Source organism: Nonomuraea sp. NPDC049750 (assembly GCF_040659625.1).
In the GTDB taxonomy this organism is placed as follows: Bacteria; Actinomycetota; Actinomycetes; order Streptosporangiales; family Streptosporangiaceae; genus Nonomuraea.
Genome location: NZ_JBFANB010000018.1, coordinates 112,144 through 168,640, shown reverse-complemented (window position 1 = coordinate 168,640; position 56,497 = coordinate 112,144). Strand labels below are relative to the sequence as shown.

General features: G+C 69.4%; 51 protein-coding genes (2 of these 51 running past the window's edge). 33 read left to right on the top strand and 18 right to left on the bottom strand.

The window, feature by feature from the left end; all coding sequences use genetic code 11:
* Together sucD and AB0J16_RS37560 are read left to right on the top strand one after the other, a co-directional pair.
* Positions 1-357: the 3' end of a succinate--CoA ligase subunit alpha gene (gene sucD / locus AB0J16_RS37565; protein WP_219531323.1), read on the top strand. 519 nt of this gene lie to the left of the window's left edge; 357 of the gene's 876 nt are visible here — the last part of the coding sequence; its start codon lies off the left edge, out of view; it ends in the stop codon at positions 355-357.
* Positions 358-542: 185 nt separating this feature from the next.
* On the top strand, positions 543-2,147 hold the full coding sequence (locus AB0J16_RS37560; protein ID WP_358548755.1) for a DUF6350 family protein: 1,605 nt from the start codon (positions 543-545) through the stop codon (positions 2,145-2,147).
* Here the strand turns inward: AB0J16_RS37560 and AB0J16_RS37555 are convergent.
* Positions 2,126-3,199 carry a hypothetical protein gene (locus AB0J16_RS37555; protein WP_358548753.1) on the bottom strand — a complete coding sequence of 358 codons (1,074 nt, stop codon included), beginning with the start codon at positions 3,197-3,199 and terminating at the stop codon, positions 2,126-2,128. The genes AB0J16_RS37560 and AB0J16_RS37555 overlap by 22 nt on opposite strands.
* A 69-nt stretch (positions 3,200-3,268) precedes the next feature.
* On the opposite strand from AB0J16_RS37555, the gene AB0J16_RS37550 reads away from it, so the two are divergent.
* A complete protein-coding gene (locus AB0J16_RS37550) occupies positions 3,269-3,883 on the top strand; it encodes a TetR family transcriptional regulator (protein WP_358548750.1) in 615 nt (204 codons plus the stop codon).
* Between the two features lie 22 nt (positions 3,884-3,905).
* Here AB0J16_RS37550 and AB0J16_RS37545 read toward each other — a convergent pair whose 3' ends face one another.
* Entirely contained in the window at positions 3,906-4,325 is a 420-nt protein-coding gene (locus AB0J16_RS37545) for a hypothetical protein (RefSeq protein ID WP_358548748.1), read from the bottom strand.
* Between the two features lie 75 nt (positions 4,326-4,400).
* Between AB0J16_RS37545 and purN the strand changes: the two genes are divergently transcribed.
* The 3 genes from purN to AB0J16_RS37530 all read left to right on the top strand — a co-directional run bounded on the left by purN (position 4,401) and on the right by AB0J16_RS37530 (position 6,914).
* Positions 4,401-5,060 carry a phosphoribosylglycinamide formyltransferase gene (purN, locus tag AB0J16_RS37540; RefSeq protein WP_358548745.1) on the top strand — a complete coding sequence of 220 codons (660 nt, stop codon included), beginning with the start codon at positions 4,401-4,403 and terminating at the stop codon, positions 5,058-5,060.
* Positions 5,057-6,598, top strand: coding sequence for a bifunctional phosphoribosylaminoimidazolecarboxamide formyltransferase/IMP cyclohydrolase (gene purH / locus AB0J16_RS37535; protein WP_358548742.1), 1,542 nt, complete (start codon positions 5,057-5,059; stop codon positions 6,596-6,598). The genes purN and purH overlap by 4 nt, the downstream gene beginning before the upstream one ends.
* Before the next feature lie 133 nt (positions 6,599-6,731).
* Positions 6,732-6,914 (top strand): hypothetical protein, encoded by a 183-nt coding sequence (locus AB0J16_RS37530; protein ID WP_358548739.1) that lies wholly within the window; start codon positions 6,732-6,734, stop codon positions 6,912-6,914.
* A gap of 45 nt (positions 6,915-6,959) precedes the next feature.
* Here the strand turns inward: AB0J16_RS37530 and AB0J16_RS37525 are convergent, their stop codons facing one another.
* Genes AB0J16_RS37525 through AB0J16_RS37515 form a run of 3 tightly spaced genes read right to left on the bottom strand, consistent with a single transcriptional unit; the run spans position 6,960 to position 13,095 of the window.
* Entirely contained in the window at positions 6,960-7,949 is a 990-nt protein-coding gene (locus tag AB0J16_RS37525) for an ROK family protein (protein WP_358548736.1), read from the bottom strand.
* The gene (locus AB0J16_RS37520) at positions 7,949-8,911 is read right to left on the bottom strand and encodes a hypothetical protein (protein ID WP_358548733.1); all 963 of its coding nucleotides are present in this window, start codon (positions 8,909-8,911) and stop codon (positions 7,949-7,951) included. The genes AB0J16_RS37525 and AB0J16_RS37520 overlap by 1 nt, the downstream gene beginning before the upstream one ends.
* A complete protein-coding gene (locus AB0J16_RS37515; protein ID WP_358548731.1) occupies positions 8,908-13,095 on the bottom strand; it encodes a glycoside hydrolase family 38 C-terminal domain-containing protein in 4,188 nt (1,395 codons plus the stop codon). Before AB0J16_RS37515 ends, AB0J16_RS37520 begins: the two co-directional genes overlap by 4 nt.
* 119 nt (positions 13,096-13,214) lie before the next feature.
* Here AB0J16_RS37515 and AB0J16_RS37510 point away from each other — a divergent pair, with 119 nt between their 5' ends.
* A complete protein-coding gene (locus tag AB0J16_RS37510; RefSeq protein WP_357948558.1) occupies positions 13,215-14,060 on the top strand; it encodes a bifunctional methylenetetrahydrofolate dehydrogenase/methenyltetrahydrofolate cyclohydrolase in 846 nt (281 codons plus the stop codon).
* Positions 14,061-14,083: 23 nt separating this feature from the next.
* Here AB0J16_RS37510 and AB0J16_RS37505 read toward each other — a convergent pair whose 3' ends face one another.
* The 3 genes from AB0J16_RS37505 to AB0J16_RS37495 form a co-directional block, all read right to left on the bottom strand.
* Entirely contained in the window at positions 14,084-15,673 is a 1,590-nt protein-coding gene (locus AB0J16_RS37505; protein ID WP_358548728.1) for a thiamine pyrophosphate-dependent enzyme, read from the bottom strand.
* Positions 15,674-15,986: 313 nt separating this feature from the next.
* Positions 15,987-16,898, bottom strand: a complete 912-nt coding sequence (locus tag AB0J16_RS37500) for a MurR/RpiR family transcriptional regulator (RefSeq protein WP_358548726.1) — start codon at positions 16,896-16,898, stop codon at positions 15,987-15,989.
* Positions 16,883-18,286 carry a glycoside hydrolase family 3 N-terminal domain-containing protein gene (locus AB0J16_RS37495; RefSeq protein ID WP_358548723.1) on the bottom strand — a complete coding sequence of 468 codons (1,404 nt, stop codon included), beginning with the start codon at positions 18,284-18,286 and terminating at the stop codon, positions 16,883-16,885. The genes AB0J16_RS37500 and AB0J16_RS37495 overlap by 16 nt, the downstream gene beginning before the upstream one ends.
* Positions 18,287-18,403: 117 nt before the next feature.
* Between AB0J16_RS37495 and AB0J16_RS37490 the strand changes: the two genes are divergently transcribed.
* Both AB0J16_RS37490 and AB0J16_RS37485 read left to right on the top strand, forming a co-directional pair.
* The gene (locus AB0J16_RS37490) at positions 18,404-19,933 is read left to right on the top strand and encodes a family 10 glycosylhydrolase (RefSeq protein ID WP_358548721.1); all 1,530 of its coding nucleotides are present in this window, start codon (positions 18,404-18,406) and stop codon (positions 19,931-19,933) included.
* A gap of 251 nt (positions 19,934-20,184) precedes the next feature.
* The gene (locus AB0J16_RS37485; RefSeq protein ID WP_358548719.1) at positions 20,185-21,285 is read left to right on the top strand and encodes an anhydro-N-acetylmuramic acid kinase; all 1,101 of its coding nucleotides are present in this window, start codon (positions 20,185-20,187) and stop codon (positions 21,283-21,285) included.
* Positions 21,286-21,328: 43 nt separating this feature from the next.
* Here AB0J16_RS37485 and AB0J16_RS37480 read toward each other — a convergent pair whose 3' ends face one another.
* A complete protein-coding gene (locus AB0J16_RS37480; protein ID WP_219531308.1) occupies positions 21,329-21,979 on the bottom strand; it encodes an FHA domain-containing protein in 651 nt (216 codons plus the stop codon).
* Between the two features lie 181 nt (positions 21,980-22,160).
* On the opposite strand from AB0J16_RS37480, the gene AB0J16_RS37475 reads away from it, so the two are divergent.
* The 3 genes from AB0J16_RS37475 to AB0J16_RS37465 all read left to right on the top strand — a co-directional run bounded on the left by AB0J16_RS37475 (position 22,161) and on the right by AB0J16_RS37465 (position 24,847).
* Complete coding sequence (locus AB0J16_RS37475) at positions 22,161-23,282, top strand: citrate/2-methylcitrate synthase (protein ID WP_358548716.1); 1,122 nt, start codon at positions 22,161-22,163, stop codon at positions 23,280-23,282.
* Between the two features lie 70 nt (positions 23,283-23,352).
* Positions 23,353-23,643, top strand: a complete 291-nt coding sequence (locus AB0J16_RS37470; protein ID WP_358431610.1) for a DUF3017 domain-containing protein — start codon at positions 23,353-23,355, stop codon at positions 23,641-23,643.
* Between the two features lie 166 nt (positions 23,644-23,809).
* Entirely contained in the window at positions 23,810-24,847 is a 1,038-nt protein-coding gene (locus tag AB0J16_RS37465; RefSeq protein WP_358548713.1) for a polysaccharide deacetylase family protein, read from the top strand.
* Here AB0J16_RS37465 and AB0J16_RS37460 read toward each other — a convergent pair.
* Complete coding sequence (locus tag AB0J16_RS37460; RefSeq protein ID WP_358548710.1) at positions 24,822-25,958, bottom strand: saccharopine dehydrogenase NADP-binding domain-containing protein; 1,137 nt, start codon at positions 25,956-25,958, stop codon at positions 24,822-24,824. The genes AB0J16_RS37465 and AB0J16_RS37460 overlap by 26 nt on opposite strands.
* A gap of 203 nt (positions 25,959-26,161) precedes the next feature.
* Here AB0J16_RS37460 and AB0J16_RS37455 point away from each other — a divergent pair, with 203 nt between their 5' ends.
* Both AB0J16_RS37455 and AB0J16_RS37450 read left to right on the top strand, forming a co-directional pair.
* Entirely contained in the window at positions 26,162-28,105 is a 1,944-nt protein-coding gene (locus tag AB0J16_RS37455) for a transporter substrate-binding domain-containing protein (protein ID WP_358548707.1), read from the top strand.
* Between the two features lie 54 nt (positions 28,106-28,159).
* Positions 28,160-29,134, top strand: a complete 975-nt coding sequence (locus AB0J16_RS37450; protein ID WP_358548705.1) for a malate dehydrogenase — start codon at positions 28,160-28,162, stop codon at positions 29,132-29,134.
* A gap of 262 nt (positions 29,135-29,396) precedes the next feature.
* On the opposite strand, the gene galE is transcribed toward AB0J16_RS37450, so the two are convergent.
* A complete protein-coding gene (gene galE / locus AB0J16_RS37445; RefSeq protein WP_358548702.1) occupies positions 29,397-30,344 on the bottom strand; it encodes a UDP-glucose 4-epimerase GalE in 948 nt (315 codons plus the stop codon).
* A gap of 86 nt (positions 30,345-30,430) precedes the next feature.
* On the opposite strand from galE, the gene AB0J16_RS37440 reads away from it, so the two are divergent.
* The 3 genes from AB0J16_RS37440 to AB0J16_RS37430 all read left to right on the top strand — a co-directional run bounded on the left by AB0J16_RS37440 (position 30,431) and on the right by AB0J16_RS37430 (position 34,176).
* A complete protein-coding gene (locus tag AB0J16_RS37440; protein WP_358548699.1) occupies positions 30,431-31,744 on the top strand; it encodes a hemolysin family protein in 1,314 nt (437 codons plus the stop codon).
* 14 nt (positions 31,745-31,758) lie between these two features.
* On the top strand, positions 31,759-32,763 hold the full coding sequence (gene trpS / locus AB0J16_RS37435) for a tryptophan--tRNA ligase (RefSeq protein WP_358548696.1): 1,005 nt from the start codon (positions 31,759-31,761) through the stop codon (positions 32,761-32,763).
* A gap of 138 nt (positions 32,764-32,901) precedes the next feature.
* Positions 32,902-34,176 (top strand): ATP-binding protein, encoded by a 1,275-nt coding sequence (locus AB0J16_RS37430; RefSeq protein ID WP_358548693.1) that lies wholly within the window; start codon positions 32,902-32,904, stop codon positions 34,174-34,176.
* Positions 34,177-34,185: 9 nt separating this feature from the next.
* On the opposite strand, the gene AB0J16_RS37425 is transcribed toward AB0J16_RS37430, so the two are convergent.
* Both AB0J16_RS37425 and AB0J16_RS37420 read right to left on the bottom strand, forming a co-directional pair.
* Positions 34,186-34,386, bottom strand: a complete 201-nt coding sequence (locus AB0J16_RS37425; RefSeq protein ID WP_358548690.1) for a hypothetical protein — start codon at positions 34,384-34,386, stop codon at positions 34,186-34,188.
* 127 nt (positions 34,387-34,513) lie between these two features.
* On the bottom strand, positions 34,514-35,020 hold the full coding sequence (locus AB0J16_RS37420; protein ID WP_358548688.1) for a MarR family transcriptional regulator: 507 nt from the start codon (positions 35,018-35,020) through the stop codon (positions 34,514-34,516).
* A 60-nt stretch (positions 35,021-35,080) separates the two neighbouring features.
* Between AB0J16_RS37420 and AB0J16_RS37415 the strand changes: the two genes are divergently transcribed.
* Complete coding sequence (locus tag AB0J16_RS37415; protein ID WP_358548685.1) at positions 35,081-36,358, top strand: amidohydrolase family protein; 1,278 nt, start codon at positions 35,081-35,083, stop codon at positions 36,356-36,358.
* A 104-nt stretch (positions 36,359-36,462) separates the two neighbouring features.
* Positions 36,463-37,416, top strand: coding sequence for a YihY/virulence factor BrkB family protein (locus AB0J16_RS37410; RefSeq protein WP_358548682.1), 954 nt, complete (start codon positions 36,463-36,465; stop codon positions 37,414-37,416).
* Positions 37,417-37,471: 55 nt separating this feature from the next.
* Here the strand turns inward: AB0J16_RS37410 and AB0J16_RS37405 are convergent, their stop codons facing one another.
* On the bottom strand, positions 37,472-38,611 hold the full coding sequence (locus AB0J16_RS37405) for a D-alanyl-D-alanine carboxypeptidase (RefSeq protein ID WP_358548679.1): 1,140 nt from the start codon (positions 38,609-38,611) through the stop codon (positions 37,472-37,474).
* 83 nt (positions 38,612-38,694) lie between these two features.
* Here AB0J16_RS37405 and AB0J16_RS37400 point away from each other — a divergent pair, with 83 nt between their 5' ends.
* Entirely contained in the window at positions 38,695-38,898 is a 204-nt protein-coding gene (locus tag AB0J16_RS37400; protein ID WP_357948621.1) for a hypothetical protein, read from the top strand.
* On the opposite strand, the gene AB0J16_RS37395 is transcribed toward AB0J16_RS37400, so the two are convergent.
* A complete protein-coding gene (locus AB0J16_RS37395; RefSeq protein WP_358548676.1) occupies positions 38,858-40,261 on the bottom strand; it encodes a peptide ligase PGM1-related protein in 1,404 nt (467 codons plus the stop codon). The genes AB0J16_RS37400 and AB0J16_RS37395 overlap by 41 nt on opposite strands.
* 499 nt (positions 40,262-40,760) lie before the next feature.
* On the opposite strand from AB0J16_RS37395, the gene AB0J16_RS37390 reads away from it, so the two are divergent.
* Entirely contained in the window at positions 40,761-41,972 is a 1,212-nt protein-coding gene (locus AB0J16_RS37390) for a M20 family metallopeptidase (protein WP_358548674.1), read from the top strand.
* A gap of 195 nt (positions 41,973-42,167) precedes the next feature.
* Here the strand turns inward: AB0J16_RS37390 and AB0J16_RS37385 are convergent, their stop codons facing one another.
* Complete coding sequence (locus tag AB0J16_RS37385; RefSeq protein ID WP_358548671.1) at positions 42,168-44,045, bottom strand: Xaa-Pro dipeptidyl-peptidase; 1,878 nt, start codon at positions 44,043-44,045, stop codon at positions 42,168-42,170.
* A 290-nt stretch (positions 44,046-44,335) separates the two neighbouring features.
* Here AB0J16_RS37385 and AB0J16_RS37380 point away from each other — a divergent pair, with 290 nt between their 5' ends.
* The 6 genes from AB0J16_RS37380 to AB0J16_RS37355 all read left to right on the top strand — a co-directional run bounded on the left by AB0J16_RS37380 (position 44,336) and on the right by AB0J16_RS37355 (position 51,227).
* Positions 44,336-45,415 (top strand): BMP family ABC transporter substrate-binding protein, encoded by a 1,080-nt coding sequence (locus tag AB0J16_RS37380; RefSeq protein ID WP_358548669.1) that lies wholly within the window; start codon positions 44,336-44,338, stop codon positions 45,413-45,415.
* Positions 45,416-45,528: 113 nt separating this feature from the next.
* The gene (locus AB0J16_RS37375; RefSeq protein ID WP_358548666.1) at positions 45,529-47,136 is read left to right on the top strand and encodes an ABC transporter ATP-binding protein; all 1,608 of its coding nucleotides are present in this window, start codon (positions 45,529-45,531) and stop codon (positions 47,134-47,136) included.
* Complete coding sequence (locus AB0J16_RS37370; RefSeq protein WP_358548663.1) at positions 47,136-48,275, top strand: ABC transporter permease; 1,140 nt, start codon at positions 47,136-47,138, stop codon at positions 48,273-48,275. Before AB0J16_RS37375 ends, AB0J16_RS37370 begins: the two co-directional genes overlap by 1 nt.
* Positions 48,272-49,552: an ABC transporter permease gene (locus AB0J16_RS37365; protein ID WP_358548660.1), complete on the top strand. Its 1,281-nt coding sequence runs from the start codon at positions 48,272-48,274 to the stop codon at positions 49,550-49,552. The genes AB0J16_RS37370 and AB0J16_RS37365 overlap by 4 nt, the downstream gene beginning before the upstream one ends.
* Positions 49,549-49,944 carry a cytidine deaminase gene (locus tag AB0J16_RS37360; protein WP_358431638.1) on the top strand — a complete coding sequence of 132 codons (396 nt, stop codon included), beginning with the start codon at positions 49,549-49,551 and terminating at the stop codon, positions 49,942-49,944. The genes AB0J16_RS37365 and AB0J16_RS37360 overlap by 4 nt, the downstream gene beginning before the upstream one ends.
* A gap of 5 nt (positions 49,945-49,949) precedes the next feature.
* Entirely contained in the window at positions 49,950-51,227 is a 1,278-nt protein-coding gene (locus AB0J16_RS37355) for a thymidine phosphorylase (RefSeq protein ID WP_358548861.1), read from the top strand.
* A gap of 15 nt (positions 51,228-51,242) precedes the next feature.
* Here the strand turns inward: AB0J16_RS37355 and AB0J16_RS37350 are convergent, their stop codons facing one another.
* A complete protein-coding gene (locus AB0J16_RS37350; protein WP_357650985.1) occupies positions 51,243-51,629 on the bottom strand; it encodes a MarR family transcriptional regulator in 387 nt (128 codons plus the stop codon).
* Between the two features lie 135 nt (positions 51,630-51,764).
* Between AB0J16_RS37350 and AB0J16_RS37345 the strand changes: the two genes are divergently transcribed.
* The 4 genes from AB0J16_RS37345 to AB0J16_RS37330 all read left to right on the top strand — a co-directional run bounded on the left by AB0J16_RS37345 (position 51,765) and on the right by AB0J16_RS37330 (position 54,660).
* Entirely contained in the window at positions 51,765-53,123 is a 1,359-nt protein-coding gene (locus AB0J16_RS37345; protein ID WP_358548657.1) for an MFS transporter, read from the top strand.
* Positions 53,124-53,271: 148 nt separating this feature from the next.
* Positions 53,272-53,967, top strand: a complete 696-nt coding sequence (locus AB0J16_RS37340; protein ID WP_358548654.1) for a hypothetical protein — start codon at positions 53,272-53,274, stop codon at positions 53,965-53,967.
* 4 nt (positions 53,968-53,971) lie between these two features.
* Positions 53,972-54,328: a cupin gene (locus AB0J16_RS37335; protein WP_358548651.1), complete on the top strand. Its 357-nt coding sequence runs from the start codon at positions 53,972-53,974 to the stop codon at positions 54,326-54,328.
* 140 nt (positions 54,329-54,468) lie between these two features.
* Positions 54,469-54,660 (top strand): hypothetical protein, encoded by a 192-nt coding sequence (locus AB0J16_RS37330; protein WP_358548649.1) that lies wholly within the window; start codon positions 54,469-54,471, stop codon positions 54,658-54,660.
* Between the two features lie 98 nt (positions 54,661-54,758).
* Here AB0J16_RS37330 and AB0J16_RS37325 read toward each other — a convergent pair whose 3' ends face one another.
* Positions 54,759-54,917 carry a hypothetical protein gene (locus AB0J16_RS37325; protein ID WP_358548647.1) on the bottom strand — a complete coding sequence of 53 codons (159 nt, stop codon included), beginning with the start codon at positions 54,915-54,917 and terminating at the stop codon, positions 54,759-54,761.
* 226 nt (positions 54,918-55,143) lie between these two features.
* Here AB0J16_RS37325 and AB0J16_RS37320 point away from each other — a divergent pair, with 226 nt between their 5' ends.
* The gene (locus tag AB0J16_RS37320; protein WP_358548646.1) at positions 55,144-55,689 is read left to right on the top strand and encodes a hypothetical protein; all 546 of its coding nucleotides are present in this window, start codon (positions 55,144-55,146) and stop codon (positions 55,687-55,689) included.
* Positions 55,690-55,761: 72 nt separating this feature from the next.
* Positions 55,762-56,497 carry the 5' portion of an adenosine deaminase gene (locus AB0J16_RS37315; RefSeq protein WP_358548643.1) on the top strand. The gene runs 338 nt beyond the window's last position, so only the first 736 of its 1,074 coding nucleotides appear in the window; the start codon lies at positions 55,762-55,764; the stop codon falls past the right edge of the window.

Here is a 56,497-nt window from a genome sequence, read left to right as displayed (position 1 = left end):
ACCGCGGTGGGCATCGGCGGTGACCCGGTCATCGGCACGACGCACATCGATGCGCTCCAGGCGTTCCAGGACGACCCGGGCACCGACGCGATCGTGATGATCGGTGAGATCGGCGGCGACGCCGAGGAGCGGGCCGCGGCCTACATCGAGCAGCACGTCACCAAGCCCGTGGTGGCCTACGTCGCGGGCTTCACCGCCCCGGAGGGCAAGACGATGGGCCATGCCGGCGCCATCGTCTCCGGCTCCGCCGGCACCGCGCAGGCGAAGAAGGAGGCCCTCGAAAAGGTGGGCGTCCGCGTCGGCAAGACTCCGTCCGAGACCGCGCGCCTCATGCGTGAGATCATGCAGTCGCGCTGATTTCCGGCTGAAGACCGCCCCGCCCGTTTCGTGGCGGGGCGTCTTTTTTGTGCCGAGCCGGTGGGTGGCGTCCCCTGTGAAACCGCGGAGACCCCCCAAAGAGGGCGAAAAATGGGAGAGGGAAAGCCCTGCGCGCGGCGCGTCAACCAAGCGTTGGTTGGTAAAGCTTGAGAAAATAACTACTTGTGACGGCGCTTCTCGAATCGGTACTAGGTCGGCTGCCCGGCGTCTCGAGTGATGACGACGAGACGCGCCGGCCGCTGCCCGTGTCCGGGATGCTCGCCGCCGCCATCACGCTGGGCGTCGGCCTGGCCGTTCTCACCACGCTGACCCTGGTCGGGTGGATCGCCGCGCCGCGCGGTGCGCTGGGCGCGGGGCTGCCGGGCGTGTTCCGTACGGCGGCGCAGGTGTGGCTGGCCGCCCACCACGCCGGGTTCGCGATCCCCGGCGGCAAGGTGGGGCTGCTCCCGCTCGGCCTGACGATCCTGCCCGCCGTGCTGCTCTACCGCGCCGGGCGGTGGATGGCGCGCGACGCCGACCTGCGGCTGCGGCTGCCCGCGCGGCTGCCCAAGAACAGCCCGCGCGAGCAGGCCAGCGCGCGCCGCCGGGCCCAGCTCGTCCTGGTCGCGCAGGCCGGAGTCTCCCTGGCCGCCCCCTACGCCCTGCTCGCCGGGCTCATCGCGCTCGTCGCCCGCAACGACATCACCCAGCCGTTCATCGGCGAGGCGCTGGTCAGCCACTTCGTGCTGGCGTTCTTCGCGGGGGCGCTGGCCACGGCGCGGACGATCGGCCCGTGGCGGGCGATGCTGCGCCTGCTGCCCGAGCGGGTGCGCGCCCTGACCGTCGGCACGGCCGTCGCCACGGCGGTGCTGCTCGTCGCCGGGCTCGCCCTCGTGCTGACGGCCCTGATCGTGAACTTCGGCCAGGTGCGCGAGCTGTCCAACGTGCTCGCGCCCGGGTTCGTGGGCGGCGTGCTGCTCCTGCTGGTCCAGATCCTCTATCTGCTCAACACCGTCATCTGGGCCGCCTCCTACATCGCCGGGCCGGGCTTCGCCGTCGGCGCCGACACGCTGGTCGCGCCCACTGGCGTGCAACTGGGCACGGTGCCGAGCCTGCCGCTGCTCGGCGCGCTGCCCGAGAGCGGTCCCGTGCCCGGCTGGACGATGGCGGTGATCGCGCTGCCGTTCGCCGCCGGGACCGTGGCCGGGATCGTGGTGGCCAGGATGGCGCCGTCGCCTTCGTACGAGGCCGCACCGCTGTGGGGCTTCTTCACCGGGATCACCACTGGGCTGGTCGCCGCGCTGCTCGCCGCGCTGTCCGGCGGCCCCATCGGCGGCGGGCGGCTGGCCACGGTCGGGCCGTCGCCGTGGGAGGTGGCGCTGTCGGTGGGCCTGGAGGTGGGCGTCGCCGCCGGCATCTCCGCGGGCGTGGCCAACGTACTCCTGCTCAACAGGCGGGCCCGAGCTCCACTCGACAAGGCCGCGGTTCCGGTACGCAAGGCGGGCGCCGCGATCGCCAGGGCGGCGAGCAAGGTCGGCCTGGCCGAGGCCGACGCCCGGCCCCTGCCCGGCCACTGGATGGACGCCACCGAGGCCGACACCCAGGCCATTCCGGTGATCCGGGACGACTGGCAGGACGAGCACGCCTCGGCCGCGGCGGAGACGCTGGCCCAGGCCCTGCCGATCCTGCCGGAGCGGGACCGCCCACCGCGTACGGACATCGTCGATGAGTCGGACGATCGTGGCGGCCATGTCATCTACGTCGATCCCTACGCCTGGGATCGCGACTGAGGGCCTGTTCTGGTGTCCGCCGGCCGACGGAGCCGCAGGGCCGCGACTATCAGCAGGGCCACTGCGCCTGCGGTGAGGATGGCGTTGCTGGCCAGGTCTTCCGCCAGGCTGGTCGGTTGGGTGAGCGGGACCGTCGGGGTGATGTTCCGCTGGGGGAAGGAGTGCCAGGCGTAGGTCAGCATGGCGCCGCCGGCGAGCGCCAGCCGGTGGGCCTGCGACCAGCCGGCGCGGTGTGACCAGCGGACCACCACGGTGGCGACGGTGACGAACAGGGTCAGATAGATGATCACGCTGAGCCACGGCGGGAGGGGGATCGCCTCCGCCAGCCAGGGCGTGAAGCCGGTGGGGTCGACCGCGTACAGCAGCACGAAGACCGCTCCGGCGACCATGGCGAAAGCGCCGACGACCCACGGGCTGGGGGCGCGGCCGCGCAGCAGGGTGACGTCGGTGGTGCGCCTAGGGAGGCGGATGCCGGCGACGATGATCGCGGCGATGACGACTCCGGCGCCGATGAGCTGGAGCGCGGAGGCATGGCGGCCGAAGACGGCCTGTGCGACGCCGCTGCCCAGGGCGACGACCGCGTACAGCACGCCTGCGACGGTGAGACCGATCTTGCCCAGCCATGGCGTGGTGCGCCGCGAGCCGGCGAGGGTCTCCGCGACCGCGATCGGGGCGCTGATGCTGAAGACCGTGTGCACGCCGACCATGAACAGCGTCCATGGTCCGGCCAGGCCGAGCTCGGGGATGAAGCCGTACTCGAGGGTGTGCGCGCCGACCATCCAGTTCGAGTCCCACAGCGTCTGGGTGACGAAGGCCTCCTCGATCATGCCGTAGGCCAGCGCGAGGGTCATCATGGCGGGCCAGCCGCGTCCGGTACGGCGGGCGAACTCACGGATGAGGAGGGCGCCGCCGCCGTACAGGGGGGCCAGGCCGAGCAGGTTTTGGATGTGGGTGATCGGTGCGTTGCCCATCAGGTACTCGGCGGTCAGTGGCGCGAGGAAGAACAGCCCGATGGCGGGCGCCAGGCGAGGGAGTAACGCTCTTTGGCTCATGTCTCCTGGATATCACCACTCAGCGCAAAAATACAATCGTGTAAATTTCTTCTAGTGTAAGATTCTGCCATGGAGGAGACGCTGCGCGAACGCAAGAAGCGACAGACCAGGCACCTGCTCATCCGTACGGCGATCCGGCTGTTCACCGAGCAGGGCTACGAACAGACCACCGGCGCACAGATCGCCGCCGCGGCGGACGTGGCCACCAAGACGTTCTTCAACTACTTCCCGAGCAAGGAGCACGTGCTGTTCGCCGACGTCGAGCGGTTCTACGGGCTGGCGCTGGAGGTGATCGCCGACCGCGCCCCGGACGACACGCTGCAGCAAGTGCTGCGCAGGACCTACGACCAAGCCATCGCCCACTACCTCACCCAGGGGCCGTGGACCGGGGACCCGGAGCTGAAGGAGCTCTACCAGAGGCTGCTCGCGACGGTGCCCGCCGTACAGGCGATGGCCCTTCACATGATGTTCGACGCGCAGCGCCGGATCGCAGCCGCGTTGTTGGCCGCATTCCCCGACAGGCTGGACCCCATCAGTGCCGCGGCGGCGACCGGCGCGTTCATGGGTGCGGTGCAGGCGGCCGGGATGGCCAGCCTGGAGATGTACGGCGAGGCGGAGCAGGAGTATTTGGCGTCAACCGGACGGGCCGTGAACATCGCGATGCGCGGCCTGGACTCGCTGTGATGAGGTCGGGGTTTCCCTCAGGTCAGGGCTGCACCGCGCCCAGGAGTTCGAGTACGTCCGGCGGGAGCTTCTTCTGGGCCGCGTCCCTGAACTGGGTGAAGCACTCGCCCTGCGACGAGACGGTGCCCGCGCCCTTCATGCAGTTCTGGTAGGCGGAGTATTCGTCCATCAGATAGAGCTGCATCGCCGTGGCCATGGCCGACAGCGTGAGGGCGACCGAGGAGATGGCGATGCCGCCCACGGCGATGCCCCGCGGCTTTTCCGCGCGCTTCAGCTGGGGCAGCGCGCGAATGCCCGCCATCAGCGCGAACACCGCCATGACCAGCCCCGCCAGCGGCAGCATGAACGTCATGGCCAGCGCCGCGATGGCCAACCAGATGGCTCGGCGGCCCGCGGAATCCGCGGGATGCTGACCCGTCGGTGCCTGCACCGGTGTCGACACCTGACCTCCTCTGCGTCGCCGGACGAAGAGCGGATACGCTTGCAACCCCACCCCGGTTTTCTCATTGGAGTGCGCGTGTCAAAGGCTGGGCGGCTCGTCGTCCTCGTCTCCGGCTCTGGAACAAACCTACAGGCCTTGCTGGACGCTTCGGCCGACCCGTCCTACGGCGCCCGCGTGGTGGCTGTCGGTGCGGACAGAGACGGCATCGAGGGACTGGCTCGGGCGTCGCGGGCTGACGTCCCTACTTTCGTCGAAAAGCTGGGTGATTACGAGAAGCGGTCGGAGTGGAATATCGCGCTCGCCGACCGGATCGCTTCCTACGAGCCCGATCTGGTGGTGTCGGCGGGCTTCATGAAGATCATCGGCGCACCGACGCTCGACGCGTTCCCGGTGCTCAACACCCATCCCGCCCTGCTGCCCTCCTTCCCGGGTGCGCACGGGGTGCGTGACGCGCTCGCTCACGGGGTCAAGGTGACGGGCTGCACGGTCATGCTGGCCGATTCCGGCGTCGACAGCGGGCCGATCGTCGCCCAGGAGGCCGTGGCCGTACTACCGGGTGACGACGAGGCGGTCCTGCACGAGCGCATCAAGACCGTCGAGCGCCGCCTGCTCGTCGAGATCGTCGGCCGGATGGTCCGTGAGGGCTGGACGGTCAGTGGACGGACTGTTCGCATCGGTAACCAACCAGGACAGACCGTCCGCATCGGTAACCAATCAGAAGGGGAATCGAAGTGACTCGCATCGCCATCCGGCGCGCGCTGATCGCGGTGTACGACAAGTCCGGGCTGGAGGAGCTGGCCAGGGCTCTGGACGGCGCGGGGGTGGAGATCGTGTCAACGGGCGGCACCGCCGCCGCCATCGCCTCCTACGGCATCCCCGTCACCAAGGTCGAGCAGCTGACCGGGTTCCCCGAGTGCCTCGACGGCCGGGTCAAGACGCTCCACCCGCGCGTACACGCCGGGCTGCTGGCCGACCTCACCAAGCCGCACCACGTGGCCCAGCTCGACGAGCTGGAGATCGACCCGTTCCAGCTGGTGGTGGTCAACCTCTACCCGTTCGAGCAGACGGTCGCCTCCGGCGCGTCCGACGAGGAGTGCGTCGAGCAGATCGACATCGGCGGGCCCGCGATGATCCGTGGCGCCGCCAAGAACCACAGCACCTGCGCCGTCGTGGTCGACCCGCGCTTCTACGGCGACGTGGTGGGCGCGCTCGGCGAGGGCGGCTTCACGCTGACCGAACGCCGGCGCCTGGCGGGCATCGCCTACGCCCACACGGCCTCCTATGACGTGGCCGTGGCGTCCTGGTTCGCCGGCGCCTACCGGGTCGACGACGACTGGCCCTCGTTCATGGGCGCCACCTGGAAGCGCAAGTCGACCCTGCGCTACGGCGAGAACCCGCACCAGTCCGCCGCCCTCTACAGCGGCGGCCTCGACGGCCTGGCCAACGCCGAGCAGGTGCACGGCAAGGAGATGTCCTACAACAACTACCTCGACGCCGACGCGGCCTGGCGGGCGGCCTGGGACTTCGTCGAGCCCTGCGTCGCGATCATCAAGCACCAGAACCCGTGCGGCATCGCCATCGGCTCCGACGTAGCCGACGCGCACCGCAAGGCGCACGCCTGTGACCCGGTCTCGGCGTACGGGGGCGTCATCGCGGTCAACGGGGCCGTCACGGCCGAGCTGGCCCGGCAGATCGCCGAGGTGTTCACCGAGGTCGTCGTGGCGCCGTCCTACGAGCCCGAGGCGCTGGCCGTACTGACGCAGAAGAAGAACGTCCGCCTGCTGATCTGTCCCTCGGGCCCGGCCAACCCCGCCGAGTTCCGCCGGATCGACGGCGGCCTCCTCGTCCAGCAGACCGACCGGGTCGACGCGTCCGGCGACGCGCCGGAGCACTGGCAGCTCAAGGCGGGCGAGCCGGTCTCCGAGGAGATGCTGGCCGACCTGGCGTTCGCGTGGCGGGCCTGCCGCTCGGTCAAGTCCAACGCCATCCTGCTGGCGTCCGGCGGGGCGACCGTGGGTGTCGGGATGGGGCAGGTCAACCGGGTCGACTCGTGCCGCCTGGCGGTGACCCGCGCCGACACGCGGGCCAAGGGGTCGGTGGCGGCCTCGGACGCGTTCTTCCCGTTCCCCGACGGGCTGGAGGTGCTGATCGAGGCGGGCGTCAAGGCCGTCGTGGAGCCCGGCGGATCCGTCCGCGACCAGCTGGTCATCGAGGCGGCGGAGAAGGCGGGCGTGGCGCTCTACTTCACGGGGACGCGCCACTTCTTCCACTGACGGTCCGACGCACTATTCCAGCGCGGTCCCAGGCAAAAGGGCGGTATGAACCCGCCCTTTTGCGCACAAGCATAAGTAATGTCCGGTTACGCTGTGGGCCTTGCCGCTCGTCCGTTCTCCGGGAGTACTCCTTATGGCGCCGCTCGACTCGGTTCTGTATGCCTTCGTGACCATGAACGGGATCGCCACCAGCCCGGTCATGTTGGTGGTGCTCGCCTTCCTCGGCGCCTACCTCGGGGCGCGCGTCGTGGAGGTCATCCCGTTCACCCGCCGCATCATCGAGCGGCGCGCGGCCCAGATCGCCGAGCGCGAGTAGCCCGCCCGGCCGCCTGAGCGTCTCAGGCGGCCGTACCTGAACATCTCAGGCGGCTGTACGGGACTGGCTCCAGGCGAGTTTCGCGGCTCCGGCGAGTCCGGCCCGTACTCCCAGGGTGGTCGGCTCCACCTTCACCGCCCTGACGAACGCCAGCCCGGCCACGTCGTCCAGCGCCCGCGCCAACGGGTCGAACAGGACCGGTCCCGCCGCTGAGACGCCGCCGCCGATGACCACCTTGGTGAGCTCGACCGCCGCCGCGGTCGAGGCGATCATGCCGGCGAGTGCCCTGGCACCCCGTTCGAACGCCGCCACCGCCACGGGATCCCCACCCGCCGCGTCCCGCGCCAGCGCCCGCGCGTCGGCCGCGCCGTTCTGCCCACCGGCCGTGCTGTTCTGCGCGCCGGCCGGGCCGTCCAGCGCGTGGGCCGGGCCGTCCAGCCCGTCAGGGCGGCCCGGGGTCCAGCCGTTGGCCAGTGCCCAGCGGGCCAGGTTCGGGCCGCTGGAGTAGTGCTCGACGCAGCCGCGCCCGCCGCACTCGCAGCGCTCGCCGTACGGGTCGATGGTCATGTGACCGACATGTCCGGCGTTTCCGTTGGGGCCCAGGAGCGGGACGCCGTCGATCACCAGTCCGCCGCCGATCCCGGTAGACACCACGATCCCGAGCAGCGAAGAACTCCCGCGCCCCGCCCCCAGCCAGTGCTCCCCGAGCGCCATGCACTGCGCGTCACCGGCCAGCATGGTCGGCAGGCCGGTCAGCGCGCCGACCTCGTCACGCAGCGGGAAGCCGCGCCAGCTGGGCATGTTGACGGGGCTGACGGTCCCGGCGGCCAGGTCCAGCGGCCCGGCGCAGCCGATCCCGACCGCCTCCGGCGCCGGACCGTCTCCGGTCACCTCCTCGATCAGCGCCGCCAGAGCGACCATGACGTCCGTACGCGGCGTGGGCCGGGTCGCGGAACGCAGCATGGAACCCGTCTCGTCCACCAGCGCGGCGGCGAGCTTGGTTCCCCCGATGTCGATGGCGAGTACGCGGGCCATCAGTGTTTGTGGTGGTTGTCGGGCTGGCGGGGATCGCCAGGATGTTCCAGTCCGGGCACGAGTTCGACCTTGGCCGCCCGCGACTCGTCGAGCCACCGCGCGAACATCCGCCGCCGCGCGGCCTCCCGCTGCGAGACCGCACCGGGGAAGGGAGCTGGGGTGGGCGCCGGTTGGGCCACCGCCACGTGCCAGCCCAGGGCGTCCTCGACCGGACCGACGAGCATCCCGTACGGCCGGCGCGGGATGGCGTCGGCGATCGCCGCAGGCAGGGAGCCCAGCGTCACCGGTCCCAGCGGTTCCAGATCGTCGGCCGTGGCGGCGGCCGCCTCGGCATGGTCGGCGAACACCCGATGGCGTACGACATGCCAGGCCACGCCCTGTGCCGTCCCCTGTGCCGTCGCGGGCGCCACCCCCTGTGCCGTACCTGGCGCCGCCTCCTGTGCCGTCGTCGGCGACCGCCACTCTGGCGGCACCTCGACTGTGGCGGTCAGGTGCTCGAACAGCGCGCGGACCCACGGGCTCCCGTTGTACGCGGAGGCGTTGATCGACCCCAGCTCCACCGCGGCCAGCGGGTCGAGCCGCCCGACCTCCACCGGCGACAGCCCGCGGGCCGTGGCCTCGTCCTTGCACAGCGCCTCGGTGAGGATCACCTGCGTCAGCCACCTGGCCAGCTGCCGGTCCTCGGAGCTGCCCGGCAGCGGCAGCGCCGCGCTGAGCGGGCTGTCGCGCAGCTCGCGGACCCGCCGGTCCAGCGGCTCACGGGAGATCGGCCGTCCGCCGACCCAGCCGATCACCGCGCCCACGCCAGGCGCGGTGCCCGCTCCGGTCGCGGCGGGCCGCTCCCGTACAGGAACGCCTGCCCCGGTCGCCGAGGGCCGTTCCAGCATGGGACCGCCCGCCCCGGTCACGGGGGGTCGCTCCAGTACGGGACCGCCCGCTGTATCAGTGAGAGCATGGTTCATCGGGAGACCTCCAAGCGGACGGCGGGGGCGTACTGGCAGCGGCCGTACCACATGACCTTGGCCAGTGCCCAGAAGTGCCCGGCCGCCATGTCGTACGGCACCTCCACGGGGAACGAAACGTCGACAGTCTCGCCCGGCGCCACGGTGAAGCCCTGGATGACCGTGGGCAGGAGCTCCCACGAGCCCCAGGGGGCCGCGAGCTGGGACTCGCCGCGGATTTCGTCCGAGGTGGTGTTCGCCAGCCGTACAACCAGAGACGTGCGGTCGCCGGGGCGGAGGGAGAGCGACTCCGTGACGGCGGTGACGGACAGGCCGGTCGCGCGGCCCTCGGTGGCCTGGGTCCCGTTGAACGCGTCGCGCATGTTCGGGACGGCGCCCTCGACGGGCAGCTCCGGCACCTCGCCCAGCGCGACCGTGGCGACGTCCTCCACCAGCTGGTCGCCCACCGAGGTGCGGGCCGAGACGAAGTACAGGCCCTGGCCGGGGGCGGGTGTGACGGTGACGGGGAAGCGGAGGTGGCCCCCGGGTTCGAGGCGGAAGGCGCGCTGGGCGGGCGTGGCGCTCCAGCCGTCCGGGACACGGATGTCCACCACGCCCTCGTGCGGCGCGTCGACGAGGTGGGACGACACCACGACCGTCACCTCGACGGTCCCCTGTGCGGCCGCCCCCTGTGCGGCCGCGACGGGTGTGACGAGACCGGGCGTGACGAGACCGGGCGTGACGGCGATCGACACCGGGAGGTAGCCGAGCGGCGCGGGCCCCTTGTTGTGCAGCCAGTAGCGGCTGTAGACGGGCTGGGCCTGCTCGGCCGTGGCGCCCAGGTCGGGGCGTGCGGGCCGCGGCGGGGCGGGGGCGAGGTAGGTGGCGACCTCGGCCCCGGCCAGGTCGAGCGTGGTCACCGGGTCGCCGGGCCGTTCCAGCAGGTCGGCGTGGATGAGGCCGCCGAGGTCCAGTACCGGAGACTTGATCGTGGCCCGCGAACCGAGCCCGGTCGACTCCACGAGCCGGATGGTGACGCCGTCGGTGGGCGCCAGAGCGCCGGTGGGGGACAGGCCGTGGGCGTGCGGGTTGCCGGTGGCTTTGATGGTGCCGAGCAGGACGTCCCGGGCGGGCTCCACCCGCAGGAGCGAGTGCACCTGGGGCAACGTCCCGTCGGCGGCCGGTGCGACCTCTCGCGCCAGCATCGGCGTGATGAACTCCTGTCCCGCCGCCGGCAGGCGCAGCGCCCGCCAGTCGCCGTCCCCGCCGGCCAGCGCGTACGAGAACTCGTGCGTCCAGTGCTGCACCTGGAACCCCGCCCCATCAGGCCCGGTACGCCGAGGCGGATCCAGCCAGACCCCCGACGGCCACCCGGTACAGGACCGCATGAGCGACAGATGCAACGCCCCACCGGAATCCACCGCGAACCCCGGCAAACCATACGTGAGCAGCGCGACCGTACGAGACTCCAGCACCTCCTCGCCCACCGGGCAAACGGCGGAGATCACGGCATCCGCCAGATCCGCGACCAGCTCCTCCACCGGCCCGGCGACGATGAGCGCGGGCAGCGCGCGTACGTCACGCAGGTCGGCGCTGGGCTGCCACACCTCGGCCAGCGGTCGTTCGGCGGGTACCCAGACCAGCGGCGCCCCCGACTTGAGCGCGTCGAGGAAGGCCGGGTCGCTGCGGTCGAGGAGCTCGGCGGCCAGCGGGTTGGTGTCCGGGCCGCCCAGGATGATGCGTACGTCCGGCAGGTTCGAGTCGACGTCCAGCCAGCCGTACCGGGAGCCGGAGGCGGACGAGGTCGTGGCGGTCACACCCGCGCGGGCCAGCGCCACCACCAGCGAACGGGCCCCGGGCGCGTCCTCCAGAGTGGGCACCACCACCTCGGCGACCCCCAGCGCCCGCGCGCCCGCCTCACCCAGGTCCACCCTGGCCGTGGCCGACAGTCCGAACCAGGTGTTGGCCGGGTTGTCGAGCGTCCACGGGTGCTCGGCGGTGTTGACCTCGGGCTGCGCGAACCCGCGCCCCACCACGGCGCCCGCCACGTCGGAGACCGGTAGCGCGCCCGCCACCTGCGCCGGGAAGCGGACCCGGAGCAGCCGGTCGGCGCCGGTGTAGTCGAGCACGCGGGTGGTGAACTCGACCCGGTCCGAGCCGGTCCAGAGCGTGACGATCTGCTCATAGGACACCTCGCCCACCTGGCCGGTGATGGTCAGGCGCTGTCCGAGGGGACTCTGCGAGGCGTGTACGGCCGCTGCGGCGGTCTCGCCGGAGCCGGTGGCGTGACCGGTCGGCAGCAGGTGCCACGGCCCTTCGCCCATGTCCGGGTGCGTGGGGTATTCGTCGTACAGCCGCAGCTCGTTCCCGAGCCCCGACAGCAGCTCGCGGCCCGAGGCGCGATCGAACACCGACTCCAGACCGCCGCCGCGCGCCGGATCGGCGACGACCCGCCACCGGTCATTCGAGATGGCGGTCCCGGGCAGCGGCTGCCAGGTGTCGGCCACCCCCTCGACGATCCGGTATGTCCGCCAGCCCATCGACGGCACGTCCTTGGCCAGGAAGACCAGCGTGCCGTCCTCCTCGATCGCCGGGATCTCGCCTTCCACCCGCTCACCGGGCGCCAGCCGTACCCGCACCAGCCCGTCACGCGCGAACGGCAGCGTGTTGGTGACCACGACGCTGCGGCCGTCGAGCGAGATCTGGCCGAGCAGCGCGTCCAGCGCGCGGTCGCGGGCGCCGGCGGCCAGGTCGTGCGCCTCGCGCCAGCCCGTCAGCAGGTCGATGTAGACCTGGTCCGACTCGGAGCCGGTGATCCCGTCGTGATGCGCCCCGTACGCCAGCTGCCGCCACACCTTGTCCAGCGCGGTGTGCGGATAACCGCCCAGCCCCAGCAGCGACGCGAACGCCGACAGCCGCTCGGCGTCGAGCGCCGCCACCTCGGCCGCGCGCTGGGCCTGCTTGGTGTCGATGTACGAGACGTCTTTGCCGGTGTAGATGGGGTTCATATCCCGGGTCTGCGGGCTAAATGCCGATATTTCCCCGCGCACCGCGTCGAGGAAGTCCCGTGGCGTGCCGCAGACGAACCGGGGCCAGATGTAACGGGCCGCCCAGGTCCGGTGGATGTCGGTGACCCACTTGTTCGGCGGGGTGTAGTCGGTGCCGACGGGCAGCAGGATGTTCCGGGTCGCGGCCACCGGCTTGAGCGAGCGATAGAGCTCGTACGTCGCCCGCGTCGCCTCCTCCAGCGACGGCGAGGAGTCCATCCACCAGCCCGCCGAGTAGTGGGCGGGCATGTAGTGCGTCAGCACGCCCTGTCCCGACGGCGAGATCCACTCGAACTCGCTCGGGAACTGCATCAGGGAGGCGTCGTTCTTGGCCTCCCTGAAGTTCTTGCTGATCGGCCCCCACTGGTGGAAGGGCCCCCGGGCCCACGCGCTGCCGGTCAGCCCGGCCGCCGCCAGGTATCCGGGGAACTGCGGGTCGTGCCCGAACACGTCGAGCTGCCAGGCCGTACGCGGGTCGCCGCCGAGGATGTCGCGCTGGTAGCCGATGCCGTACACGATGTTGCGGATGGTGCTCTCGGCGCCGGTCAGGTTCGTGTTCGGCTCGTTGTACGTCCCGCCGAGAAGCTCCACCCGGCCCTCGTCGAGCAGCGCGCGCAGGTCGGCGCGGCGCTCGGGGTGGGTGTCGAAGAACGGCTTGAGATAGTCGATCTCGGCCAGCACGAACCGGTAGTCGGGATCGCGCAACGCCAGCTCGATATGCGCCTCGACCAGCGCGAACGCGTTGTGCTCCCACAGCGGCCGGGTCGTTGCGTCGACCGAGAGCAGCTCCCAGGGGCTGGTGTAGGCGGCCTGCGTGTTCCACCAGACAGGGTCGTAGTGGAAGTGCGACACCATGTACATCGTCCAGCCCGGCTCCTCGGCCGTGACCTCGACGTCGAGCGCCGCCTCGCCGAAGGTGACGGTGCAGGGCACCACGCTCCCGTACGGCACGCTGACCTCCAGCGGCACCTCGACGGTGACCGGGCCCACTCCCGGCGGCACGCTCACGGGCGCCGCGCAGGACACCCCGGGTCCGCGAACGTCGAGTGGCGTCTCCTGCCCATCCGGCTCCAGCGTGACCTTGAGCACCTGGTGCGGACGCTCCGCCGTGCCGACGAACAGGTCGGTCGACTCTGCGGACAGCAAGTGAGCAGGCAAGACGACTCCTTAGTGGGCACATAGGCGGTGACGTCACCATATGCCGTTCCAAGATCCATGACAACGATGTCATCACCGCTCCCAGCGAACTCATGGATCTCATGGAAGGATTGGCAGACATGAGCGCAGTGAAACTCGACGGCAAGGCGACCGCGGCCAGGATCAAGGCCGACCTCACGACGCGGGTGACCGCGCTCAGAGAGCGTGGCATCACCCCCGGTCTCGGCACCGTGCTGGTCGGCGACGACCCCGGCAGCCAGATCTATGTGGCGGGCAAGCACCGCGACTGTGCCGAGGTCGGCATCGCCTCCATTCGCGTGGACCTCCCGGCCGACGCCACCCAGGCCGAGGTCGAGGCGGCCATCGACGAGCTCAACGCCTCGCCGGAGTGCACCGGCTACATCGTCCAGCTCCCGCTGCCCCGTCACCTCGACACGATGGCGCTGCTGGAGCGCATGGACCCGGCCAAGGACGCCGACGGCCTGCACCCGGTCAACCTGGGCCGCCTGGTCCACATGGTCGACGCGCCGCTGCCCTGCACGCCGCACGGCATCGTGCTGCTCCTCCAGGAGTACGGCGTGCCGATCAAGGGCGCCGAGGTGGCCGTGGTCGGACGCGGCATCACGGTGGGCCGCTCGCTCGGCCTGCTACTGACCCGGCGCAGCGAGAACGCCACGGTCACCCTCTGCCACACCGGCACCCGCGACTTGGCCGCGCACGTCCGCCACGCCGACATCGTGGTGGCCGCCGCCGGGGTGCCCGGCCTCATCACCCCGGCCATGGTCAAGCCGGGCGCGGCCGTGCTCGACGTGGGCGTCTCGCGGGTGGACGGCAAGATCGCCGGCGACGTGGCGGCCGAGGTGGCGGAGGTGGCGGGCTTCCTGACCCCCAACCCCGGCGGCGTCGGCCCGATGACCCGCGCCCTCCTGCTCTCCAACGTGGTCGAGGCCGCCGAACGCGCCTGACCGGCGTTCTTCTTGCGGCCTTCTTACGGCTGGAAGTCGGGGTCCACGGCGACGGTCACCTCAAGCAGCAGGGGCTCCTCGCGGTCCACGAGCGTGGGCATCACCTCGTCGAGCACCGCCGCGAGCTCCTCCGCCGTGTCCACCCGCCTGGCCGCGCAGCCCAGCGACCGGGCCATCCCGCCCACGCTGACCTCGGTGAACGCGGGCCACGGTGCCTTGCCGCCCGCCTTGTCGGCCAGCCGGTCCATGATCGCGTACCGGCCGTTGGCGAGGACCACGAACAGCGCGCCCACCCGGTAGTGGGCCGCGCTCCACAGCGCGTGCACCCCGTACAGCGCCGACCCGTCGCCCACCACCGCGACCACCGGCCGGTCGGGCAGCGACATCCGCAGGCCGACCGCCGCGGGCACGCCGAACCCCAGCCCGCCCATGGCGGCCGACACGAAGCCCAGCGGGTTACGGGCCGGAACCAGCCGGTGCAGGTCCGGGCGCGACGACGGCGTCTCCTCGACGAGTACCGCATCGGCGGGCAGCCGCCTGGCGAGCTGGTGCAGGACGTGCGCGGCTCGCAGAACCTCCCCTTCCGGGGGCAACTCGGGCCCATCGGGCGCGGGCCGCGGCGGAGCGGGCCTGGCGGGCACGAGTACGGCCAGCCGCTCACAGACGGCGGCCGGGGCGGCGAGATAGGCCAGGTCGGCCGGACTGCGGTGCGCTTCGGCCGGGTCATCGGTGACCAGCGCGACAGTGGTACCGGGCTCGACCAACGGACCGGAGTCGAACGGGTACTGACGGAAGACCGGGGCACCCACGGCGAGCACCACGTCGTGCGCCACCAGCGCCGCGCGCAGCCGGCCGCGATCGGCGGGCAGCACCCCGGCGTACTGCGGATGGTCCTGCGGGAAGCCCGCCATGGCGCCGAACGACTCCTGCCAGACCGGACACCCCAGCCGCTCAGCAAGCGCCACTACCGCCGCCCACCCCGCCTCCCGAACACCTGCGCCCGCGACGATCGCCGGAGAGCGGGCCTCGGACAGCAGCGCGGCCAGGGGTGCGAGCGATTCGTCCGACACGGCCGCCGGCCGCAGCAGCCGCGTCGGCGCCGCGATCGTCTCGTCCTCGAACGGCGCCGCCCAGTCGTCCAACGGCACCACCACCAGCGCGGGCCCCCGGAACGTGACCGCCTCGTGGTAGGCCCGCGCCACGGCACCCGGCACATCCTGCGCCCGCACCGGTTGGTCGACCCACACCGGATAGTCCCCGGCCAGCCCCGCCAGCCGCCCGGTCAGGAACGGCTCCAACGCCAAATGGCGACGATCCTGCTGCCCGACCAGGATCACCAGCGGCACCTGATTGGCCCGCGCGGTGGCGATCGCACCGACCGCGTTGCCCAGGCCCGCCGCGGTGTGCAGCACGGCCAGCGCCGGCGCCCCGTGCCCGATCGCCCACCCGGTGGCCATGCCGACCACCGACCCCTCATGCAGGGCCAGCACGAACCGCAGGTCGTCGGGCAACCCGGTCAGCAGCGCGACCTCGGTCGAGCCCGGATTGCAGAAGATCGTGGTCAGCCCGAACCGCCGCAGCACCTCGAACGTGGCCTCTCGAACCGTGCTCACCGCGCTCACCGTGCCCGCCTGAGTCCGCCCACCGTGTGTCTCACAGCGCCCGGCCGAGCCTGCTCCCCGCCCATGATCACCGTGAGTGACGACGATAGCACGATCACCCGTTATCCCAGGTAGACCGTCGTTCTCGTCCTCCCGGAGGGCTGTCTCTGCCTTTCTCCTCCGGAGGGGGCGCCCTCCCTGGGGACCCCAGCCACGACAGACCGTCTTCCTCTCCCCCGAAGGGGGTATCCCTCTCCAAGGACCCCAACCACCACGGATCGTCACAAGGATCGAGACGGTCGTGTGACGGACCCCCAGGGGGCCATTACCGGCGCCGGTAGCGGTCCGTAGCCTCCTTCGTGGCGCGGATCGCGGCGTCGGCCGTGTCGTACGTCCGCTGCGCCAACCCGACGAAGATGCAGTCGACGATCAGGAGCTGGCTGATCCGGCTGGCCAGCGCCCCAGGCCGGAACGCGGTCTCCCGACCCGCCGACACCAGCGTGTAGTCGGCCAGCCCGGCCAGCGACGACCGCGGATTGTTGGTGATCGCGACCACCAGCGCCCCCGCCTCCGCGGCTGTGCGGGCCGGGTCCAGTACGTCCGGCGTCTCGCCGCCGCAGCTGATCGCCACCACCACGTCGCCCGCCCGCAGCAGGGCCGCACTGGTCAGCGCCAGGTGGGCGTCGCTGAAGGGGTGGCTGGACAGGCCGATCCGCAGCAGCTTCTGGGACATGTCGGCCGCCACGAGCCCGGAGGCCGCCACGCCGTACACGTCCACCCGCCGGGCCCTCGCGATGGCCGTGACGACTTCCCCGAGCGGCTCGGGGTCGAGTTGGGCCGCCGTGTCGGCCAGCGCTTCCGACTCGGCCCGCGCCACCTTGGCGATGACGTCGGTGAGCGGGTCGTCGGGGCCGAGGTCACCGGGCACCAGCCGTTCGGGCTCCTTGGCCACGGCGGCGGCCAGGGCGAAGCGCATCTGCGAGTAGCCGGCGAAACCGAGCGCCCTGGCAGTGCGTACGATCGTCGCCTCGCTCGTCCCGGACACCCCGCTGAACTCGGTGATCGTGCTTCGAACGACCACGCCGGGGTCGGCGAGGATGATGCGCGCGATGGCCTGCGCGGCCGGCGTCAGAGACGGCAGCACCGCACGGACGGCGGCCACGGGGTTGGCCGGCTCGTTCATCCGCCCGCCCAGCCCGTCGACAGACGCAGGTGGCCCGGTCACCGGGTCAGCCATTCGGCCGCCGCCTGCGCCGAGACGCGCGAGATGCCGTGCGTGACCAGGTGCGCCGCCCCGTCGGGCGTGCCAGGAATGCCGGTGTCCACGACGATCACCTCCGGCCGCACCTGTACGGCCCGCGCCACCGTCTCCCGTACCCACGGATAACGGGCGGCGTCGTGCACCACGAGGACGACCGGCCGGTCGTCGAACGGCGGCAGTTCACCCTCCGGCTCCATCTGGATCCGCGTGGTCCCCGGCAGCAGCGTGCTGAGCGCCGCCGTGATGCCGGTCGGCGTCGAGGGGTCCACCGCCTTGTTGAAGCGCGTGTTGACCTCCACGACCAGCGGCGGCCGGGTCAAGGTGGCCGTCCCCGTCACGGTCAGCGCGGCCTTGGCGGCCTCCAGGCCCACGCCCTCGTCGACGTCGGCACGGGCCTTGTCGCGCAGCGCCGACTGCCGGGCGTACCAGTCGGACAGCGCGAGGACCCGGGCGGCGGCCTCAGCCAGGCGCTCCTCCGGGAGCGCGCCCGCATGAACGGCGGCCACGATCGCGTCGCGGATGTCGTGCAGGCTCCGCTCGGTCGACAGGCCCACGCAGATGGCGTCGACACCCGCGCCGAGCGCGCGGACCGCGATCTCCCCGGGCTCGAACATCGCGGCCACCGCCCGCATCTCGATCGCGTCGGTGACCAGCATCCCGTCGAAGCCGAGCTCGCCCCTGAGGAGCTCGGTCATGACGGTACGGCTGAGCGTCGCGGGCATCGACGGGTCGAGAGCGGGGACGAGTAGATGGCCCGACATGACCGAGCGCACCCCGGCCGCGATCGCGGCTCTGAACGGCGGCAGGTCCCGCTCGTCGATCAGTTCGCGCGAGGCGTGTACGGTCGGCAGCGCCAGGTGTGAGTCCGTGACCGTGTCACCGTGGCCGGGGAAGTGCTTGGCGCAGGCGGCGACCCCGGCACCCTGTACCCCGTTGACGTAGGCCACGGTGTGGCGGGAGACCAGGTCGGCGGTCGGGCCGAACGAGCGTACGCCGATCACCGGGTTGGCGGGGTTGGCGTTGACGTCGGCGGACGGCGCGTAGTTGAGCGTGATGTCGGCTTCGGCGAGCATCCGGCCGATCTGGCGGCCCACGCGCTCCGTCAGGGCCACGTCGTCCACCACGCCGAGCGCCCGGTTGCCCGGGAAGGAACTGCCGGAGGCGACCTCCAGACGGGTGACCGCCCCGCCCTCCTCGTCGATCGCGACGACGGCGCCCGGGTTCTCGGCGCGAAACCGCTGGACGAGCTGCTGCCCGGGGTTGTTGCGGGCGAACAGCACGAGGCCGCCGAGTCCTTCGCCGAGCGCCCTGAGCAACCAGTCGGGAGCCGACGTGCCTTCGTAGCCTGGCTGGAGCACTGTCATCGCTAGTCGGTACAGGTCAGGGGACATGCGGCATTTTCCTTCACGATTGTTGAATTGAAGGTAATTTTCTGTCATCGTCGCCCTCGACACAACCACTTCCGAGAGGCCAAACCCCCCATGCCCAGCCGAAGGACGTTACTGAAGGGCCTCGCCCTCGCCGCTGCCGCCTCCGTCGTACCGCTTCCCGCCTTCGCCGCAGACTACGTCCCACCGCTGCGTCAGATGCGCGGCATGTGGATCGCCTCCGTGGTCAACATCAACTGGCCCTCCAAGACCGGGCTGACCGTCGAACAGCAGAAGGCCGAATACCTCGCCTGGCTGGACCTGGCCGTGCAGCGCAAGCTGAACTCCGTCTTCGTGCAGATCAGGCCGACCGCCGACGCGTTCTGGCCGTCGCCGTTCGAACCGTGGTCGCAATGGCTGACCGGCACCCAGGGGCAGGACCCCGGCTACGACCCGCTGGGCTTCATCGTCGAAGAGACGCACAAGCGCGGGCTGGCCTTCCACGCCTGGTTCAACCCGTACCGGGTCTCGATGCAGGCCGACCCGGCCAAGCTGCACCCCGACCACCCGGGACGCAAGCACCCCGACTGGATCCTGCCGTTCGGCGGCAAGCTCTACTACAACCCCGGCATGCCCGAGGTGCGGAAGTTCTGCCAGGACGCGATCATGGACGCGGTCACCCGGTACGACATCGACGGCCTGCACTTCGACGACTACTTCTACCCGACGAACACCACGGCCTTCGACGACAGCGCCACCTTCGCCCAGTACGGAGCCGGCTTCCCGGACCTGGCCACCTGGCGGCGCAACAACGTCGACCTCATGGTCTCGGAGATGCAGCAGCGCGTGCGCGCGGTCAAGCCGGAGATCGCCTGGGGCATCAGCCCGTCGGGCATCTGGCGCAACAAGGCCAGCGACCCGCTCGGCTCCGAGACCAGCGGCGGTCAGTCGTACGACAGCCTGCACGCCGACACCAGGGGCTGGGTGAAGAAGGGCTGGCTCGACTACATCGCCCCCCAGCTCTACTGGTACATCGGGCAGCCCCCGGCCGACTACGCCAAGCTCGTCCCGTGGTGGTCCGACGTGGCGAACGGCACCGGCACGCTGCTCTGGATCGGCCAGGCCGCCTACAAGGCGGGCGACCCCGCCCAGACCGCGCCCGAATGGCAGAACCCGGCCGAGCTGTCCAAGCACCTCACGCTCAACCGGGACAATCCACCGGTCAGCGGTGACATCTGGTACAACGCCAACGACCTGCGGGCCGACCGGATCGGCTCGATCAGCACGGCCGTGAACGACCACTACACCCGGCCCGCCCTGGCCCCGGTGCTGACCAGGCTGGCGGGTGGCGAGGCGCCGCACCGGCCGGTGCTGGCGTACGCGCTGCGGAAACACGGCGGGGTGGAGGTACGCGCGGTCGCGACGGATCGGCACGAGCCCTTCCAGTTCGCCATCTTCCGGTTCCCCGGCAAGGCCGCGTCCGGTGCGTTCGCCGACGCCCGCAACCTGGTCGCGGTGCTGCCGGGCGACCGGCAGGTGCACTGGGTGGACCCGGAGGGCAAGCGTGGGGATCACTACTACGTGGTCGCCGTCGACCGGGCCAACCGGACCAGCAAGCCGAGCAACGGGTTCCGGGTGCTCTGAGTGCGGTGATTCCCCGGGGGGTTGTCAAGACGACCGACTCGATCTCTGTGACGGTCCATGGTGGCTGGTGTCCCTTGGGAGGGATGCCCCCTTCGGGGGAGGAGAAGCAGGCGGTCCGTGGCGGCTGGTGTCCTTCTGGTGGGATACCCCCTTCGGGGGGCGGGTGATGACGGTCCGTCGTGGTCGGGGTCTCTAGGTGGGGCACCCCCCTTCGGGGGAGCGGAAGATGACGGTCCTTTGGAAGGAGTGCGATGCGGGTTCTCGGTCTCATCTCAGGCACGTCCCATGACGGGATAGACAGTGCGGTCGTGGACTGGTCGCTGGACGGCGGTGTGCTGACCGGCATGCTGGTCCACACCGGTGAGCGGCCGTACGAGCCTGGCCTGAGAGCCCGTATCGTGGCCGCGCTGCCGCCCAGCAAGATCGACCTAGGCGAGGTGTGCGCCCTGGACACGCTCATCGGCCAGGCGTTCGCCGAGGCGGCGGCCGAGGGGCCGGCGGCCGACTTGATCTGCTCCCACGGGCAGACGCTCTTCCACTGGGTGGAGGGCGGCCGGGTGCTCGGCACCCTGCAGCTGGGCCAGCCCGCCTGGATCGCCGAGCGCACCGGGCTGCCCGTGGTGTCGGACGTGCGGGTGCGCGACGTGGCCGCCGGCGGGCAGGGGGCGCCGCTCGTCTCCTACCTCGACCTGCTGCTCATGGCCGGGCTGCCGGGGCGTACCGGGGCGTTGAACCTGGGCGGGATCGCCAACCTGACCGTGCGGGAGCCGGCCATCGCCTACGACACCGGGCCCGCGTGCGCGCTCATCGACGCCGCCGCGCCCCCGTACGACAAGGACGGGGTGCTCGGCGCGGCCGGGACGGTCGACGCGGCGCTGCTGGCGGAGCTGCTCGCCGAGCCGTACTACGCGAAGGAGCCGCCGAAATCCACCGGAAAAGAGCTCTTCACGCCCGGGTACGTCAAGGCGGACCTCCCGCAGGCCGACCTCGTCGCCACACTGACCGCACTCACCGCGGAGACCGTGGCGGCCGAGATCCGGCGGCATGGGCTTGACACCGTGATCGTCTCCGGCGGCGGTGTGCGCAATCCCACACTCATGGGCATGCTGCGCGCACGCGTGCCGGACACGCGGCTCGTGACCAGCGACGAGCTCGGCGTGCCCGCCGACGCGAAGGAGGCGATCGCCTTCTCGTTGTTCGGCTGGCTCACCGCGCACGGTCTGCCGTCGACCGTGCCCAGTTGCACGGGCGCCTCAGGGGCGCGCGTTCTGGGCACGGTGACGCCGGGCTCCGGTCCGCTCGCGCTGCCGGAACCCCTCGCCGTGGCGCCGGTCGCGATCCGTTTCCTCTAGTGGGCCGCGCTCAGCGGCCCACCACAGGTAGCGGGGTCTGCACCTATGAAGCCCTGCGTCCGGCCGCCGTCGGTTGCTGTTGCTCGGCCGACGTCCCCGACCGCTGTGGTGGCACCACAGGAGTCGGGCGCACCAGGCCCAGCGCGACGACCTCGTTGGCCAGCCGCGTGCGCCGGTTGGTGCCCTCGGGAATCCGGAACTTCTGGTACAGCCGCAGCAGGTGTTGCTTGACCGCGGCTTCGGTCACGACAAGGTCGTCGGCGATCTCACGTGCGGTCGCCGGGGCGACGAACGCCTCATCCGACAGCGCCGGCCTGCAGAGCGAGGTCAGCACATCGACCTCGCGCCTGGTCAGCTCGGGCGCAGCGGCCCTGCGCAGTTCGACTTCGGGGGTGAAGTCCTCACGGGGGACTCCGCCGATGCGACCGCGCGCCGCGCCGAAGGAGACGACGTCGCCGTCGTCAAGCACCCTCCGGGCGATCGGCCTGCCGTTCACCCGTGTGCCGTTGCGGGACAGGCCCAGATCAACGACGTACAGGTAGGGTCCTCGCCTGACGAACTCGGCATGGAGTCGAGACACACTCGGGTCGGTCAGCCGGATGTCCGCGCCCCGGCCCCTCCCCACCGTCGTGATCTCGGGGCGCAACGGGACCACCTCGCCGGTGTCCTCGATGCGTATGAACGGCCCCTCCACGGCAGTTCCTCCCCAGGTAGCCCGCCGTAACTATTACTACAGCTCCGGCTTACCCAAACGAGGGGATGCGGAATCGCCTTTGCCATAAGGAGAATCCAGCGTGAAATTGGTCTGGACCTTCGCGGACGGTTTTGCCTGCTCACGGGTAGACTTCGGGCGGAGATATGCGGAGGAAACACTCATGGCGGACAAGCCCACGAAAGGCCTGGCCGATGTCGTAGCCGCGTCCACAGCGCTCAGCGACATTGACGGGAAGGCCGGTCGTCTCTTCTATCGCGGATACGACATCCACGATCTGGCCGGCCGCGCGACGTTCGAAGAGACCGCTCACCTGCTGCAGTGCGGCAAGCTTCCCAACCGGGACGAGTTGGACAGGTACGGCGATGAGCTGGTGCGGGGCCGCGAGCTCGGCGCGCTCGTCTCCGCGAACATCCCGGAGATCGCCGAGAAGCAGAAACCGATGGAGGCCCTGCGCTCCCTGGTCTCCCTCTCCGCGGCGGACGATCCGGACAAGGACTCCATCGCCCCCGAAGCGAACTTGCGCAAGGCCGCTCGCCTGACCGCGCAGCAGCCCTTGCTGGTCGCCCGCTACCACGCCGCCCGCAACGGCGCCGAGATCCCGGAGCCCGACCCGGCGATGAGCATCGCGGCGAACTTCCTCCTGCAGGTCACCGGACGCGTTCCGGCCCAGCGCGAGGTCGAGCTCTTCGACACCTGTCTGGTGCTGCACGCCGACCACACCATGAACGCCTCGACGTTCGCCGCCCGCGTCTGCGCCGCGACCCTGTCGGACATGCACTCGGCCATCGTCGCCGCCATCGGGACGCTCAAGGGCCCCCTGCACGGCGGCGCGAACGAGCAGGTCATGAAGACCCTCGAATCGATCTCGCCCACCGGGGTGGCGCAGGCCGTACGGGAGAAGCTGGCCGCCGGCGAGAAGATCATGGGCTTCGGCCACCGCGTCTACAAGACCGAGGACCCGCGGGCCACGCACCTGCGCAGGATGTCGCAGGAACTCGCCGAATCCACCGGCGACGACACCTATTATCGGATGTCCAAGGAGATGGAGGAGGTCGTCTTCGAGATGAAGGGCCTCTATCCCAATGTCGACTTCTACGCGGCATCGGTCTATCACTATCTCGGCATTCCGACGGACCTGTTCACACCGGTCTTCTCGATCAGCCGCATGGCCGGCTGGACGGCGCACGTGATCGAGCAGCATGCCGACAACAGACTGATCCGCCCCGACAGTGAGTACATCGGTGAGCGTGACCAGAAGTGGAAGCCGATCGAGGAGAGATGAGCCTGGACCGGAGAGAGCGGGGCACGATGCCAACGGAGGTCCGCAGCGAATGCGACCATAAGCAGGCACGTTGAGTCGTTCTGGAGAAAGTTGGGGGCCGTACCCGCTGGTTCTGGCGGGTGCGGTCGTCGGCGTTGCGCTGATTTTCCTCGTGGACCCGCGGTGGGGCGGGTTCGCGTTGGGCGCCGCCGTCATGGTGGCCGCCGCGCTCCGTTTCGCCGGGTACGGCGGGCTCGCCGTACGCAGCAAGAGGACGGACGTCATCACGCTCGGGGCGTTCGGATTCGTGCTCGTCCTTACCTCGCTGATCTTGGCGAACGACGAGCTCAAGGGAATGATCATGTCCCTGTTGGCCCGGTGACCCCACCTGCGCCAACCCGGTCGACGCAGGGCCGCCTTCGGGCGGCCCTTTCCGTTTCTTAGAACATCGTTCTCTAGAACATCTCTTGGCCCTCACAGAGCGTGACGGAGTTGATCAGATGGGTAAGAGTCCCTGGTAAGAGTCATAGGTGGCCCAGGGGGTTCGGATGCGATTGCGTCTTTTGAGTGGGGTGGGGCTGATCGCGGTCACGGCGGTCGTGTGCGGCTGTGGCTCGGAGCCGGTCGCCAAGCCGGTGAACAACGCGGCCAACACCGCGGCCAAGCTGAAGCAGGCCAAGGCCGCGCAGCTGGCGCTGGCGGCCAAGGTGAAGGCCAACGAGCTGGGGCAGATCCCGGTGCTGATGTTCCACCGGGTGATCAAGAACCCGGCGACCACCGACGACCGGACTCCCGAGCAGTTCAGGGGAGATCTCGAACGGCTGGTCAAGGACGGGTACGTGCCGATCACCGCCGCCGAGTACGTCACCGGCAAGATCGACATCCCGGCGGGCAAGCACGCCGTCGTGCTGACCTTCGACGACTCCTCGCCCTCACAGCTCACACTGGACGAGATGGGCAACCTGGCGCCGGACACCGCCATCGGCATCCTGCGTGACGTGGCGGCGAAGAACCCCGGCTTCCGGCCGGTGGCCACGATGTACGTCACGCGCGACATGTTCGGCAAGACCGTGCGCGACGAGCAGGCTCAGATGCTGCTCTGGCTCAAGGACAACGGGTTCGACATCGGCAACCACACCCGCGACCACATCAACCTGCGGGGCCGGTCGGAGAAGGAGGTCGAGGAGCAGATCGCGACCATCCAGACGATGGTCAGCTCCCTGGCCTTCGTCAAGCCGGTGACCATCGCCCTGCCGTACGGCAACCAGCCCCACAACAAGAAGTGGGCCATGCACGGCAAGCTCGGCGACGTCACCTATGACCACAAGGGTGTCTTCCTGGCCGGTTACACGCCCGCGCCCGCGCCGTTCAGCAAGTCCTTCGACCCGCTGGGCATCCCGCGTATCAGGGCGATGGACAAGAAGGGCGACTGCAAGCAGTTCTGCTCGGTGGCCTGGCTCGACTGGCTGAAGAACAACCCGGACATGCGCTACACCTCGGACGGCGACCCGTTGACCGTGGCCTTCCCCAAGTTCAAGAACCCGTTCCTGCGGACGTCCTTCAGCTCACGGGCTCTCGCGTACTGAAGGTGATGTCGGCCCGGCGCAGGCGCTCGATCAGCGGGCGGCCCATCGCGGAGGCGGTGGTGACCTGGCCCGCGATCTCGGGCACGTCGTCGAAGGCCAGGCAGAGCGCCGCCTCGCCGAGCATCTTGGCCGTCTCGTCGTAACCGGGGTCGCCGCCCGCGACCTCGGTGACGACCCGCCGGCCGCCGCCTTCGCCGAGGATGGTGACCTTGAACCAGTTGCGGGCCCGCTGCTCGGGGGTGGGCCCGTCGCCGGGCTTGACGCGGCTCGCCATCCAGTTGCGTACCGGGGGGATCTGCGCGAGCGCCGCCATCGTCCCCGCTCCCGCCGCCACCGCGAGGGCGGCGGGCAGGGTCTTGACGGCGTAGTACTGGCGGTAGGTGAAGTCGGGTCCGTAGCGGTCGAGCAGGCGGGCCGAGCGGCCGACGATCAGCGGGTCCAGGCTCGGCATCGGCAGTGCCCAACCGCCGACATAGCGCAGGCCGCCGGGCAGTGAGCTGACCCGGCGACCGGGCGGCAGCGGCTCGGCCGCGCGCCGCCGGGCTGCCGCCTCCAGGAGTTGCAGCGGGCGCGAGACGATCGTCATCCCGGAGGCCAACGTGCCGCCCGACGCCCGCATCTCGCTCCTGAGGAACCCGCTGACCTTGAGCGGCACGTGCTCCGGAAGCCGGTCGACCGTGAAGAGCACGCCCAGGTCGTAAGGGATGGAGTCGAAACCGCAGGCGTGCACCAGCTTGGCGCCCGTCGTGGTGGCCCGCCGGTGGTGGCGGACGTACATCCGGTCCACGAATTCGGCCTCGCCGGTCAGGTCCAGATAGTGAGTGCCCGCCTCGGCGCAGGCGGCCACGAGTGGCTCGCCGTACCGGAGGTAGGGACCGACGGTCGTGACGAGAACGCGGGTCGAGCGGGCGATCGCGGCCAGCGAGCCGCGGTCGGTGGCGTCGGCGATCAGGATCGGGACGTCGAGGCCGAGTCGTTCCAGCTTGGCCCGGTCGCGCCCGGCCAGTGCCCAGCGCACCTCGGGGCCGGCCGTCTTGGCGAGGTAGGCCGCGGTGAGCGCGCCGGTGAAGCCGCTCGCGCCGAACAGCACGATGTCGTACAAACGGGTCATAATCCCGAGCCCCCTCGGTGCTGCTCGTAGTTTCGCCCTATTCTGGGGTAATTCGGCGTTTCTCCTCACCCTGGTGATGACCGGTGGCCATACTGCTCCTGGCGACAAACCGTGACGTCACGAACGGTTAACGGTTCCCTGAGAGCTTACTGAGCGTCGTAAAGTTTGCGTCGTTGGGCTTTGTTTGAACGTGGGGAAGATGAATGCCGCAGATCTCGCCGCTGGTCGCCGGCGACCCCGGCCAGCTGGGGTCGTTCCGGCTGGTCGGCCGGGTTGGGGAAGGCGGCCAGGGCATCGTCTACCTGGGCGTCACCGATGAGGGTGAGCAGGCTGCGATCAAGCTGCTGCATGTCAAGTTCAGCGGGGACACGATCGCTAGGTCGCGGTTCGCCAGGGAGCTGAAGGCCGCGCAGCGGGTGGCGTCGTTCTGCACGGCCCGGGTGATCGAGGCCGATCTCGACGGTGACACGCCCTACATCGCCAGCGAGTACATCGACGGGCGCGCCCTCAGGGACATCGTCGAAGCCGACGGCCCGCTGCGGGGGACGGCGCTCGACCGGCTGGCGATCGGGACGGCGACCGCGCTGACCGCGATCCACCACGCCTCGATCGTGCACCGCGACTTCAAGCCCGACAACGTGCTGATCGCCGCCGACGGGCCGCGCGTGGTCGACTTCGGCATCGCCAGGATCATCGACTCGAGCGGCACCATCACCAGCCGGGCCATCGGTACGCCCGCCTACATGGCCCCCGAGCAGATCGCCGGGGACGATGTCGGTCCTTATACTGACGTGTTCGCCTGGGGAGCGGTGATCGCGTTCGCGGCGACCGGGGAGACCGTGTTCGAGGGCAACTCGATCGCGGTGGTGCTCAACCGGATCCTCAACCATGAGGTCGACGTGTCCATGCTGCCCGAGCCGCTACGCGGCGTGGTGCGGTCGGCGCTGTCGAAGTCGCCCGATGAGCGCCCCTCGGCCGACCAGATCCTGCTGCGGCTGCTCGGCCAGCCCGAGACGGTCGGCGCCTCCACGGCCGTGCTGACCCGGGGCGTACAGGTGGCCAGCGACGACACCACCCCGTTCATCAGGGTGTCGTCCGGGACGATCGGCACGGGCTCACCGTCCAAGGCGCAGCTCATGCATCCGCCGGAGCAGTCCTCCGTGACCGGCGGCGAGCCGATCCCTTGGGCGACCGGCTCCACGCCGCCACCGCCCCGAATCCTGGACGAGCGGCCGACCGTGGCCACCCCCGAATCCGGCCCGCCCGCGCCACGCGGCCGGCGCCGCGCGGGGTGGGTCGCGCTGACTGTGGCGATCCTGCTGATCGCCGCCGCCTCGATCGTGGCCGTGCAGAACAACTGGCTCCAGCTCGCGCTCGGCGAGGAGCAGCCCTCGCCGCATCCCGCCCCGCCGGACTCCTTCGCCTCGGTCGTCGACAAGGTGGCGCAGACGAAGAAGATCGTGATCGGCGTGAAGGGCGACCTGCCCGGCGTCTCCCTGGAAGGTGGCGGCGGCTTCGAGGGCTTCGACATCGAGCTGGCCAAGCTCGTCGCGGAGCAGCTCGGCGCCAAGCAGACCCAGTTCGTCAGGATTCCCAAGTCCGAGAGGCCGAAGGCGCTGGACGACGGCACCGTGGACCTGGTGATCGCCACCTACTCCATCGACAAGAGCGGCGTCGAGTTCGCCGGCCCGTACTACGTGGCCCACCACGACCTCCTGGTCCGCGACGGCGACCCGATCGAGTCGATCGACGACCTCAAGGGCAAGAAGATCTGCGCCCCCGACAGTCCGTCCGTTCGCAATGTTCAGGCCCGCGTGAAGGTGGAGCTCGTCACGGTGAGCAACTACGCGCAGTGCATGGACCTGCTCAGGAGCGGCGAGGTCGCCGCGGTGCCGGGCGAGGACCTCATCCTGGCCGGCTTCGCCAGCCGCGAGAACCAGCGCTTCAAGATCCTCGGCGCCAAGCTCAACGACGAGCGCTACGCCATCGGGATCAAGCACGGAGACGCCAAGACCTGCAAGGCGGCCAACGGGATCATCGCCTCGCTCTACCGCAAGGGCGTCGTCAAGAGCCTGCTGGCTCGGCATTTCGCCAACGTGGACTTCACTCCCGAGCAGGAAACACCCTCGATGGTCTCCTGCGGATGACGAACGGGTAGCATCCGAAAGTCAATGATTCATCCTGCGAGTTAGGGGAAGGCCATGGCCACGCCCGTCAAGGTGACCGTCACCGGAGCCGCCGGTCAGATCGGCTACGCACTGCTGTTCCGCATCGCGTCGGGGCAGCTGCTCGGCCCGAACGTCCCGGTCAAGCTCAGTCTGCTGGAGATCCCGCAGGCGGTGAAGGCAGCCGAGGGCACCGCCATGGAGCTCGATGACTGCGCCTTCCCGCTGCTGTCGGGCATCGAGATCACCGACGACCCGAACGTCGCGTTCGCGGGCGCCAACGTCGCCCTGCTCGTCGGCGCCATGCCGCGCAAGGCCGGGATGGAGCGCGGTGACCTGCTCGGCGCCAACGGCGGCATCTTCGGCCCGCAGGGCAAGGCGATCAACGAGCACGCGGCCGACGACATCAAGGTCCTGGTCGTCGGCAACCCGGCCAACACCAACGCGCTGATCGCCCAGCAGAACGCGCCCGACGTGCCGGCCGACCGCTTCACCGCGATGACCCGCCTCGACCACAACCGCGCGCTGTCCCAGCTCGCCGCGAAGCTGCAGGTCCCGGTCACCGAGATCAAGAACATGACCATCTGGGGTAACCACTCCGCCACCCAGTACCCGGACCTCTACCACGCCGAGGTCGGCGGCAAGATCGCGGCCGAGCAGGTGGAGTCGGAGTGGCTGCGCGACACCTTCATCCCGACGGTGGCCAAGCGCGGCGCCGCCATCATCGAGGCCCGTGGCGCCTCGTCCGCCGCCTCCGCGGCCAACGCCGCGATCGACCACGTCTACGACTGGGTCAACGGCACCGACTGGACCTCGGCCGCCGTCGTCTCTGACGGGTCTTATGGCGTGCCCGAGGGCCTCATCTCGTCGTTCCCGGTGCGGGCGGCGGGGGGCCGGTTCGAGATCATCCAGGGTCTGGAGATCGACGCCTTCTCCCGCGAGCGCATCGACGCCAGCGTCCGCGAGCTCACCGAGGAGCGCGACGCGGTGGCCTCGCTCGGCCTGATCTGATCCGTCTCCGACAAGGCGCGCGTCCGTTTCCGGGCGCGCGTCTTTTGGTTATATGTACGATTTGCGGCCTATTTCCCTTTTGTGTGACTAGGGGCACATAGTGATTTGCGCGGGGGGATTCGGCGGGGAGGTGGCGAACAGCACCCCCGCCGCCGCCGCGAGGCTACCCAGCACGACGAGGACGCCGAAGACTATCTTCGTGACCCTTGGTGAAAAGCTCCTCACATTTCGATATCACAGCACATATCGGGACTTCCTATACCTATTTCCCGGAAAGCGCTCCCCAAGCGTCAGAGACGATGTCCCGCAGGGAGGGGCGCTCGGCCTTCCAGCCCAGCTCGCGCCGGATCTTCTCGGACGAGGCGACCAGCACGGCCGGGTCGCCCGCCCGGCGCGGCCCGATAACGGCGGGGATGTCGTGGCCGGTGACCTCGCGGCAGACCGAGATCACCTCCTGGACGGAGAAGCCGGCGCCGCTGCCCAGGTTGAAGATCTTGTGCTCCCCGGGGGTGAGCGCCTCCAGTGCCAGGAGGTGGGCGACCGCCAGATCGGCCACATGGACGTAGTCGCGCACGCACGTACCGTCGGCGGTCGGGTAGTCGGTGCCGAACACGCTGACCGACTCACGCTCGCCGGTGGCCACCTTGAGGACGTTCGGGATGAGATGGGTCTCAATGGTGTGCCGCTCGCGGAAGCGGCCGTACGCGCCGGCCACGTTGAAGTAACGCAGGCTCACCGCCCCGAGTCCGTGCAGGCCCGCGTAGGCGGTCAGGGCGGTGTCGACGGCCAGCTTCGAGGCGCCGTACGGATTCGTGGGCCGTGTCGGATCGCTCTCCAGGATGGGGGAGCGCTCGGGCTCGCCGTACGTGGCCGCGGTCGAGGAGAACACGATCCCGCGCACGCCCCGCACCCGCATCGCGTCGAGCAGCGCCAGCGTGCCACCGAGGTTGTGCGACCAGTAGAGGCCGGGCTTCTCCACCGACTCGCCGACCAGTGACTTGGCCGCGAAGTGCAGCACCGCCTCCACGCCCGCCAGGGCGTCGTGGGCCTCGGTGATGGACCCGTGGACGAACCGCGCCCCCTCGGGCACGGCGTCCTCATGGCCGGTCGACAGGTCGTCGAGCACTGTCACCTCGTGCCCCGCCTCGACGAGCTGCGCCGCGACGACGCTGCCCACGTATCCGGCACCTCCGGTGACCAGCAATCTCATGTTTGCTCCTGTGGCTATATGTTTAATTTTGTCGGGCTGGGTGTTCAGCATACGCGGGAAACGTGCCGAGTACGCTGCCAACCACCATGTTTGACACCCTCGCGGCCAATATCGCGCTGGTCCTTCTGTTCATCCTCGTCGGCGGCTTCTTCGCCGCCGCCGAGATGGCGATGGTCTCCCTGCGGGAGAGCCAGGTGCGCAAGCTCGCTCAGAAGGGGCGCCGCGGCGAGCGGGTCGCCAAGCTCGCCCAGGACCCCAACCGCTTCCTGTCCGCCGTGCAGATCGGGGTGACCGTCGCCACGATGCTGTCGGCCGCGTTCGGCGCCGACCGGCTCGGCATGCAGTTCGTGCCCGTGCTCGAACGCTGGAATGTGCCCCACGCCGTCGCTCCCGTACTCGCGCTGGTGCTGGTGACGCTGGCCATCTCGTACGTCTCTCTCGTGCTCGGCGAGCTGGCGCCCAAACGCCTGGCCCTGCAGCGGGCCGAGGGGCTCTCGCTGGTCGTGGCGCCCTTCCTCGACCGCGTCGCCATGCTGTCGCGCCCGATCATCTGGGCGCTGTCGAAGTCGACCGACGGCGTGGTCAAGCTGCTCGGCGGCAACCCGCAGGCCGACCGGGAGGAGGTCACCACCGAGGAACTGCGCGACATGGTCGTCGGGCACACCGACCTGACCGCCGACGAGCGCAAGCTGATCGCGGAGGTGTTCGCCGCCGGTAAGCGCCAGCTCCGCGAGGTCATGTTGCCCCGCACCGAGGTGGAGTTCATGGAGGCCGACACCACACTGGCGGAGGCGGCGGTGCTGGCCTCGGGGCTGCCGCACTCGCGCTTCCCCGTCTACCGCGAGTCGTACGACGAGGTCATCGGATTCGTGCACGTCAGGGACCTGCTCGACCCGGTGCTCACCGGGCGGATCGAGCCGATCAGCGAGCTGGTGCCGATCCGGCCGGTCAAATTCGTACCGGCCTCCAAGCGCCTGCTCACCACGCTGTCGGAGATGCGCGACGAGGGTCACCACCTGGCCATCGTGGTCGACGAGTACGGCGGGACGGCCGGCATCGTCACCCTGGAGGACCTGGTCGAAGAGCTCATCGGCGACATCAGGGACGAGTACGACGTCGAAGGCGACACCGTGGTCCTCCCGGCGGGCGAGATGGAGATCGACGGCCTGACGAACCTCAACGACTTCGCCGCCCAGACCGGCATCCGGCTGGCCGACGGGCCGTACGAGACGCTGGGCGGGTTCGTGATGTCCATGCTCGGCCACGTGGCCGCCTGCGGGGAGATGGTGGAAGTGCCCGGGTTCGAGCTGACCGTCATCGAGCTCGACGGACGCCGTATCGCCAGAGTGAGGGTGCAGCGCCGTCCGGCCGTCGAGTCGCCGCCCGAGCTGGATTCCTGACACAATTGGCTGCTATGGCCAGACCTCGTGTCCTCTCCGGCATCCAGCCCACCGCAGACTCCTTCCACCTGGGCAACTACCTGGGTGCGGTCCGCCAATGGGTGACGCTGCAGGAGACTCATGACGCCTTCTACTGCGTCGTCGATCTCCACGCGATCACGGTGCCGACCGAGCCCGCCGCCCTGCGCCGCCGCACCCGCGTGGCGGCCGCGCAGCTGTTCGCCGCCGGGCTCGATCCCGAGCGCTCGACCGTGTTCGTCCAGTCGCACGTGCGCGAGCACAGCGAGCTGGCCTGGATCCTCATCTGCCTGACGGGCATGGGTGAGGCGGCCAGGATGACGCAGTTCAAGGACAAGTCCGCCAAGCTCGGGGAGAACGCGGCCAGCGTCGGACTCTTCACCTACCCGGTGCTCCAAGCCGCCGACATCCTGCTTTATCAGGCCAACAGCGTGCCGGTCGGCGCCGACCAGAAGCAGCACCTGGAGCTCACCCGCGACCTCGGCCAGCGCTTCAACCACCGCTTCGGCGACACCTTCACCCTCCCCGAGCCGTACATCCTCAAGGAGGTCGAGAAGATCACCGACCTCCAGGACCCGACGGCCAAGATGTCCAAGTCCTCCTCCAGCCCGGCCGGCATCCTCGACGTCCTGGAGCAGCCGGGGCCGCTGCGCAAGAAGGTCATGCGCGCCGTCACGGACACCGGCTCGGAGGTCCTGTTCGACGAGGACGGCAAGCCCGGCATCTCCAACCTGCTCCGCATCCTGTCCGCGCTCACGGCCACGCCGATCCCCGACCTGGTCGCGCGTTACGAGGGTCAGGGCTACGGGACGTTCAAGAAGGACGTGGCGGAGGCCGTCGTGGAGGCGTTCACGCCCATCCGGGAGCGCACGGAGAAGCTGCTGGCCGACGAGGCGGAGCTGGACCGGCTGCTGGCCATCGGCGCCGAACGAGCCGGCGCGGTGGCCCGCCAGACCATGGCCGAGGTCCGCGACCGGGTCGGTTTCCTGCCGCGCCTCTGACCACCTCTGACATGCGCGAACGCCGGACTGGACCTTCGGCAGATTTAACGGCGGTGCTTCGGCAGATCTAAAGGCAAAGGCTCGGCAGACTTAAAGTCATTGCTTCGGCAGATCTAAAGGCCGGGCTAGGGTGGACCCATGAGGGAAGCGGTCGACTACCTGCCCCGGCGAGCGGCTTCTCTGGTGTACGACGCACTTGAGGACACCCGTGTAGTCGTCGTCAATGGTGCTCGCCAGGTTGGTAAGAGCACCCTTGCCGAGCGGGTGCTGCGCCATGTCCCAGGTAGCGTCGCCCGCTTCTTGGACGATCCCGTCACTCGCCTGGCGGCGAATGAGGATCCAGTCCGTTTCGTGAGTCATGACGGCTTGATGCTCATTGATGAGGTGCAGCGGGTTCCCGATCTCTGGCTCGCCATCAAGCACGTGGTGGATCGTGACCCGCGCCCTGGACGATTCCTGCTCACCGGATCCGCGCGCCTCCTCGCACTGCGCAGCCTTCCTGACTCGCTGCCCGGCAGGTCGGAGACCATCGAGCTCTGGCCGCTCTCGCAGGGGGAGATCGACGGCCACGAGGACGGCTTCGTCGACGCGGCGTTCGCGATGGGGGAAGATCTGCGCGCCGAATCGATCGGTCTACGCCGGAAGGACTATCTCGCTCTGGCCGCTCGCGGCGGATACCCAGAAGCGATCAAGCGGACGACCCCTCGGCGGCGTGAGCGGTTTTTCGACGGCTATCTTGCGGACCTGATCGCCCGGGACGTGAAACAGGTCGCCGAAATCGAGCGTGCGTCCGACATGCGGAGGTTGGTCGCCTTGCTGGCGGCTCAGACCGGAGGGCTGCTCAATATGAGCCGGCTCGCGAGCGAGCTGGGCCTGTCGAGCCCGACCGTTCGCAGCTATGTGGAGATTCTGGAGACCATCTTCGTGGTCCGCCTCGTGCCGGGCTGGTCGTCGAACGCGACCACGAGAGCCGTGGCCACGCCCAAGGTGATCTTCGTCGACCCTGGCATGGCTGGCTACCTCACCAGCGGAAGCGTCGCCGATGCCATCCATGGCGGACTCCTCGAGAACTTCGTGCTGAGTGAGATAACCAAGCAGCTGACCTGGGCCGGGACATCGGCTCGCCTCTATCACTATCGCGACCGGGACCAGTACGAGGTGGACGGGATCCTCGAGAACAACGCGGGTGAGATCGTCGCCATCGAGGTCAAGGCGGCGGAGACCGTTCGCGCCGACGACTTTCGCGGACTGCGGCTCCTCAAGCGTCGCTTGGGCGATCGCATGCTGGCGGGATTCGTTCTCTACTGCGGGCCTGAGTCGTTGAGTTTCGGCGACGGGCTCTCCTGCCTCCCGGTCTCCGCGCTTTGGACGACGCGTTCTCCGGCGGCGGCGCCGCTTTCCGGCGATCAGTAGTCAAGGGGGTCACCAGGGGTAGACGCCGCCTTCCTCGCTCTCGCTGAGGAAGGCGCCGGTCGTGGGCATGGTGGTGGCCTGGCGGGCGATGTGGGTGCCGCCCTCGTCCGCGGTCAGGACGCCTCGGTGGTCGTTGAGGTCGGTGGCGCAGAAGCCCGGTGAGACCGCGTTGACCTTGATCGGAGTGTCGCGCAGCTCGTTCGCGTACATCAGGGTGATCGCGTTCAGGGCCGCCAGGTTCGGCAGAGCACCGCTGAGGCTGGGATCGGCGGTCCCAGGCGTGGGCCGACGCTTCCAGGCGTGGGTCGGGGCGCCCAGGCGTGCGCCAGGTCAGTGACTAGCGGAAGCGGCGGCGGCCCACGGCCAGGAGGACCTCCCGGAGGGCGTCCGCCGCCTTGCGTACCGTTTCCTCCGGGACGCCCGCCATCACCTCTTCGTGGGCCTTCCCCGAGACCTCCAGGGCGGTGTTGGCCAGGCGCAGGCCCTCGGGGGTGAGCTGGACCCAGCGGCTGCGCGCGTCGCCCTCGTTCGCCGCCCGCTCCACGTAGCCCGATGCCGTGAGGCGCTGCAGGACGTTGCTTGTGCCGCCCGAGGTGAGGTAGAGGCCCTTGGACAACTCGCTGGGCTTGAGCCGGTGCGGGGGGCCGGTGCGGGCCAGGGCGGCGAGGACGTCGAACTCGGCGTACGTCAGGCCCAGGTCCGCCAGTTCGGCCTTGATCGCCGTCTCGAAGAGCATGTTGAGGCGGGACATGCGCTTGCTCAGTTCGAGGTCGGCGATGAGCGATGACGACAGGCCGGAGTTCTGCCAGCGGGGGACCATCGCGTCGACGTCATCGTGCTTCATGGATCGAGGATACTTGGCGGTATATTGCTTTCTGAAAAGCTTCTTACTAAGCTTTTTGGCATGGCAATCACTTTGATCAAGAACGGGATCGTCGTTGACACCGAGCCGGAGCCTGTCGTGCTCGGGCGGGTGGACGTGCGGGTCGAGGGCGGCCGGATCGCCGAGGTGGGGCCGGACCTGCCCGAGGTGCCGGGGGCGGAGGTCGTCGACGCGACCGGGATGATCGTGCTGCCGGGGTTCGTCGACAGCCACCGGCACACCTGGCAGGCCGGGATCAGGGCGATCGCGCCGGACATCACGTTCGGCGGATATCTGCAGCGCGTCCTGGGCGAGCTGGCCCCTGTCCACCGGCCCGAGGACGTCTACGCGGGCAACCTGGCCGGCGCGCTGGAGTGCCTGGACGCCGGGATCACCACGCTGCTCGACTGGTCGCACGTGCAGTTCACGCCCGAGCACACCGACTCGGCCGTACGGGCGCTGCGCGAGTCGGGCATCAGGGCGATCTTCGGCTACTGCCACGGCGGGCCACGGGAGAACCTGCACAAGGAGGGGCACCGGGTCCATGACGAGCACTTCGGCACGACCGGCTTGGTGACCATGGCGATCGCCGCTCTCGGGCCGGAGATCGTCAGTGAGGAGGACGCGCTGGCGGAGTGGCGGCTGGCCCGCGAGCTCGATCTGCCCGTCACCGCGCATCTCGGCGGGCACAGCAGGGAGAGCTCCACCAAGGGGCTCGCGTTCCTGAAGGCCAACGGGCTGCTGGCGCCGCGCACGACGTACGTGCACGCCAACCACTACAGCGACGACCAGCTCAAGCTCATCGCCGACAGCGGCGGCGGCGTGTCCGTCTCGCCGATCGACGAGATGACCCTCGGCATCGGCTACCCGATCAGCGGGCGGGCGCGGGCCGCCGGGATCCCTACCTCGCTCAGTGTCGACAGCGTGACGTGCGCGCCCGGTGACATGTTCAGCCTGATGCGGACCGCGTTCACGCTGGAGCGGGGCCGCCCGGACGGGCAAGGGATGGGGTTCCGCGTCCGTGACGCGCTGCGGATGGCCACCATCGAGGGCGCCGAGGTGGTGGGGCTCGGTGACACCGTCGGCTCGTTGCGGGTCGGCAAGCAGGCCGACCTCGTGCTGCTGCGTACCGGCACGCTGGGCATGGCGGCCGCGCACGACCCGATCGGGGCGGTGGTGCTCAACGCCGACACCAGCGCCGTCGACACCGTCCTGGTCGGTGGACGGGTGGTCAAGCGGGGCGGCAGGCTGCTGCACCACGACGTCACGGAGGTGCTCGCCAGGCTCGCGGAGTCCGCCCGCGCCGTCACCAGCGCATAGCCCCCAGGTGCGGGGCTCCGTGGTAGAAGAGCGGTAGCCAGGGCAGGTGCATGGCGACGGCGGGGCACCTCGGAAGGCGGCGCGCGGCGGTGTTTGCGAAGGTGATGGCACGCGTCGAGTCGGCCAAGGCCCGGAGTGGCCGCGTCCTCGAGTCCTGGCGGGTGCGCCGCCTCTGGATCGACCACCTGATGAGGACCGTGCAGCGCTACCAGCTGCGGTTCGGCGACCGGCTGGCCGGCGCGGTGACCTACTTCGCGTTCCTGTCGTTCTTCCCGCTGGTCGCGCTCGCGTACGCGCTGTTCGGCTACGTCCTGTCGTACGACCAGAACGCCATCAGCACGCTCGAGTCGGCGATCAAGGACCAGTTGCCCGGACTCGCCGACCAGATCGACCTCCAGGCCATCGCCCAGGCCAGGGCGACCGCCGGGATCATCGGCCTGGCCGGTCTGCTCTACGCGGGGCTGGGCGCCGTGGACGCGCTGCGCGGGGCGCTGTGGGAGATGTCGATGACCACGGCCCCGCCGCCGAACTTCTTCGTTGCCAAGCTGCGCGACCTGATCTCCCTGCTCCTGCTCGGCGTGACCATGATCGTGTCGGTGTTGGTCGGCGGGGCCGCCACGCAGGCCACGACCGGGGTCGCGGTGACTCTCGGGCTGGGCAGCGCGCCGGTGACGACCGGCACGCTCTGGCTGGTGGGCCTGATGGCCAGCGTGGCCGCCGACTGGGTGCTGTTCCTGATCCTGCTGGGCTGGGTGGGCCGCGCCACCCAGCCCTTCCGGGTGCTGGCCAGGGGGGCGCTGCTCGGCGCCATCGGGTTCGGGCTGCTCAAGCAGGTCGCGTCGCTGCTGCTGGGGCAGACGCTCAGCAACCCGATCTACGGCGCGTTCGCCGTCATGGTGGGGCTGCTGGTCTGGATCAACTTCTCCGCCAGGTTCGTCCTGTACGTCGCCGCCTGGACCGCCACAGCCGGGCTCTGCCCGCCGCCCGCACCCTCGCCCATCCCGTCGAACACGCCCATGCCGTCGACCTCGCCCATCCCCTCGAACGAGGTCACCTGATCTCAGCGTCGTGAGTCGCGCCGGGGGCCTCAGCGTCGCGGGCTACGCCGGGGCCTCAGCGTCGTGAGCTGCGCCGGCGGCGGATGCCGTAGCCCAGCCAGGTCAGGCCGAACAGCAGCCCGCCCCCGATCACGATCGAGCCCACCGTACGGCTGGTGTCCGTCTGCTTCGACGCGGCCGAGTCGAGCAGCGGCGCCGTGGCCGGCGGACCGGTGACGACCGGTGAGGTGGTCACCTGCTGCGCGGGCAGCTCGACCGGCAGTGGATCGACGAGCTTGCCGACCGCCGTGACCTTGCCCCGGGCGGCGAAGCCCCAGTCGAGCAGGCTCGCCACCTCCTCCCAGAAGTACCCCTCATGCCGCATGATGGTCACGATGATCGTGTGGCCGCCACGTGTCGCGGCGCCGACGAAGCTGGCCTGGGCCTTGGACGTCCAGCCGTTCTTGACGCCGATCATGCCCTGGTAGCGCCACAGTAGTTTGTTGTGGTTGCTGATCTCGTAGTAGTTCTTGGGCGCCGGAAACTTGGCAACCTTTGTACCGATATATCGCCGGAAGTCGGGGTTGCCGAGGCCGGCTCGTGCGATGAGTGCCAGGTCGTACGCCGAGCTGCTCTGCCCCGGTTTGTCCAGCCCGCTGGGCGTCTTGGCCACCGTGTCGTTCGCCTGCAGGCGCTTGGCCTCGGCGTTCATGTCGCGCATGGTCTTGGACAGGCTGCCGTTCGTCTCGGCCAGGGCCATCGCCGCGTCGTTGCCCGACGACATCAGCAACGCCTTGAACAGGTCGTCGACCTTGTAGAGCGGCTTGGTCGTCAGGCCGACGGCGGTGCCCTCCTGGTCGACCGCGTTCCGGCTGGGCTTGACCTTGAGGTTCTTGTCCAGCTTGGGGATGAGCGTGAGCGCGGTGAGCGTCTTGAGCGTGCTGGCCGGCAGGTAGTGCCCGTGCGGGTCCTTGGCCGCGAGCACGTCGCCGGTCTCCAGATCGGCAATGACGTACGAGGTGGCCTTGGACTTCGGCGGTGCCTTGATGCCGGCGGGCCTCACCAAACCGTGACTGCCCAGCAGATCCCCACCGACGGGCTTCGGCGTCGGGGTGGTCGGGGAAGGAGTCGGTGTGGCATGGGCGGTCCCCGTGAGCGCGACCGTCGCGAGGAGTGCCGTGAGGAGTGCCGAGACGGGCACCGGTTTCATCAGCATGGCGGTCTCAGCGTAGCTTCGTGTCATTGCACATGTGCCGACACATCCCCTGATGATCGGCACCTGATACTAGAGAAGTGGTCATGTCGCGAAAGATCGCCGGATTCCTCATCGTGCTCGGCGTGTTCATGGTGTTCGAGTGGATCAACCTCGGGTTTAACCTGGCAGACGGCCATCCCACGAGCTTCTATGTGGTGCACGGCATCCTGATCGCGGTCAATCTCATACTCGCGATCGTCTTGGCCGTCATCGGCTGGAAGGGGCTCCGCAAAGCGCGCGGCGAGTGAGCCGGTGCAACTCGTCGGCCTCCTCGCGGGAGTCGCCGATCGTGGTGAAGCCGAGCTTGCCGTGTTCGGGGAGCGCCCCGAGCAGGTGGAAGACGTTTCCCGTACGACGGGTGTGATCGAAGCCGAGACCGAGCGCCTCGACCATCCGCACCACCTGGCCGGGGGAGCTGCCGCGCAGGCAGCCGGCCGCGCAGTTGTCGGTCGCGGTGTAGTACTTGGGCTGGTCACCGGCCATGAGCAGCCCGGTCCCCGGATCGTAGGAGGCGCCGGTGGTCAGCACCGCGGCGCCGAAGGGATGTGTGGTGCCGCCGATCCGCAGGTTGACCTCGCACAGCAGCGCCGCGTACCCGGCGTCGGTCTCCAGCGCGAAGAAGTCCATGCCGAACAGTCCCACCACGCCCCGCTCCGCCATCACGCGGGCGATCCGCTCGGCCGACGCGCCCACCTCGGCCCGGTACTCCGGCGCAGCGGGGAACGTACAGCCCTGGTAGACGTCCTGGTTGGCGCCGCCGAGCACCTGGTCGTGGGTGGCCACGACGCTGTACCGGCCGCCGGGCGTGATGCGGGCCAGCGCGCTGGGATAGTGCAGCGGGCGGTGTTCGATGAACTCCTCCACGACCGCGCCGCGTTCGCGGATCTTCGCGGTGAAGCTCTTCCAGGTCTCGCCGTACGCGGAGAAGCTCGTCCCCGGCAGATCGCCCTTGGGCACGATGGCGTTGCCGAGACCCGAGTAGCCGTCGTTCAGCTTGACCATCACCCGCTGGCCCGGCAGCGCCTCGATCGCGTCCTCGATCTCGGCCAGGGAGTGCAGATCTCCGAACCCGCGGGCCATCGGCACGCCGGCCTCCTGGCCGATCTCGCGGGAGCCGCTCTTGGAGCCGTAATAGGCGAGCGACGTGGCCGGGCCGTACACGGGAATGCCCAGCAGCGCGGCGAACTCCTCCTCCAGCTCGCTCAGCACGAACGGCACCATCCACGCGTCGCCGTCGATCGCCGCACGTACCTGCTCGACCATCTCGGGCCGCGAGAGCAGGGTCCTGGTCAGCGGCTGCGAGTGCGGGTCGTCGAGAGTGATCAGCCGCAGCCGTTTGGCGGCGTCATCCGGATCAGGCAGGAAGCCGAAATAGTAGGCGATGATGTCCGGATCGATGGGCGCGGAGGAGAGGTAGATCACTTTGACGCCGGGCTCGCGGAGCGTGAGGAGGAGGAAGAGCAGGCGCTCCTCGTAACATCTCGCACCGGTGATGCGGCGCAGCTCGTCCTGCGGAAGAGAGAGCGAGGGTACGACCACCAGGGTCCCCTCGCTCGGCTCGAAGATGCTCAACCCGGCATACTTCTCCCCGAACGGGATTTTAGTGATCATATTGCGAGTGAAACACGCATTCTACGCGAAAGCATCCATCGTCGGAGTGTCATGACCATGACGGGAGGTGACAGGATTGGAAAGCGCAGACCACGTTTGGAAGTCGTGTCCACGGGTCACCATCTAATGATCCCTTGTGACTATTTTCCGGGTCATCTGCGCGCTCACTCAGGGTAACGACCTGCGGTTACGGGCATGCAGCCGCCTGGCTTTCGGGGTTTCTGTCGGCGCGAAGCCACACGCAAGAGATAAAGTTGGAACATCGCCTTCGGGTTCATGGCCACCGCCGTGTTTCCGCAGTGGGTTGTCCTCAGGAGGGGATCACAACCCCGTGCTGACGATCTCTGGCACCGAAACCTGTGGGTGCGGCATTTTCGCCGGACGGCTGCTCTGACCGGACAGCCGGCCGCTGCGAGGCCAAAGGACGATTTACGGCGCTATAAGCCGTGTGACTTCAGGCAGTCGACGATCACATGGCAATTGGACGGGACGGTGACTCATGCGGGGACGTGAGCTTCGGGGGGAACTCGACGCGTTCCTGACGGAGACCGATCAGGAGTTGGTGGCATTCCGCCGCGACTTGCACATGCACCCTGAGCTGGCCTTCGCTGAATATCGCACGACTCAGCGCATCGCCGAGCGGCTCACCGCCGCCGGTCTGGTGCCGTCGGTGCTGCCACGCGGCACCGGCCTGATCTGCGACGTGGGCAGCGGAGACGGCCCCACGGTCGCGCTGCGCGCCGACATCGACGCGCTGCCGCTGCACGACGAGAAAGACGTGCCCTACCGCTCGACCGTCCCGGGCGCCTGCCACGCGTGCGGCCACGACGTGCACACCACGATCCTGCTCGGCACCTCGATCTTCCTCGCCCAGCAGGCCGCCGCGGGCCTGCTGCCCGGCCGGGTCCGCCTGATCTTCCAGCCCGCCGAGGAACTGCCCGGCGGCGCGCTCGAGGTCATGGCGCACGGCGGCATCAGCGGCGTGGAGCGCATCTTCGGCCTCCACTGCGACCCGCGCGTCGACCTCGGCCACGTCGGGCTCAAGCCCGGCCCGATCACCTCCGCCTGCGACAAGCTGGCCATCAGGGTGTCGGGCCCCGGCGGCCACACGGCCCGCCCGCACCTCACCGCCGACCTGGTCTTCGCCCTCGCCAAGATCCTCACCGAACTGCCCGCCGCGCTCTCGCGCCGGGTGGACCCGCGCTCCTCGCTCAGCCTGGTCTGGGGCAAGGTCCAGGCCGGTTCCGCGGCCAACGCGATCCCCGACGACGGCGTGGCCGAGGGGACCGTGCGCTGCCTCGACGAGAACGCCTGGCACGCGGCCCCCGACCTGATCAAGTCGCTGCTGGAGTCGGTCGCCGGCGCTTACGGGATCGACGCGACGATGGAATACACGCGCGGGGTGCCGCCCGTGGTCAACGACGAGATGAGCGTCGACATGCTAGCCGAGGCGGTCGAGCGGGCGCTGGGGCCGGGCGCGGTGGTGCCCACGCAGCAGTCGCTCGGCGGCGAGGACTTCGCCTGGTACCTCGAGTCGATCCCGGGGGCGCTGGCCCGGCTGGGCACGCGCTCGCCGGGCGGCGTGACGTACGACATCCACCAGGGAACCTTCGACATCGACGAGGCGGCGATCGGCATGGGCGTCCGCCTCATGGCCGCGACCGCCCTGACCGCGCTATGGGAACCCGTCGTCGATTCCGTGCTCGCCTGAGTTTCACGGTCGGCAAGGGCCCGCCCCACCTGAGCGTCGGCACGGGCCCGCCCCACCGTACGTGCTTGATTTTCCTTTACGGCAAACATGGGCCAGCCCCACCCTTCAGGGCGGGGCTGGCCTCTGTCCAGGGAAACGCTCCTCCGGCTTACGGGGTTGAGCGCCGTGACGTGCGCATTCTTGACCCCGGCCGCCCTATGGCCGGACCACCGGCAGGATCAGGGATGACCTGGCCGGGTTGACGGTGAACTTCGAGCCCTCCGGGTACCGGAGCGTGTAGTCGCGGTCGGTTGACGTGATGATCAGGCCGATCTTGTGGCCCTGGTCGAATCGGTAGTCCTTTGGTTGGAAGTCCCAGTTGAAGGTGTATTCCTGGGACGGTTTGACGCTCTCTGTCCGTGACGGGTCGTGGCGGTTCCTGATGTCCAGCCAGCCCCTTGAGACGATCTTGTAGGGCGTTGTGGCCGTGCCCAGCTTGCGCAATGTCGTGCAGCCCGTGTCGCCTGGGACGCCTTCCCCGTAGCAGAGGGTTTCGCCTGTTGGGACCAGGGTTCCGTCCGCTCTGGTGCCTGTGCCGTAGTCGACCAGCAGGGCCGTGAGGTAAGGGCTGGAGCCGCTCTCGCGGGCCGCTCGCAGCGAGGTCGTCGGTGTGCCGGAGATCCGGACGGCGGCCGGCAGCTCCGGCGTCAGGTAGGCCAGGCGGTTGGGATCCGCGGCCGGGGCCGCCTCCACCAACTGTTCGGCGGTGCGGGTCTTCTGGTCGACGAAGGACTCGCGGGCCGCGTACTGCGGGAAGACATTCAGCTTCGAGCCGGAGCCGAGGTGCAGGGCCACTGGCTTGGTGGCCGGAAGTGGCCACGATGCGTGAGTGCCCCACTCGCCGGGGGCGATTTCGACGTCCGCCTGCGGCTCACGCATGATGCCGCTGTCGATGCCGTACAGCCAGTAGTCGAACCAGCCGTGCAGTTGCCGCAGCCACTCGACGGTGCGCAGGTTGAAGGGGTTCATGTGGGTGCCCTGGTGCAGCCAGATCTTGCGGGGCACGTGGCGCTTGGACAGGGCGTACCACCACTGGGCGAACTGCTTGGTCTTGACGTTCCAGTCGTTGAGGCCGTGCACGACGAAGACGCTGGCCTTCACCTTGTCGACGTCGTTGAGGTAGTTGCGGGCGTTCCAGAAGCGGCTGTAGTCGCCGCTCACCCGGTCCTGCGTCGCCGTCAGGTAGTCCATGACGGGCCCGCAGACCTGCTGCCCGTCGGCGCGGGTGAGCACGTACTTGGCCAGCACGTCCGCGTCCTCGCCCTGGAAGCCGCCCGCCGCCAGCACGCCGCCGTTGGCCCGGTAGTAGTCGTACCAGGAGGAGATCGCGGCGATGGGCACGATCGTCTTCAGCCCCTTGACGCCGGTCGAGGCGACCGCGTTGGGCAGCGTGCCGTTGTAGGAGACGCCGATCATGCCCACGTTCCCGGTCGACCAGGTGGCCGAGACGGGCGCGCCCTCCGGGGTGAACCCCTTCGCACGGCCGTTCAGCCAGTCGATCGCGGCCTTCGGGCCGGCCGTCTCGTTGCGGTCGCCGGTGGTGGGGCAGCCGGTGGCGCGGCCGCTGCCCAGGTTCTCCACCAGCGCGATCGCGTAGCCGCGGGGCAGGAAGTAGTTGTCGTAGTAGCCGTCGAACGGCTCGGCCGCCAGCTTGTTCGCGTACGAGCGCAGGGTCGGCAGCGGGTTGCCGTTCTCGTCCACGTCCACCACGTGGTTCGGCACGTCGTTGCCGCCCGCGTAGTAGGGGCTGGCCTCCATGATGACCGGGACCTTCAGGCCCTCGTCGGTCTCCTTCGGGCGCAGGATGTCCACGGCGACGCGGTCCGGCAGGCCGTCGCTGTCGCTGTCGGTTCCGGCGACCTCGACGTACACCGTCTGCTTGACGGCGTCGGCGCGGGAGAAGACGGGCTGGGTGGCGTTGTTCTCGATCTTGATGGCTGGGGCGGCCGGTGTATCTGCTGAGGCGGGTGCCGCGCCCATGGCCGCGATGAGGACCGCGGCCATGGGCATGATCATGGCCTTCCAAAGATGCATGTAGGGCTCCAGGATGAAAATCCACCGTTGATCAGGAATCTCTGCCATGATCGACCTGACGGCAAGGGCCCCCCGGTGTCCAAAGTTGGGTAAAGCTTCCCGAGCCGGTCCCCAACCCGCATCCGCAGATTCAGGTCACGGACACGAGTGATGTCGATAACGGAGCGGTTGCGACCCTGTGTGCCGGTTTTGTCCGCCCTGGTCAACCAACTATCTTCCGTGCAGGGTTGCCGTACATTTCTTCGCGCCTGCGACGAAGTTTGACGGCGGGGAAATGGAAAGGAGTCGCCTTGCTCAGCAAGCGATTCGGCAGGATGGCGGCCGGTTCGATAGCGGGGGCCATGCTGATGGCGGCCGCGGCCTGTGGCGGCAGCGGCGGCACGGGAAGCGACGCCACGTCCAGCGCGGCGCCGACCTCCGGGGCCAGCAGCGAGGCGCCGAAGTCCGGCGCCCTCAAGGTCGGCCTCGCTTTCGACGTCGGCGGCCGTGGCGACAAGTCCTTCAATGACGCCGCCTACGCGGGCCTGGAGAAGGCCAAGACGGAGCTCAAGGCCGACATCAAGGAGCTGAGCCCCGCGGCCGACGGCTCCAACCGCGGCGAGCTCCTCCGCCAGCTGGCCGACGCGGGCTACAACCCGATCATCGGCGTCGGCTTCGCCTACGGTGACGACATCAAGAAGACGGCCGAGGAATACCCGGAGATCCAGTTCGCGGTCGTCGACTCCGCCTCGAACGCGGCCAACGTCACCGGCCTGCTGTTCGCCGAGGAGCAGGGCTCCTACCTGGCGGGCGTCGCCGCGGCGACCAAGGCCAAGAGCGGCCACGTCGGCTTCGTCGGCGGTGTCGAGAACGACCTGATCAAGAAGTTCCAGGCGGGCTTCGAGGCCGGTGTGAAGTCGGTCAAGAAGGACGCCAAGATCGACATCAAGTACCTCAGCCCCGACGGTGACTTCAGCGGCTTCAAGGCCCCCGACAAGGGCAAGGTCGCGGCCGAGAAGATGTACCAGGACGGCGCGGAGATCGTCTACCACGCCGCCGGCGACTCGGGCCTGGGCGTGTTCCAGGCGGCGGCCGCGGCCAAGAAGAAGGCCATCGGCGTCGACTCCGACCAGCGCCAGACGGTCAAGGAGACCGACCTGCAGTCGGTCATCATGACCTCGATGCTCAAGCGCGTGGACGTCGGCGTGTTCGAGTTCGTCAAGGCGTTCCAGGGTGGCGCCAAGGGTGGCAGCAACACCATCTACGACCTCAAGGTCGACGGCGTGGGCCTGGCCACCACCGGTGGCGAGATCGACGACATCAAGGACAAGCTGGACGCTGCCAAGCAGGACATCATCGACGGCAAAATCACGGTTCCGTCCAAGCCGTAATTGAGGTAGGAACGTTGACCGAGGGCCCGGAGTCCAGACCGACCCCGGGCCTTCGGCCTATCCGCTCTTGGAGACACCAGTGAGCGGAGCGATTGAGGAGCGGTGAGCGATCTGTGAACGCCGACACCCTCGCCGCGGTGCAACCCGCCGTCGAGCTGGAGGGCATCACCAAACGCTTCCCCGGCGTCGTCGCCAACCATGACATCCGCATCACCGTCCAACCTGGCACGGTGCACGCGATCGTGGGGGAGAACGGCGCGGGCAAGTCCACCCTGATGAAGATCCTTTACGGCATGCAGAAGCCGGACGAGGGCACGATCAAGGTGAACGGTGTGGAAGTGGCCTTCCGCACGCCGAGCGACGCCATCAACGCGGGCATCGGCATGGTCCACCAGCACTTCATGCTGGCCGACAACTTCACCGTGCTGGAGAATATCGTCCTCGGCGCCGAGCCGAAGAAGGGCGGCCGGCTCGACTCCGCCGGGGCCCGCGCGCGCATCAGCGAGCTGGCCGCCGGTCATGGCCTGCGGGTGGACCCCGACCGGCTGGTGGAAGACCTCGGCGTCGGTGACCGGCAGCGAGTGGAGATCCTCAAGGTCCTCTACCGTGGCGCGCGCATCCTGATCCTCGACGAGCCGACCGCGGTGCTCGTACCCCAGGAGGTCGACGAGCTCTTCGACAACCTGCGCGAGCTCAAGGCCGAGGGCCTGACGGTCATCTTCATCTCCCACAAGCTCGACGAGGTGCTCAGCATCGCCGACGCGATCACCGTGATCCGGCGCGGCACCACGGTCGCCAGCGTCGACCCCGGCGAGGTCACCGCGCGGCAGCTGGCCGAGCTCATGGTCGGCAGCGAGCTGCCCACGCCCGAGACGCGCGAGTCCACGGTGACCGATGAGATAGCGCTCAAGGTGTCCGGCCTGACCATGGAGGCCGACGGCTTCCGCCCGGTGCCCAAGGGCACCTCGATCCCCCTGTACGTGGCGAAACTCCGCGAGGAGGGCCGCCGGCTGCTCCTCGACGACGTGTCGTTCGAGATTCACAAGGGCGAGATCCTGGGCATCGCCGGGGTCGAGGGCAACGGCCAGTCCGAGCTGATCGAGGCCATCATGGGCATGCGGCCCGTGCACGGCGACATCTCGCTCGACGGCGCCGACATCAGCACCTGGACCACCCTCAAACGCCGCGAGTCGGGCATCGGCTACATTCCTGAGGACCGCCACCGCCAGGGTCTGCTGCTGGAGGCCTCGCTCTGGGAGAACCGGGTGCTCGGCCACCAGACCAGACCGCCCGCGCGCAAGGGCATCTGGGTCAACCGACGCTCGTCCAGGGCCGACACCGAACGCATCGTCAAGGAATACGACGTCCGTACACCGAGCGTCGACACGCTGGCGCTGGCCCTGTCGGGCGGCAACCAGCAGAAGTTGATCGTCGGGCGTGAGATGAGCAGCCAGCCGAAGTTCCTCATCGCCGCCCACCCCACCCGCGGCGTCGACGTGGGCGCCCAGGCCGCGATCTGGGACCACCTGCGTAACGCCAGGGCGGCGGGCTTGGCCGTACTCCTGATCTCGGCCGACCTCGACGAGCTCATCGGCCTGTCCGACACGCTGCGGGTGATCTACGGCGGGCGGCTCGTCGCCCACCTCGACCCGTCCGACGTCACCCCCGAGCGGTTGGGCGGCTACATGACCGGCGCCATCACCAGCACTGAGGAGACGTGATGCCCGCCGGGCTCTACCGGGCGCTACTGACCGTCGCCGGCGCCGTCGCCGCCATCATCCTGGCGATCCTGATCTCCAGCGTCGCGATCATCGCGGCGGGGGCCAGCCCCGAGGCCGCGTTCGCCGCCTTCTTCGACTTCGGCGAGACCGAGCGGGCGGTGGTCAACGGCATCACGACCATGCTCAACCGGGCCGTGCCGCTGTACATCGCCGGCCTGGCCGTGGCCGTCGGCTTCCGCATGAACCTCTTCAACATCGGCGTCGAGGGCCAATATCGCATCGCGGCCATCTGCGCCGCGTACGTCGGCTCCACGTTCGTGGCGCCCGCCTGGATCCAGATCCCGGTGATCATCGTGGTGGCGATGGTCGTCGGCGGCTTCTACGCGCTGATCCCCGCCGTGATGAAGGTGACGAGGGGGGTGAACGAGGTCATCTCCACGATCATGCTGAACTACATCGCGATCAACCTGGCCGCTTTCCTCGTCCGCGGTCCCTTCACGGGGGAGCGCGCCAAGGGCGTGCTCACCACCACGACGCCCGCGCTGCCCGAGTCGGCCTGGTTCCCCAACCTCAACGTCCTGTTCGAGATGTTCGGGCTGCCCGCGCCCCGAGGTGGCGGTCTGTGGGGCTTCCTCCTGGTGGCCGTCCTGCTGGGCATCGGGCTCTGGGTGCTGCTGGAGCGGACCCGGTTCGGCTTCGAGGTCAAGGCCAGCGGCCTCAACGCCTCGGCCGCGCTGGCCTCCGGCGTCAGCCCGAAGAAGATGGTCATCTCCGCGATGGTGCTCTCCGGCGCGATCGCCGGGCTGATCGGCATGCCGGAGATCCTCGGCGACAAGCACTCCTTCGGCTCCAACTTCACTCCGGGCCTGGGCTTCCTGGGCATCGCCGTGGCGCTGCTCGGCCGGAACAAACCCGGTGGCATCGCCATCGCGGCGCTGCTGTTCGGCTTCCTGGACCATGCGCAGGGCCCGCTGCAGTTCGCCAATGTACCGCCGTCGGTCATCATGATCATGCAGGGCACGATCGTGCTGCTGGTGGTCATCGCCAACGAGATCACCAGCAGGATCGCGCTGCGGCGCGAGGAACGGCGGGCCGCTCAGCAGCTCGGCAGGAACACTCCCGTTGAGGTGACAGCATGACGAAGGTCAGCCGATACCACTTGGCGCTCATCGGCGTGGCCGTGCTCATCCTGGTCATGTCGCTGGTCCGCGTCATCTCCGGGCAGGACGACATCACCTCGTCCGGCACGTTCAACGCCGCCCTGATGCTGTCGGTGCCGATCGGCCTGGCCGGGCTCGGCGGCCTGTGGGCCGAGCGGGCGGGCGTGGTCAACATCGGCCTCGAAGGCATGATGGTGCTCGGCACCTGGTTCGCCGGCTGGGCCGGATACCAGTGGGGCTTCATGGCCGCGCTGGTCGCCGGGCTGATCGCCGGCGCGCTCGGCGGACTGATTCACGCGGTCGCGACCGTGACGTTCGGCGTCGACCACATCATCAGCGGCGTCGCCATCAACCTGCTCGGCCCCGGCATCACCCGCTTCCTGTCCGAGGTCCTCTACGGGGAGGGCACCCGCGCGGCCGCGGCGGGCGCGGGCATCACCACCTCGCCGGCCATGTCGTCGGAGGCGCCCGAGGTCAATCTGCCGCTGTTCGCGGCGGGTCCCGACTGGCTCGGCAGCCTGGAGCGCACCCACTGGTTCCTGGTCTCCGACGTCGCGGGCATCCTGCGCGGGCTCACCCACGAGGTGAACGTGCTGGTCATCCTGGCCGTGCTGCTGCTCCCGCTGACGTTCTTCGTGCTCTGGCGTACGGCGTTCGGCGTGCGGCTGCGCTCGGCGGGCGAGAACCCGTGGGCGGCCGAGTCGCTGGGCGTGAACGTCTACCTGATCAAGTACGTGGCCGTCGTCATCTCCGGCGCGTTCGCCGGGCTCGGCGGCGTGTTCCTGGTCTTCATCTCCACCAAGTACGTCGAGGGCCAGACGGCGGGCCGTGGGTTCATCGGTCTGGCCGCCATGATCTTCGGCAACTGGCGGCCCGGGGGGCTGGCCGCGGGCGCCTCGCTGTTCGGCTACGCCAGCGGCCTGCAACTGCGCAGCTCCGGGGCCGTGACGGCGTTCTTCCTGTTCGGCGCCATCCTGCTGCTCATCTACATCGGCACCAAGGTGCGCGCGCTGTTGTCGTCCGGCCAGCCGGCGGAGATGGTCACCAGGGGCGCCAGGGAGTACAACCTGATCGCGGCGGCCGCCGCCGGCACGATCGTACTGATCTGGCTGTGGCTGACCGTCGACAAGTTGCCGAACGAATTCGTCTTCATCACACCACACGTGCTCACGCTGCTCGTGCTCCTGGTGGCTTCGCAGCGACTGCGGATGCCCAAGGCCGACGGCGTGCGCTATCGCCGGGGGGAACAGCATTGAACGTCGACTGGGACGGCCTGCGCACGGAGGCCGTCGAGGCCATGCACAACGCGTACGCGCCCTACTCCAAGTTTCCCGTCGGCGCGGCGGCGCTCGTTGACGACGGCCGCGTCATCACCGGCTGCAACGTTGAGAACGCCTCCTACGGTCTGGGCCTGTGCGCCGAGTGCGGCCTGGTCTCGGCGCTGCACTCCTCGGGCGGCGGTCGGCTGGTGGCCTTCACCTGCGTGGACGGCCACGGGGAGCTGCTGATGCCGTGCGGGCGCTGCCGGCAGCTGCTCTTCGAGTTCGGCGGCGAGGAGTTGCTGGTCGAGACCGTGGACGGGCCGAAGCGGATGGCCGAGATCCTGCCCTACGCCTTCGGCCCCGACGACCTGTCGAGGTCGGCCTGATGGCCATGGACGTCATCGAGGTCATCGTCGCCAAGCGGGATGGTGGCGAGCTGACGGCCGCCCAGATCGACTGGGTGATCGACGCCTACACCCGCGGCGAGGTGGCCGACGAGCAGATGTCCGCGCTGGCCATGGCCATCCTGCTGAACGGCATGAACCGGCGGGAGATCGCCGGCTGGACGCAGGCGATGATCCGCTCGGGTGAGCGGATGGACTGGTCCGCGCTGGACCGGCCCACCGCCGACAAGCACTCCACCGGCGGCGTCGGCGACAAGATCACGCTGCCGCTCGCCCCGCTGGTGGCCGCGTGCGGTGCCTATGTCCCGCAGCTGTCGGGCCGCGGCCTCGGCCACACGGGCGGCACGCTGGACAAACTGGAGTCGATCCCCGGCTGGCGGGCCTCGCTGTCCAACGACGAGATGCTCTCGGTGCTGCGCTCGGCGGGCGCGGTCGTCTGCGCCGCCGGCTCGGGTCTCGCTCCCGCCGACAAGAAGCTGTACGCCCTGCGCGACGTCACCGGAACGGTCGAGTCGATCCCGCTCATCGCTTCGTCGATCATGTCGAAGAAGATCGCCGAGGGCACCGGGTCACTGGTGCTCGACGTCAAGGTGGGCTCGGGCGCGTTCATGAAGACGCCGGAGCGGGCCCGCGAGCTGGCCGAGACGATGGTCGCGCTGGGCACCGACGCGGGCGTGCGCACGGTCGCCCTGCTCACCGCCATGGACCGCCCCCTGGGCCGCGCCGTGGGCAACGCCCTGGAGGTCGAGGAGTCGGTCGAGGTCCTGGCGGGCGGCGGGCCGCCGGACGTCGTGGAGCTGACCGTACGGCTGGCGCGGGAGATGCTGGAGGCGGCCGGGATCTCCGGTCCTGACCCGGCGCGGGCGCTGGCGGACGGCTCGGCCATGGACGCCTGGCGCCGGATGATCACCGCCCAGGGCGGCGACCCGGACGCGATCCTGCCCAGGGCGGCCGAGACCATGGTGGTCGAGGCGCCTGACTCGGGGGTCCTGTCACGCCTGGACGCCTATGCCGTCGGGCTGGCGGCCTGGCGGTTGGGGGCGGGGCGGGCTCGTAAGGAGGATCCGGTGTCGTTCGGGGCGGGCATCGTGCTGCATGCCAAGCCGGGTGACCTCGTACGTGAGGGGCAGCCGCTGATGACGCTGCACGCGGACGAGACGGGTCGCTTCGAGCGGGCCCTGGCGGCGCTGCAGGGTGGCTACGAGGTCGGGACGGGCAGCGCCGAGGTGCTGCCTCTGGTGCTCGACCGGATTACGGCCCAGTAGGGGCGTCGGGGGACTTCAGCGTACGAGGACGGGCGCGTCGGCGAAGATGTCGGCGAGGACGGCGCGCTGCGTGGGCAGGGCCTCCTTGTGGCGCGCTCTCCCCGCCTCGGTGATGCAGACGAAGACGCCACGGCGGTCCTGGTCGCACACCCCGCGCGAGACCAGCTGAGCCTTCTCCAGCCGCGCCACGACCCTGGACAGCGCGCTCTGGCTCAGGTGAACCTCGTCACAGAGCTCCTGGATCCGGAGCTTCTTGTCGTGATGGACGATCCGGTCCAGCACCTCGAACTCGCTCGGCCCCAGGCCGTGCTTGTCACCCAGCTCGCGTTCCAGCGAGCACATCGCCTTGGCGTGCTTCGCCAGGACGTAGTGCCAGGTCCCGACCACGAACTCCTCGTCCATGTCGCGGAGGTTACCACTTCGCTAAAACTGATGCAACGGAATTAAATGCGTTTGCATTAGATGCGGATGCATGTAGTGTACTGACTCATGTCCTCTCACTCATCCCGTTGGGGCGCGCTCGCCGTGCTCTGTGCAGTGATCTTCCTTGACGCCCTTGACGTGTCGATGGTCGGCGTGGCGCTGCCCGCCATCCAGCACGACCTGGGCCTTTCTACCTCTTCTCTGCAGTGGGTTGTCAGCGGCTACGTGCTCGGTTATGGCGGTCTTCTGTTGCTGGGCGGCAGGACCGCCGACTTGCTCGGGCGACGCAGGGTGTTCCTGGTCGCGCTGGGTGTCTTCGCCGTGGCGTCGTTGCTCGGTGGTCTGGTGGACGACGGCGCTCTGCTGATCGCGGCCAGGTTCATCAAGGGGGTGGGCGCCGCCTTCACTGCGCCGGCCGCCCTTTCGATCATCACCACCACGTTTCCCGAGGGGCCTGAGCGCAACAAGGCGCTCAGCATCTTCACCGCGTGTGGCGCCAGTGGCTACTCGCTCGGACTGGTGCTGTCCGGCCTGCTGACCGAGATCGGCTGGCGGTGGACGCTGCTGATGCCGGTGCCGGTCGCGATCATCGCGCTGGTCGCGGCGCTCAGGGTGCTGCCGCGTGGCGAGGAGGAGCGGGCCGAAGGCGGCCACGACCTGATCGGCGCCGTGCTGATCACCGCCTCGATGCTGCTGCTCGTCTTCACCGTCGTCCAGGCGCCCGAGGCCGGCTGGACCTCGCTGCGCACGATCGGCTCGCTGGTCGCCGTCGCCGCGCTGCTCGGCCTGTTCGTCTTCGCCGAACTGCGGATGAAGCACCCGCTGGTCCGGCTGGGCATCCTGCGCTCCGGCTCGCTCGTCCGGGCGAACCTGGGGCTGCTCATCCTGATGGGCTCGTACGTGGCCTTCCAGTTCGTGGCCATGCAGTACTTCCAGAACCTGCTCGGCTGGTCGGCCCTGGGCACCGCGCTGGCGTTCCTGCCCGCCGGGGTGCTCGTCGCGATCACCTCGACCAAGATGGGCGACTTCGCCGACAGGTTCGGCACCACCAAGCTGACCATCATCGGCGCGGCGGCGCTGGCCGGTGGCTACGCGATGTTCCTGGGCATCGACGAGCACCCCAGCCTGGGCGGCCTGGTCATTCCCGGCATGCTGCTGCTGGGCATCGCGTTCGCGCTGTCCTTCGCGCCGCTGAACATCCAGGCCACCAACGGCGTGCACGACGACGAGCAGGGGCTGGCCTCCGGGCTGCTCAACACCTCCGGCCAGGTGGGTGGCGCGATCGTGCTCGCGGTGGTCTCGGCGGTGCTGACCTCGAACGGCACCACCCTGTCGATCGAGTCGCTCCGCTCAGCGATCGTGGTGTCGCTGGTGCTGGCGCTGGTCGGGGTGGCCATCTCGGCCACCGGGCTGCGGGTACGCAAGCCGGTGGCGGCCCCGCAGGAAGAGGCGAAGGTGTACGAGACGGTCTGACATCCGATTCGTTGGCAGGGCCCCGCGCGGACCGCGCGGGGCCTTCTCGCTCTTTGTGCTTCCCACGCGTCGGCTATGGGTAGCCCATGTTCGTGCCACTGGCGCGCCGCGCCGCTTGTGATCCTCTGAACTGGGGAATCAATCTGCTATGCGCCCGCCACCCGCGCTCGGGCATCCGTCACGACGCCGCCCGGCCCACGCCGCCGCTCTCGCTTGTCTGCTCGTACTGACGGCGTGCGGTACGGCCTCGCCAGGCGGCGCCGGGAGCGGCGCGACCACGAGCGCGTCAGCCGAGCCCACCGTCCCACCCAGGGTCGCCACCCCATCGACGTCACGCGGTCGGACCTCCACGTCCACGTCCACCTCCTCGTCCTCCTCCTCCATCTCTGTCGACACGGGCACGCGGAAGGCGGCGCCGACGAGCACGGTCGAGGTGGACGTACAGCACAACATCGGCGACCCGGCGGTCGTGCAGGGCGTCCGCTACGCCGCCCACGACACCTACGACCGCGTGGTGATCGACCTCAAGGGCTCCATACCCGGCTACAACGTCAAATGGGTGGACAAGCTACTGCAGGACGGCTCTGGCGAGGACTTCGACCTCCCCGGCGGCGCGTACCTCCAGCTGATCCTCGCGCCCGCCGACGCCCACGACGCCAAGGGCAGGCCCACCTGGAAGGGCGGCCCCATCTTCCCGGCCAACCTCGGCAACGTGACGCATGTGGTCAAGACCGGCGACTTCGAGGGGCGCGTCGGAGTCGGCCTCGTGCTCAACCATCAGGCGGCGTTCGAGCTGAAGGAGCAGTCCGATCCCGACCGGCTCGTCATCGACGTGGCACACTGACCTGGTGGTTAGAAAGATCGAAGCGGCAACCCGCGTCCCGGTGCCCGGCGGCAAGCTCATCGACGAGCACGTAGGCCGCGTCAACAGCGGCGACGAGGCGATCTCCATCGCCCACATGGTCGCCCCGCCCGGCTGGGACGAGCCCGCACAAACGCCCTCGTTCACCGAATACACCGTCGTCCTGCGCGGCAGGCTCCTGGTGGAACACGCCAACGGCACGACCGAGGTCACGGCGGGCCAGTCCATCGTCACGGACCCGGGCGAGAAGATCCGCTACAGCACCGGCCCGGACGGTGCCGAGTACATCGCCGTCTGCCTGCCCGCCTTCTCCCCGGACGGGGCCAACCGCGCCGAGGATTGACCGATCAGCGCGGATCACTCTCGGTTGATTGCCATCTCTAATCGCCACAGCCTGGCTTGGCTCGATGTTCACGGCGTTTTCGCAGCTCACATGGTGTGACGTGCTTTCGGGTCGAGCGAGGGCGCCCCTGGGCTTTCACCTTGCGTATACGGAGCGCTGATGCACTGAGCGCTGTCCGCCCGACGCTCTGCTCCACGCTGGGCATCCTGCTCGCCATCACCGCCTGGAACGAGTACTTCTGGTCGGCTATGGTGCTGCAGCGCTCCAACGCGGTGGTCCAGCTCGGCCTGCGCAGCTTCATGGGCACCGAAGGCAACGACTGGGGGCGCTGAAGGCCACCGCGGGGCTGGCCTGCCTGCCAGTGCTGGTGCTCTACCTGGTGCTGCAGCGGCACATCGTGAACGCGTTCGTCAGGTCGGGTCTGAAGTGATCAGGCGGTGACCTCGGTGCTCGGCGGCAGGCAGGACAGGAACGCCTCGACCAGCGGGCCATGGTCGGCCCGCCACACCGCGTACAGGGCGAGGATGGGCACCGGGTCGTAGAGCGGCAGCGAGACGACCCGCGGGCCGCCGGCCGCGCCGACGGACACCCGGCCACGCCCGCTGCGGCACCAGGTAGAGCACGAGCCAGGCGCACGCTACCTCGGCAGGGGCAGCAGGCGATGAACGCCCGGCGTCCTACGAGCGGCAAGTGTTGATCAAGAGCGTTGTAAGCCGATGTCTCTATTAATGGGCTGAAAAGTAATGGGCTGAAAAGCATGCGATGTGGGAGCTCACCGCACGCCGGGGCGCCCAAAGGGATCTGGAGGCTCCGCGATGACACGTCCGACCGCCGCTCGCGCGTACGTGCTCGGCTTAGCCATCGCCGCTGTGCTGCTCGCCGGATGTAGACCCCAGGCGGAAACGGCCAGAAGCGGCGGAACCCAGACGACGGGCAGCTGCTCGCTCACAGTGGAAGAGCTCTCCAAGGCCACCTCGCTGAGCTGGGAGCTGAAGGAGAAAAGGGACGACCACCCGCTGGAGACCCTCGAATCGGTCAAGGCGAGCGTGTGTCTCTATACGGCGGCGGACGCTCCGCAGGCGGGGTCGGATCCGCTGGTGCTGAGGACCGACACCGTCGGCGGGAAGGACGTCGCCGCCGTTCGTCAGGAATTCACCGAGTCGTGCACCGGGTACGACGGCCAGGTGCGCGAATCGTCGGCCGCCAAAGGCGCGATCGTGTGCGACCGTGACGGCGCCGTGGCGGAGGGGCTGGTGGAGAGCGTTGACCGGCTGGTGAGCGTCTATTTCGTGAACGCCGACAAGACCACCGCCATCAAGCTCACCAAGAAGTTCGACGCCATCCTCAGAGCCGTGGGGTGACCGGCGACACGGGCCGATGTCGGCCCAGTTGGAGCCGGGAGTTCGTCGGCGGAAGGCGCATATCATGGGCGGATGAGGCCCACGCTTGACGAGATCCAACGGGCGCCCAAGGTGCTGCTGCATGACCACCTCGACGGCGGCCTGCGGGCCGAGACCATCGTCGGGCTGGCGCGCGACTCCGGCTACGGCGAACTGCCCACGACCGACGCCGACAACCTTCGCGAGTGGTTCGAGGAGGCGGCCAATTCAGGCTCGCTCGAACGCTACCTGGAGACCTTCCAGCACACCGTCGGCGTCATGCAGACGCGCGAGGCACTGACCCGCGTCGCCGCCGAGTGCGCGGAGGATCTGGCGGCCGACGGGGTCGTCTACGCCGAGGTGCGCTTCGCGCCCGAGCAGCACACCACCACGGGGCTCAGCCTCGATCAGGTGGTCGAAGCGGTGCTGGACGGGTTCAGGCAGGGCTCCGAGGGGCGCGGGATCAAGGTTGGCACGCTGCTGACCGCGATGCGGCATCAGGCGCGGTCGATGGAGATCGCCGAGCTGGCCGTGCGTTATCGGGATGGCGGGGTGGTGGGGTTCGACATCGCCGGGGCCGAGGCGGGCTACCCGCCCACCAGGCACCTCGACGCGTTCGAATACCTGCAGCGGGAGAACGCGCACTTCACCATCCACGCGGGCGAGGGCTTCGGGCTGCCGTCGATCTGGCAGGCCATCCAGTGGTGCGGCGCCGATCGGCTCGGCCACGGGGTGCGGATCATCGACGACATCTCGGTGTCGGACGACGGCTCCGCCAAGCTGGGCCGCC

What these genes read in the sequence shown, in the direction of transcription:
- AB0J16_RS37555 (WP_358548753.1), bottom strand. Translation starts at nt 3,199, where the DNA reads ATGAGCCAAAGAGCGTTACTCCCTCGCCTGGCGCCCGCCATCGGGCTG.
- AB0J16_RS37550 (WP_358548750.1), top strand. Translation starts at nt 3,269, where the DNA reads ATGGAGGAGACGCTGCGCGAACGCAAGAAGCGACAGACCAGGCACCTG.
- AB0J16_RS37530 (WP_358548739.1), top strand. Translation starts at nt 6,732, where the DNA reads ATGGCGCCGCTCGACTCGGTTCTGTATGCCTTCGTGACCATGAACGGG.
- AB0J16_RS37525 (WP_358548736.1), bottom strand. Translation starts at nt 7,949, where the DNA reads ATGGCCCGCGTACTCGCCATCGACATCGGGGGAACCAAGCTCGCCGCC.
- AB0J16_RS37520 (WP_358548733.1), bottom strand. Translation starts at nt 8,911, where the DNA reads ATGAACCATGCTCTCACTGATACAGCGGGCGGTCCCGTACTGGAGCGA.
- AB0J16_RS37510 (WP_357948558.1), top strand. Translation starts at nt 13,215, where the DNA reads ATGAGCGCAGTGAAACTCGACGGCAAGGCGACCGCGGCCAGGATCAAG.
- AB0J16_RS37500 (WP_358548726.1), bottom strand. Translation starts at nt 16,898, where the DNA reads ATGGCTGACCCGGTGACCGGGCCACCTGCGTCTGTCGACGGGCTGGGC.
- AB0J16_RS37495 (WP_358548723.1), bottom strand. Translation starts at nt 18,286, where the DNA reads ATGACAGTGCTCCAGCCAGGCTACGAAGGCACGTCGGCTCCCGACTGG.
- AB0J16_RS37490 (WP_358548721.1), top strand. Translation starts at nt 18,404, where the DNA reads ATGCCCAGCCGAAGGACGTTACTGAAGGGCCTCGCCCTCGCCGCTGCC.
- AB0J16_RS37485 (WP_358548719.1), top strand. Translation starts at nt 20,185, where the DNA reads ATGCGGGTTCTCGGTCTCATCTCAGGCACGTCCCATGACGGGATAGAC.
- AB0J16_RS37475 (WP_358548716.1), top strand. Translation starts at nt 22,161, where the DNA reads ATGGCGGACAAGCCCACGAAAGGCCTGGCCGATGTCGTAGCCGCGTCC.
- AB0J16_RS37465 (WP_358548713.1), top strand. Translation starts at nt 23,810, where the DNA reads ATGCGATTGCGTCTTTTGAGTGGGGTGGGGCTGATCGCGGTCACGGCG.
- AB0J16_RS37460 (WP_358548710.1), bottom strand. Translation starts at nt 25,958, where the DNA reads ATGACCCGTTTGTACGACATCGTGCTGTTCGGCGCGAGCGGCTTCACC.
- AB0J16_RS37455 (WP_358548707.1), top strand. Translation starts at nt 26,162, where the DNA reads ATGCCGCAGATCTCGCCGCTGGTCGCCGGCGACCCCGGCCAGCTGGGG.
- AB0J16_RS37450 (WP_358548705.1), top strand. Translation starts at nt 28,160, where the DNA reads ATGGCCACGCCCGTCAAGGTGACCGTCACCGGAGCCGCCGGTCAGATC.
- galE (WP_358548702.1), bottom strand. Translation starts at nt 30,344, where the DNA reads ATGAGATTGCTGGTCACCGGAGGTGCCGGATACGTGGGCAGCGTCGTC.
- AB0J16_RS37440 (WP_358548699.1), top strand. Translation starts at nt 30,431, where the DNA reads ATGTTTGACACCCTCGCGGCCAATATCGCGCTGGTCCTTCTGTTCATC.
- trpS (WP_358548696.1), top strand. Translation starts at nt 31,759, where the DNA reads ATGGCCAGACCTCGTGTCCTCTCCGGCATCCAGCCCACCGCAGACTCC.
- AB0J16_RS37430 (WP_358548693.1), top strand. Translation starts at nt 32,902, where the DNA reads ATGAGGGAAGCGGTCGACTACCTGCCCCGGCGAGCGGCTTCTCTGGTG.
- AB0J16_RS37425 (WP_358548690.1), bottom strand. Translation starts at nt 34,386, where the DNA reads ATGTACGCGAACGAGCTGCGCGACACTCCGATCAAGGTCAACGCGGTC.
- AB0J16_RS37420 (WP_358548688.1), bottom strand. Translation starts at nt 35,020, where the DNA reads ATGAAGCACGATGACGTCGACGCGATGGTCCCCCGCTGGCAGAACTCC.
- AB0J16_RS37415 (WP_358548685.1), top strand. Translation starts at nt 35,081, where the DNA reads ATGGCAATCACTTTGATCAAGAACGGGATCGTCGTTGACACCGAGCCG.
- AB0J16_RS37410 (WP_358548682.1), top strand. Translation starts at nt 36,463, where the DNA reads ATGGCACGCGTCGAGTCGGCCAAGGCCCGGAGTGGCCGCGTCCTCGAG.
- AB0J16_RS37405 (WP_358548679.1), bottom strand. Translation starts at nt 38,611, where the DNA reads ATGCTGATGAAACCGGTGCCCGTCTCGGCACTCCTCACGGCACTCCTC.
- AB0J16_RS37400 (WP_357948621.1), top strand. Translation starts at nt 38,695, where the DNA reads ATGTCGCGAAAGATCGCCGGATTCCTCATCGTGCTCGGCGTGTTCATG.
- AB0J16_RS37395 (WP_358548676.1), bottom strand. Translation starts at nt 40,261, where the DNA reads ATGATCACTAAAATCCCGTTCGGGGAGAAGTATGCCGGGTTGAGCATC.
- AB0J16_RS37390 (WP_358548674.1), top strand. Translation starts at nt 40,761, where the DNA reads ATGCGGGGACGTGAGCTTCGGGGGGAACTCGACGCGTTCCTGACGGAG.
- AB0J16_RS37385 (WP_358548671.1), bottom strand. Translation starts at nt 44,045, where the DNA reads ATGCATCTTTGGAAGGCCATGATCATGCCCATGGCCGCGGTCCTCATC.
- AB0J16_RS37370 (WP_358548663.1), top strand. Translation starts at nt 47,136, where the DNA reads ATGCCCGCCGGGCTCTACCGGGCGCTACTGACCGTCGCCGGCGCCGTC.
- AB0J16_RS37365 (WP_358548660.1), top strand. Translation starts at nt 48,272, where the DNA reads ATGACGAAGGTCAGCCGATACCACTTGGCGCTCATCGGCGTGGCCGTG.
- AB0J16_RS37355 (WP_358548861.1), top strand. Translation starts at nt 49,950, where the DNA reads ATGGACGTCATCGAGGTCATCGTCGCCAAGCGGGATGGTGGCGAGCTG.
- AB0J16_RS37350 (WP_357650985.1), bottom strand. Translation starts at nt 51,629, where the DNA reads ATGGACGAGGAGTTCGTGGTCGGGACCTGGCACTACGTCCTGGCGAAG.
- AB0J16_RS37340 (WP_358548654.1), top strand. Translation starts at nt 53,272, where the DNA reads ATGCGCCCGCCACCCGCGCTCGGGCATCCGTCACGACGCCGCCCGGCC.
- AB0J16_RS37320 (WP_358548646.1), top strand. Translation starts at nt 55,144, where the DNA reads ATGACACGTCCGACCGCCGCTCGCGCGTACGTGCTCGGCTTAGCCATC.